Origin of the sequence: Pseudomonas sp. FP2300, from assembly GCF_030687595.1 — a bacterium.
Lineage (GTDB): Bacteria > Pseudomonadota > Gammaproteobacteria > Pseudomonadales > Pseudomonadaceae > Aquipseudomonas > Aquipseudomonas bijieensis.
Genome location: NZ_CP117440.1, coordinates 4,420,534 through 4,476,392, shown reverse-complemented (window position 1 = coordinate 4,476,392; position 55,859 = coordinate 4,420,534). Strand labels below are relative to the sequence as shown.

General features: G+C 61.0%; 53 protein-coding genes and 1 pseudogene (2 of these 54 only partly in view). 18 read left to right on the top strand and 36 right to left on the bottom strand.

What is annotated here, in order from left to right; genetic code table 11:
* From nuoJ to PSH86_RS19620, 9 genes are all read right to left on the bottom strand, one after another.
* Positions 1–93 carry the 5' portion of an NADH-quinone oxidoreductase subunit J gene (nuoJ, locus tag PSH86_RS19660; protein WP_003180049.1) on the bottom strand. 408 nt of this gene lie to the left of the window's left edge, so the window shows 93 of its 501 coding nt (coding positions 1–93); its start codon is at positions 91–93; its stop codon lies beyond the left edge, outside the window.
* 9 nt (positions 94–102) lie between these two features.
* On the bottom strand, positions 103–651 hold the full coding sequence (nuoI, locus tag PSH86_RS19655) for an NADH-quinone oxidoreductase subunit NuoI (RefSeq protein ID WP_003180051.1): 549 nt from the start codon (positions 649–651) through the stop codon (positions 103–105).
* Between the two features lie 11 nt (positions 652–662).
* Positions 663–1,670 carry an NADH-quinone oxidoreductase subunit NuoH gene (gene nuoH / locus PSH86_RS19650; RefSeq protein WP_025212983.1) on the bottom strand — a complete coding sequence of 336 codons (1,008 nt, stop codon included), beginning with the start codon at positions 1,668–1,670 and terminating at the stop codon, positions 663–665.
* Complete coding sequence (gene nuoG, locus PSH86_RS19645) at positions 1,667–4,381, bottom strand: NADH-quinone oxidoreductase subunit NuoG (protein WP_176689465.1); 2,715 nt, start codon at positions 4,379–4,381, stop codon at positions 1,667–1,669. Before nuoG ends, nuoH begins: the two co-directional genes overlap by 4 nt.
* Before the next feature lie 141 nt (positions 4,382–4,522).
* A complete protein-coding gene (gene nuoF, locus PSH86_RS19640) occupies positions 4,523–5,881 on the bottom strand; it encodes an NADH-quinone oxidoreductase subunit NuoF (protein ID WP_109755559.1) in 1,359 nt (452 codons plus the stop codon).
* A complete protein-coding gene (gene nuoE / locus PSH86_RS19635; protein WP_109755558.1) occupies positions 5,878–6,375 on the bottom strand; it encodes an NADH-quinone oxidoreductase subunit NuoE in 498 nt (165 codons plus the stop codon). Before nuoE ends, nuoF begins: the two co-directional genes overlap by 4 nt.
* 2 nt (positions 6,376–6,377) lie before the next feature.
* Positions 6,378–8,162: an NADH-quinone oxidoreductase subunit C/D gene (nuoC, locus tag PSH86_RS19630; protein WP_305484427.1), complete on the bottom strand. Its 1,785-nt coding sequence runs from the start codon at positions 8,160–8,162 to the stop codon at positions 6,378–6,380.
* A gap of 72 nt (positions 8,163–8,234) precedes the next feature.
* Positions 8,235–8,909, bottom strand: coding sequence for an NADH-quinone oxidoreductase subunit B family protein (locus tag PSH86_RS19625; protein WP_003180065.1), 675 nt, complete (start codon positions 8,907–8,909; stop codon positions 8,235–8,237).
* Positions 8,910–8,919: 10 nt separating this feature from the next.
* Positions 8,920–9,333: an NADH-quinone oxidoreductase subunit A gene (locus PSH86_RS19620; RefSeq protein ID WP_003203367.1), complete on the bottom strand. Its 414-nt coding sequence runs from the start codon at positions 9,331–9,333 to the stop codon at positions 8,920–8,922.
* Positions 9,334–10,196: 863 nt separating this feature from the next.
* On the opposite strand from PSH86_RS19620, the pseudogene PSH86_RS30675 reads away from it, so the two are divergent.
* Both PSH86_RS30675 and PSH86_RS30670 read left to right on the top strand, forming a co-directional pair.
* Positions 10,197–11,213, top strand: a pseudogene (locus PSH86_RS30675) (methyl-accepting chemotaxis protein); the annotation flags it as partial.
* On the top strand, positions 11,199–12,116 hold the full coding sequence (locus PSH86_RS30670) for a methyl-accepting chemotaxis protein (RefSeq protein WP_370873823.1): 918 nt from the start codon (positions 11,199–11,201) through the stop codon (positions 12,114–12,116). The pseudogene PSH86_RS30675 and the gene PSH86_RS30670, both read left to right, overlap by 15 nt.
* 130 nt (positions 12,117–12,246) lie before the next feature.
* On the opposite strand, the gene aceA is transcribed toward PSH86_RS30670, so the two are convergent.
* From aceA to PSH86_RS19565, 10 genes are all read right to left on the bottom strand, one after another.
* Positions 12,247–13,572 carry an isocitrate lyase gene (gene aceA, locus PSH86_RS19610; protein WP_109755556.1) on the bottom strand — a complete coding sequence of 442 codons (1,326 nt, stop codon included), beginning with the start codon at positions 13,570–13,572 and terminating at the stop codon, positions 12,247–12,249.
* A 456-nt stretch (positions 13,573–14,028) separates the two neighbouring features.
* Positions 14,029–14,790, bottom strand: a complete 762-nt coding sequence (locus PSH86_RS19605; protein WP_116832849.1) for a secretin N-terminal domain-containing protein — start codon at positions 14,788–14,790, stop codon at positions 14,029–14,031.
* A gap of 284 nt (positions 14,791–15,074) precedes the next feature.
* Complete coding sequence (locus PSH86_RS19600; protein ID WP_116832848.1) at positions 15,075–15,500, bottom strand: GNAT family N-acetyltransferase; 426 nt, start codon at positions 15,498–15,500, stop codon at positions 15,075–15,077.
* The gene (locus tag PSH86_RS19595; protein WP_116832847.1) at positions 15,493–16,659 is read right to left on the bottom strand and encodes a cupin domain-containing protein; all 1,167 of its coding nucleotides are present in this window, start codon (positions 16,657–16,659) and stop codon (positions 15,493–15,495) included. The genes PSH86_RS19600 and PSH86_RS19595 overlap by 8 nt, the downstream gene beginning before the upstream one ends.
* Positions 16,660–16,743: 84 nt before the next feature.
* Positions 16,744–18,114 carry an adenylosuccinate lyase gene (gene purB / locus PSH86_RS19590; RefSeq protein WP_212801148.1) on the bottom strand — a complete coding sequence of 457 codons (1,371 nt, stop codon included), beginning with the start codon at positions 18,112–18,114 and terminating at the stop codon, positions 16,744–16,746.
* Between the two features lie 124 nt (positions 18,115–18,238).
* Complete coding sequence (gene hflD / locus PSH86_RS19585; RefSeq protein ID WP_003203353.1) at positions 18,239–18,862, bottom strand: high frequency lysogenization protein HflD; 624 nt, start codon at positions 18,860–18,862, stop codon at positions 18,239–18,241.
* Entirely contained in the window at positions 18,859–19,983 is a 1,125-nt protein-coding gene (gene mnmA, locus PSH86_RS19580; protein ID WP_109755552.1) for a tRNA 2-thiouridine(34) synthase MnmA, read from the bottom strand. Before mnmA ends, hflD begins: the two co-directional genes overlap by 4 nt.
* 60 nt (positions 19,984–20,043) lie before the next feature.
* Entirely contained in the window at positions 20,044–20,490 is a 447-nt protein-coding gene (locus PSH86_RS19575; RefSeq protein WP_109755551.1) for an NUDIX hydrolase, read from the bottom strand.
* Between the two features lie 211 nt (positions 20,491–20,701).
* On the bottom strand, positions 20,702–21,574 hold the full coding sequence (locus tag PSH86_RS19570) for a hypothetical protein (RefSeq protein WP_163857940.1): 873 nt from the start codon (positions 21,572–21,574) through the stop codon (positions 20,702–20,704).
* Between the two features lie 606 nt (positions 21,575–22,180).
* On the bottom strand, positions 22,181–24,406 hold the full coding sequence (locus PSH86_RS19565; RefSeq protein ID WP_109755550.1) for an NADP-dependent isocitrate dehydrogenase: 2,226 nt from the start codon (positions 24,404–24,406) through the stop codon (positions 22,181–22,183).
* 482 nt (positions 24,407–24,888) lie between these two features.
* Between PSH86_RS19565 and icd the strand changes: the two genes are divergently transcribed.
* Positions 24,889–26,145, top strand: a complete 1,257-nt coding sequence (gene icd / locus PSH86_RS19560; protein WP_024779303.1) for an NADP-dependent isocitrate dehydrogenase — start codon at positions 24,889–24,891, stop codon at positions 26,143–26,145.
* An 80-nt stretch (positions 26,146–26,225) separates the two neighbouring features.
* Here the strand turns inward: icd and PSH86_RS19555 are convergent, their stop codons facing one another.
* Complete coding sequence (locus tag PSH86_RS19555; RefSeq protein ID WP_109755549.1) at positions 26,226–26,495, bottom strand: cold shock domain-containing protein; 270 nt, start codon at positions 26,493–26,495, stop codon at positions 26,226–26,228.
* Positions 26,496–26,721: 226 nt separating this feature from the next.
* Between PSH86_RS19555 and clpS the strand changes: the two genes are divergently transcribed.
* The gene (clpS, locus tag PSH86_RS19550; RefSeq protein ID WP_109755548.1) at positions 26,722–27,084 is read left to right on the top strand and encodes an ATP-dependent Clp protease adapter ClpS; all 363 of its coding nucleotides are present in this window, start codon (positions 26,722–26,724) and stop codon (positions 27,082–27,084) included.
* A 29-nt stretch (positions 27,085–27,113) separates the two neighbouring features.
* Complete coding sequence (gene clpA / locus PSH86_RS19545) at positions 27,114–29,384, top strand: ATP-dependent Clp protease ATP-binding subunit ClpA (RefSeq protein ID WP_003203340.1); 2,271 nt, start codon at positions 27,114–27,116, stop codon at positions 29,382–29,384.
* Between the two features lie 277 nt (positions 29,385–29,661).
* On the opposite strand, the gene infA is transcribed toward clpA, so the two are convergent.
* From infA to trxB, 4 genes are all read right to left on the bottom strand, one after another.
* Positions 29,662–29,880, bottom strand: coding sequence for a translation initiation factor IF-1 (gene infA / locus PSH86_RS19540; RefSeq protein WP_002553999.1), 219 nt, complete (start codon positions 29,878–29,880; stop codon positions 29,662–29,664).
* Between the two features lie 122 nt (positions 29,881–30,002).
* On the bottom strand, positions 30,003–30,710 hold the full coding sequence (locus PSH86_RS19535) for an arginyltransferase (RefSeq protein ID WP_109755547.1): 708 nt from the start codon (positions 30,708–30,710) through the stop codon (positions 30,003–30,005).
* A gap of 57 nt (positions 30,711–30,767) precedes the next feature.
* On the bottom strand, positions 30,768–31,448 hold the full coding sequence (gene aat / locus PSH86_RS19530) for a leucyl/phenylalanyl-tRNA--protein transferase (protein ID WP_109755546.1): 681 nt from the start codon (positions 31,446–31,448) through the stop codon (positions 30,768–30,770).
* Positions 31,449–31,530: 82 nt separating this feature from the next.
* Positions 31,531–32,490: a thioredoxin-disulfide reductase gene (trxB, locus tag PSH86_RS19525; protein WP_232199732.1), complete on the bottom strand. Its 960-nt coding sequence runs from the start codon at positions 32,488–32,490 to the stop codon at positions 31,531–31,533.
* Between the two features lie 308 nt (positions 32,491–32,798).
* Between trxB and PSH86_RS19520 the strand changes: the two genes are divergently transcribed.
* The 6 genes from PSH86_RS19520 (at position 32,799) to cysG (ending at position 40,487) form a co-directional block, all read left to right on the top strand.
* A complete protein-coding gene (locus tag PSH86_RS19520; RefSeq protein ID WP_109755544.1) occupies positions 32,799–35,204 on the top strand; it encodes a DNA translocase FtsK in 2,406 nt (801 codons plus the stop codon).
* Between the two features lie 57 nt (positions 35,205–35,261).
* The gene (gene lolA, locus PSH86_RS19515; RefSeq protein ID WP_134924967.1) at positions 35,262–35,885 is read left to right on the top strand and encodes an outer membrane lipoprotein chaperone LolA; all 624 of its coding nucleotides are present in this window, start codon (positions 35,262–35,264) and stop codon (positions 35,883–35,885) included.
* A 214-nt stretch (positions 35,886–36,099) separates the two neighbouring features.
* Entirely contained in the window at positions 36,100–37,425 is a 1,326-nt protein-coding gene (locus PSH86_RS19510) for a replication-associated recombination protein A (protein ID WP_003203328.1), read from the top strand.
* Complete coding sequence (crcB, locus tag PSH86_RS19505) at positions 37,422–37,796, top strand: fluoride efflux transporter CrcB (RefSeq protein ID WP_013693703.1); 375 nt, start codon at positions 37,422–37,424, stop codon at positions 37,794–37,796. Before PSH86_RS19510 ends, crcB begins: the two co-directional genes overlap by 4 nt.
* 15 nt (positions 37,797–37,811) lie before the next feature.
* Complete coding sequence (gene serS, locus PSH86_RS19500; RefSeq protein ID WP_163857948.1) at positions 37,812–39,092, top strand: serine--tRNA ligase; 1,281 nt, start codon at positions 37,812–37,814, stop codon at positions 39,090–39,092.
* Positions 39,093–40,487: a siroheme synthase CysG gene (gene cysG / locus PSH86_RS19495; protein WP_305484410.1), complete on the top strand. Its 1,395-nt coding sequence runs from the start codon at positions 39,093–39,095 to the stop codon at positions 40,485–40,487.
* A 141-nt stretch (positions 40,488–40,628) separates the two neighbouring features.
* Here cysG and PSH86_RS19490 read toward each other — a convergent pair whose 3' ends face one another.
* From PSH86_RS19490 to PSH86_RS19455, 8 genes are all read right to left on the bottom strand, one after another.
* Positions 40,629–41,633: a glutathione S-transferase family protein gene (locus PSH86_RS19490; RefSeq protein ID WP_305484408.1), complete on the bottom strand. Its 1,005-nt coding sequence runs from the start codon at positions 41,631–41,633 to the stop codon at positions 40,629–40,631.
* Positions 41,634–41,721: 88 nt separating this feature from the next.
* A complete protein-coding gene (locus PSH86_RS19485; protein WP_116832842.1) occupies positions 41,722–42,723 on the bottom strand; it encodes a glycosyl transferase family protein in 1,002 nt (333 codons plus the stop codon).
* On the bottom strand, positions 42,720–43,055 hold the full coding sequence (locus PSH86_RS19480; protein WP_116832841.1) for a TusE/DsrC/DsvC family sulfur relay protein: 336 nt from the start codon (positions 43,053–43,055) through the stop codon (positions 42,720–42,722). The genes PSH86_RS19485 and PSH86_RS19480 overlap by 4 nt, the downstream gene beginning before the upstream one ends.
* Entirely contained in the window at positions 43,052–43,345 is a 294-nt protein-coding gene (gene tusB / locus PSH86_RS19475) for a sulfurtransferase complex subunit TusB (protein WP_109755536.1), read from the bottom strand. The genes PSH86_RS19480 and tusB overlap by 4 nt, the downstream gene beginning before the upstream one ends.
* Positions 43,345–43,707, bottom strand: coding sequence for a sulfurtransferase complex subunit TusC (gene tusC, locus PSH86_RS19470; protein WP_109755535.1), 363 nt, complete (start codon positions 43,705–43,707; stop codon positions 43,345–43,347). Before tusC ends, tusB begins: the two co-directional genes overlap by 1 nt.
* Positions 43,708–44,100 carry a sulfurtransferase complex subunit TusD gene (gene tusD / locus PSH86_RS19465; protein ID WP_116834246.1) on the bottom strand — a complete coding sequence of 131 codons (393 nt, stop codon included), beginning with the start codon at positions 44,098–44,100 and terminating at the stop codon, positions 43,708–43,710.
* A gap of 233 nt (positions 44,101–44,333) precedes the next feature.
* Positions 44,334–44,669 (bottom strand): DUF6388 family protein, encoded by a 336-nt coding sequence (locus tag PSH86_RS19460; protein WP_305484400.1) that lies wholly within the window; start codon positions 44,667–44,669, stop codon positions 44,334–44,336.
* A 2-nt stretch (positions 44,670–44,671) separates the two neighbouring features.
* Positions 44,672–44,932: a hypothetical protein gene (locus tag PSH86_RS19455; protein WP_109755533.1), complete on the bottom strand. Its 261-nt coding sequence runs from the start codon at positions 44,930–44,932 to the stop codon at positions 44,672–44,674.
* A gap of 142 nt (positions 44,933–45,074) precedes the next feature.
* Here PSH86_RS19455 and PSH86_RS19450 point away from each other — a divergent pair, with 142 nt between their 5' ends.
* Positions 45,075–45,425 (top strand): hypothetical protein, encoded by a 351-nt coding sequence (locus PSH86_RS19450; RefSeq protein ID WP_163857952.1) that lies wholly within the window; start codon positions 45,075–45,077, stop codon positions 45,423–45,425.
* 57 nt (positions 45,426–45,482) lie between these two features.
* Here the strand turns inward: PSH86_RS19450 and PSH86_RS19445 are convergent, their stop codons facing one another.
* A complete protein-coding gene (locus PSH86_RS19445; protein WP_176689476.1) occupies positions 45,483–45,914 on the bottom strand; it encodes a GNAT family N-acetyltransferase in 432 nt (143 codons plus the stop codon).
* A 162-nt stretch (positions 45,915–46,076) separates the two neighbouring features.
* On the opposite strand from PSH86_RS19445, the gene ggt reads away from it, so the two are divergent.
* Both ggt and PSH86_RS19435 read left to right on the top strand, forming a co-directional pair.
* On the top strand, positions 46,077–47,804 hold the full coding sequence (gene ggt / locus PSH86_RS19440; protein WP_116832839.1) for a gamma-glutamyltransferase: 1,728 nt from the start codon (positions 46,077–46,079) through the stop codon (positions 47,802–47,804).
* Positions 47,805–47,843: 39 nt separating this feature from the next.
* Positions 47,844–48,377, top strand: coding sequence for a cysteine hydrolase family protein (locus tag PSH86_RS19435; RefSeq protein WP_305484396.1), 534 nt, complete (start codon positions 47,844–47,846; stop codon positions 48,375–48,377).
* A gap of 198 nt (positions 48,378–48,575) precedes the next feature.
* Here the strand turns inward: PSH86_RS19435 and PSH86_RS19430 are convergent, their stop codons facing one another.
* On the bottom strand, positions 48,576–49,436 hold the full coding sequence (locus tag PSH86_RS19430; protein ID WP_305484394.1) for a CAP domain-containing protein: 861 nt from the start codon (positions 49,434–49,436) through the stop codon (positions 48,576–48,578).
* A 214-nt stretch (positions 49,437–49,650) separates the two neighbouring features.
* Positions 49,651–50,616, bottom strand: coding sequence for a DMT family transporter (locus tag PSH86_RS19425; RefSeq protein WP_370873681.1), 966 nt, complete (start codon positions 50,614–50,616; stop codon positions 49,651–49,653).
* Between the two features lie 244 nt (positions 50,617–50,860).
* On the opposite strand from PSH86_RS19425, the gene PSH86_RS19420 reads away from it, so the two are divergent.
* Positions 50,861–51,991: a sensor histidine kinase gene (locus PSH86_RS19420; RefSeq protein WP_109755526.1), complete on the top strand. Its 1,131-nt coding sequence runs from the start codon at positions 50,861–50,863 to the stop codon at positions 51,989–51,991.
* A gap of 96 nt (positions 51,992–52,087) precedes the next feature.
* The gene (locus PSH86_RS19415; RefSeq protein WP_109755525.1) at positions 52,088–53,179 is read left to right on the top strand and encodes an SMP-30/gluconolactonase/LRE family protein; all 1,092 of its coding nucleotides are present in this window, start codon (positions 52,088–52,090) and stop codon (positions 53,177–53,179) included.
* Between the two features lie 173 nt (positions 53,180–53,352).
* Here PSH86_RS19415 and PSH86_RS19410 read toward each other — a convergent pair whose 3' ends face one another.
* The gene (locus PSH86_RS19410) at positions 53,353–54,351 is read right to left on the bottom strand and encodes a LacI family DNA-binding transcriptional regulator (protein ID WP_163857958.1); all 999 of its coding nucleotides are present in this window, start codon (positions 54,349–54,351) and stop codon (positions 53,353–53,355) included.
* 167 nt (positions 54,352–54,518) lie between these two features.
* Between PSH86_RS19410 and PSH86_RS19405 the strand changes: the two genes are divergently transcribed.
* Together PSH86_RS19405 and PSH86_RS19400 are read left to right on the top strand one after the other, a co-directional pair.
* A complete protein-coding gene (locus PSH86_RS19405) occupies positions 54,519–55,694 on the top strand; it encodes a Gfo/Idh/MocA family protein (RefSeq protein ID WP_109755523.1) in 1,176 nt (391 codons plus the stop codon).
* On the top strand, positions 55,691–55,859 hold the start of the coding sequence (locus PSH86_RS19400) for a sugar phosphate isomerase/epimerase (protein ID WP_116832834.1). It continues 911 nt past the right edge of the window; 169 of the gene's 1,080 nt are visible here — the first part of the coding sequence; it begins with the start codon at positions 55,691–55,693; its stop codon lies beyond the right edge, outside the window. Before PSH86_RS19405 ends, PSH86_RS19400 begins: the two co-directional genes overlap by 4 nt.

Sequence of the window (55,859 nt, the reverse complement as noted above, 5' to 3'; positions counted from 1 at the left end):
GTAGAGCAGGGCGTGCACGGGGTTGGTGTTGGTGACCACGCGAAGCGTGGACACCACTGCAATACCCGATGCGAAATAGAAAGCGAATTCCATCTTTCTTCCTTAAGGCAGCAAGCTCTTCACGTTGATCGGTTCGGCTTCGTTCTGCGCGGCGCCTTTTGGCTTACCGGCAATGGCCATACCTGCAACACGATAGAAGTTGTAATCAGGGTTTTTACCGGGACCGGAAATCAGCAGATCTTCTTTCTCGTACACCAGGTCCTGACGTTTGAACTCGGCCATTTCGAAATCCGGCGTGAGCTGGATCGCGGTGGTCGGGCAGGCTTCCTCGCAGAGGCCGCAGAAAATGCAGCGCGAGAAGTTGATGCGGAAGAAGTCCGGGTACCAGCGACCGTCTTCGGTTTCAGCTTTCTGCAGCGAGATGCAACCCACCGGGCATGCCACGGCGCACAGGTTGCAGGCTACGCAGCGTTCTTCGCCGTCGGGGTCGCGGGTCAGGACGATACGGCCACGGTAACGCGGCGCCAGGTAGACCGGCTCCTCCGGGTATTGCAGGGTGTCGCGCTTGCGAAAGCCATGGCCGAAGATCATGACCAGGCTTCGCAGTTGGGTACCGGTACCCTTAACGATGTCGCCAATATATTTGAACATGGGTCAAATCCTCACTGAACCGCGGCCGCAGGCGCGTTCATCAAAACGATCGCAGCGGTCACCAGCATGTTGATCAGGGTCAGCGGCAGGCAGAATTTCCAGCTGAAGTCCATCACCTGGTCGTAGCGTGGGCGCGGGATCGAGGCGCGCAGCAGGACGAACAGCATGATGAAGAACGCGGTCTTCAGGGCGAACCAGACGAAGGACAGTTGCGGCAGGATGCCGAACGGGCCGTGCCAGCCACCGAAGAACAAAGTCACCAGCAATGCCGAGATCAGGATGATGCCGATGTACTCACCGACGAAGAACATGCCCCATTTCATGCCGGCATATTCAATGTGGTAACCGTCGGCCAGTTCCTGTTCCGCTTCCGGCTGGTCGAAGGGGTGACGGTGAGTCACGGCCACGCCAGCGATGAAGAAGGTACAGAAACCGAAGAACTGCGGAATGATGAACCACAGGTTCTGGGCCTGGTACTCGACGATGTCGCGCATGTTGAACGAACCGGCCTGGATCACGATGCCCATGAGCGCCAGGCCCATGAACACTTCGTAGGACACGGTCTGGGCCGAGGCCCGCAGGCTGCCCAGCAGGGCGAACTTGTTGTTGCTCGACCAGCCGGCGAACAGCACCGCATACACCGACAGGCCGGCCATGGCGAAGAAGAACAGCAGGCCGATGTTCAGGTCCGCCACGCCCCAGGTCGGGGTGATCGGGATGATCGCGAAGGCGATCAGCAAGGCGCTCATGGCCACGACCGGTGCCAGGGTGAAGATCACCTTGTCGGCAAACGGCGGCGTCCAGTCTTCCTTGAAGAACATCTTGATCATGTCGGCGGCGATCTGGAACATGCCGAACGGGCCGACGCGGTTCGGACCGTAGCGGTCCTGCCACCAGCCCAGCAGGCGACGTTCGACGAAGCTCAGCAACGCGCCGCAGACCACCACGGCCAGCAGGATCACGATGGCCTTGAGGACCGTCAGGATCACAGCGATCACTTCAGGGGTGAACCAGCTCATTGCGCTGCCTCCTGCAGACCGTCGACGGTTTTGCCGAATATCGCCGGTGGGATACCCGCCAGGCCAGCTGGCAGGGCCACCAGGCCGGCGCCCAGTTCTTCATTGATGCGCAGCGGCAGGCGCAGGGTCTGGCCGGCCACGTTCAGGCTCAGCAGGGCGCCATCGTTGACACCCAGGCGGTCGGCTTCGGACTTGGCCAGCGATACGTAGGCGGCTGGGATGCGTTCCTGCACCGGCGCGGCCTTGGAAGAGTTCTCTTCGCTGCCGAACAGGTGATGGAACGGCACGACCTGCCAGGTACCCGGTGCCGGGTTGAAGGCGCGCGGCACGCTGGCGAACCAGCTCAGGCCATCGCCCTGGCTTTCGATCAGGCGTGTGCCCGGGTCGCCGGCACGCAGGTGACCGCCGACTTCGTCCTGGAACTTGTTCCAGGCTTGCGGCGAGTTCCAGCCCGGCGACCAGGCGAATGGCACCTGGGAGCGCGGCTCGGTCGAACCCGAGTAGCCTTCCATGGAGAACGAGAACGCAGTGTCCTTGTCCTGGGAGGTACGCGGCTCATGCACGCTGATGTTCGCGCGCATGGCGGTGCGACCGCTGTAGCGCAGCGGTTCGCGCGCCAGCTTCAGGCCTTTGATGCGGAACGAGGCCGACGGTGCGGCATCGACGATCCGGGCCAGTTGCGGGTTGCTTTCGGCGCAGGCGGCGGTGGCATGGTCCAGTTGCGTCCAGTCCACCGGCTGGTTCAGCAGGGTCGAGCGCAGGGCATGCAGCCAGCGCCAGCCTTCGTGAACCAGGATGCTGGCGTCCAGGTAAGTCGGGTCGAATACCTGGAAGAAGCGCTGGGCGCGGCCTTCCTGGCTGACCAGCGTACCGTCGCCTTCGGCGAAGCTCGCCGCCGGCAGCACCAGGTGGGCGCGGTCGGTGGTGGCGGTTTTCTGATGGTCGGCGACGATCAGCACTTTCGCGGCGTTCAGGGCGGCGTCCACCCGGGCTTTGTCGGTGCGGGTGTACAGGTCGTTTTCCAGTACCACGATGGCGTCGGCGCTGCCGTCGATCACCGCTTGCAGCGCTGCGTCCACCGATTCGCCACCGAGCATGGCCAGGCCGAGGCTGTTGGCTTCCGGCACGATCAGGCTGATGGAACCGTTCTTCTCCCGCAGCTTCAAGGCCTTGGCGATGTTGGCGGCGGCTTCGATCAAGGCCTTGGAACCCAGGGAGGTGCCGGCGATGATCAGTGGGCGCTTGGCTGCCAAAAGGGCATCGGCGATGCGCTGGGCCAGGGCGGCGGCTTCGCTGTCCAGGCCGTCGACTGCCGGGGCGCTGGCGTCCAGGGCGTGGGCCACGGCGAAACCGATGCGCGCCAGGTCGTCAGGGGCGGCGTGGACGCATTCTTCGGCGACGTCGTCGAGCTTGGTTTCGGCGAGGCTGGCGATGAACAGCGGGTTCAATGCGTGCTGGCCGATGTTCTTCACGGCGGCGTCGAGCCATGGCTGTACGCGCATAGCGTCGGCCATGTCTTCAGCCTTGCCCTTGACCGACTGGCGCAGGGCCAGGGCCATGCGCGCGGCGGTCTGGGTCAGGTCTTCGCCAAGGACGAACACTGCGTCGTGGTCTTCGATGTCGCGCATCGTCGGCACGGGCAGCGGGCTGTCCTTGAGCACTTGCAGGACCAGGCGGATGCGTTCCAGCTCGCCGGCCTCGATGCCACTGTAGAAGTGCTCGGCGCCGACCAGTTCACGCAGGGCGTAGTTGCTTTCCAGGCTGGCCCGTGGCGAGCCGATGCCGACGATGTTGCGTCCGCGCAGCAGTTCGGCGGCCTTGTCCAGCGCTTCGTCCAGGCTCAGTTTGGCGCCGCCCGCCAGCAGTGGCTGGCGCGGACGATCCTTGCGGTTGACGTAGCCATAGCCGAAACGGCCACGGTCGCACAGGAAGTACTGGTTCACCGAACCGTTGAAGCGGTTCTCGATGCGACGCAGTTCACCGTAGCGCTCGCCCGGAGAAATGTTGCAACCGCTGGAGCAGCCATGGCAGATGCTCGGCGAGAATTGCATGTCCCACTTGCGGTTGTAGCGCTCGGAGTGGGTCTTGTCGGTGAACACACCGGTCGGGCAGACCTCGGTGAGGTTGCCGGAGAATTCGCTTTCCAGGGTGCCGTCTTCGACGCGACCGAAGTACACGTTGTCGTGGGCACCGAACACGCCCAGGTCGGTGCCGCCGGCGTAGTCCTTGTAGAAACGCACGCAGCGATAGCAGGCGATGCAGCGGTTCATCTCGTGGGAGATGAACGGGCCGAGGTCCTGGTTCTGGTGGGTGCGCTTGGTGAAGCGATAACGGCGCTCGTTGTGGCCGGTCATCACCGTCATGTCTTGCAGGTGGCAGTGACCGCCTTCTTCACAGACCGGGCAGTCGTGAGGGTGGTTGGTCATCAGCCATTCGACGACGCTGGCGCGAAACACTTTCGCTTCTTCGTCGTCGATGGAGATCCAGCTGCCGTCGGTGGCGGGGGTCATGCAGGACATGACGATCCGACCACGCTTGTCGTTTTCGTCGGTGTACTGCTTGACCGCGCATTGGCGACAGGCGCCTACGCTGCCAAGGGCGGGGTGCCAGCAGAAATAAGGGATGTCGAGGCCCAGGGACAGACATGCCTGTAACAGGTTGTCTGCGCCATCGACTTCGAGCTCTTTGCCGTCTACGTGGATAGTGGCCATGGTTCAAAGTTCTTCGTTGGCCCGGTGTCAGCGGGCGTGGCTAATGGAATCTTGTTATTCGTCCGAATCCAAACAGCCTGGGTAAAAGGCGTCATCGGACGAAAGGCGAAGGGCACGGACCCTTCGCCTTTTAAAGCGTCGTTACGCGCCGACCATGGTCGGCGTGACCACCTGGTTGAGATCGCCCGCGCGGGTTGGCGCGATGCCGGCCTCGAATTCAGGGCGGAAGTATTTGATCGCGCTGCCCAACGGCTCCACGGCACCCGGTGCGTGAGCACAGAAGGTCTTGCCTGGGCCGAGGAAGCCCACCAGACCCAGCAGGGTCTCGATGTCGCCGGCCTGGCCTTCGCCGTTTTCAATGGCGCGCAGCAGCTTGACGCTCCACGGCAGGCCATCGCGGCAAGGGGTGCAGAAACCGCACGACTCACGGGAGAAGAACTCTTCCATGTTGCGCAGCAGCGAGACCATGTTGACGCTGTCGTCCACCGCCATGGCCAGGCCGGTACCCATCCGGGTGCCCACCTTGGCGATGCCGCCGGCATACATTTGTGCGTCCAGGTGTTCCGGCAACAGGAAACCGGTACCGGCGCCGCCAGGCTGCCAGCACTTGAGCTTGTAGCCGTCGCGCATGCCGCCGGCGTAGTCCTCGAACAGCTCGCGACCGGTAACGCCGAATGGCAGTTCCCACAAGCCAGGGTTCTTGACCTTGCCGGAGAAGCCCATGAGCTTGGTGCCCATGTCTTCGCTGCCGTCGCGGGCCAGGGATTTGTACCAGTCCACGCCGTCGGCGATGATCGCCGGGACGTTGCACAGGGTCTCGACGTTGTTCACGCAGGTCGGCTTGCCCCACACGCCGACGGCAGCAGGGAAGGGCGGCTTGGAGCGCGGGTTGGCGCGACGGCCTTCGAGGGAGTTGATCAGCGCGGTTTCTTCACCGCAGATGTAACGCCCGGCGCCGGTGTGGACGAACAGCTCGAAATCAAAACCCGAGCCCAGGATGTTCTTGCCCAGCAGGCCGGCAGCCTTGGCTTCTTCCACGGCACGGTTCAGGTGCTTGGCGGCGGTGGTGTATTCGCCGCGCAGGAAGATATAGCCACGGTAGGTCTTCAGCGCGCGGGCGCTGATCAGCATGCCTTCGATCAGCAGATGGGGCAGTTGCTCCATCAGCATGCGGTCTTTCCAGGTGTTGGGCTCCATTTCATCCGCATTGCACAGCAGGTAGCGGATGGTGATGGATTCGTCCTTGGGCATCAGGCCCCACTTCACGCCAGTGGGGAAGCCCGCGCCGCCACGGCCCTTGAGGCCGGAGTCTTTCACGGTCTGGACGATGTCGTCCGCAGCCATGTCGGCAAACGCCTTGCGCGCCGCGGCGTAGCCGTTCTTGGCCTGGTATTCGTCCAGCCACACCGCTTCGCCGTCGTCACGCAGACGCCAGGTCAGGGGATGGGTTTCGGCCGAACGCTGGATGCGGTTGGCGGGCCCGAAGGAAGTCAGGGTCATACGTAGCCCTCCAGCAGTTTGGCGACGCCGTCAGGCTGGACGTCACCGAAGGTGTCGTCGTCGATCATCAGCGCCGGCGCCTTGTCGCAGTTGCCCAGGCAGCACACCGGCAGCAGGGTGAAGCGGCCGTCGGCGGTGGTCTGGCCCAGGCCGATGCCCAGCTTGCTCTGGATTTCGCTGACCACGGACTCGTGGCCGCCGATGTAGCAGACCATGCTGTCGCAGACGCGAATGATGTGGCGGCCCACTGGCTGGCGGAAGATCTGGCTATAGAAGGTGGCGACGCCTTCGACGTCGCTGGCCGGAATGCCAAGGATCTCGCCGATGGCGTAGAGCGCGCCATCGGGCACCCAGCCACGTTCCTTCTGGACGATCTTCAGGGCTTCGATCGACGCCGCGCGCGGGTCTTCGTAGTGATGCAGCTCGTGCTCGATGGCCGAGCGCTCGGTTTCGCTCAAGGCGAAACGGTCTGTCTGGATAAGCGTGCTGTTCATGCTTAGCGGTCCACGTCGGCCATAACGAAATCGATACTACCCAGGTACGCGATCAAGTCCGCGACCATGCTGCCTTTGATCACTGAAGGGATCTGCTGCAGGTGCGGGTAGCTTGGGGTGCGAATCCGGGTGCGGTAGCTCATGGTGCCGCCGTCGCTCGTCAGGTAATAACTGTTGATGCCCTTGGTCGCTTCGATCATCTGGAAGGATTCGTTGGCCGGCATGACCGGGCCCCACGAAACCTGCAGGAAGTGCGTGATCAGGGTCTCGATGTGTTGCAGCGTGCGCTCTTTGGGCGGCGGCGTGGTCAGCGGGTGGTCCGCCTTGTACGGGCCTTCCGGCATGTTGCGCAGGCACTGGTCGATGATCTTGATGCTCTGGCGCATTTCCTCGACGCGAACCATGCAGCGGTCGTAGGCATCGCCATTGGCCGCCAGCGGTACTTCGAATTCGAAGTTTTCATAGCCGGAGTAAGGACGCGCCTTGCGCAGGTCGAAGTCGCAACCGGTGGACCGCAGGCCGGCACCGGTGACGCCCCATTCCAGGGCTTCCTTGGTGTTGTAGGCAGCGACGCCGATGGTACGACCCTTGAGAATGCTGTTCTGCAGGGCGGCCTTGGTGTATTCGTCCAGGCGCTTGGGCATCCACTCGACGAAGTCCTTGACCAGTTTCTCCCAGCCCCGCGGCAGGTCGTGGGCAACGCCACCGATGCGGTACCAGGCCGGGTGCAGGCGGAAACCGGTGATGGCTTCGATCACCGTGTAGGCTTTCTGGCGGTCGGTGAAGGTGAAGAACACCGGGGTCATGGCGCCGACGTCCTGGATATAGGTACCCAGGAACAGCAGGTGACTGGTGATGCGGAAGAACTCGGCCATCATGATGCGGATGACGTCGACCTTCTCCGGGACCTTGATCCCGGCCAGTTTTTCCACCGACAGCACGTACGGCAGGTTGTTCATCACGCCGCCGAGGTAGTCGATACGGTCGGTGTACGGGATGAAGCTGTGCCAGGACTGGCGCTCGGCCATTTTTTCGGCACCACGGTGGTGGTAGCCGATGTCAGGCACGCAGTCGACGATCTCTTCGCCGTCCAGTTGCAGGATGATACGGAACGCACCGTGGGCCGAAGGGTGGTTCGGGCCGAGGTTGAGGAACATGTAGTCCTCGTTGGCACCCGAACGCTTCATGCCCCAGTCTTCAGGCTTGAAGCGCGCGGCTTCTTCCTCGAGCTGTTGCTTGGCCAGGGACAGGCTGAACGGGTCGAACTCGGTGGCGCGGGCCGGGAAGTCCTTGCGCAGCGGGTGACCTTCCCAGGTCGGCGGCATCATGATGCGCGACAGATGCGGGTGACCGGAGAAGTCGATCCCGAACATGTCCCACACTTCACGCTCGTACCAGTTGGCGTTCGGCCAGATGCCGGTCACGGTCGGCACGCTGAGGTCGCTCTCGGACAAGGCGACCTTGATCATTACGTCACTATTACGTTCGATCGACAGCAGGTGATAGAACACGGTGAAATCGACGCCGTCGGGCAGCCCTTGACGCTTGGTGCGCAGGCGCTCGTCCACGCCGTGCAGGTCATAGAGCATGACGTACGGCTTGGGCAGGTTGCGCAGGAAGGTCAGGACTTCGACGAGCTTGGCGCGGGCAACCCAAAGCACCGGCATGCCGGTACGGGTCGGCTGGGCTGTGAACGCCTCGGGGCCAAAACGGTTGTTCAGTTCGACGACCACATCCTGGTCGTCTGCCTTGTAAGGCGGGATGTACAGAGCACTGCCTGTAGTCATGGTTATTTATCGCTTTCGGTCAACGTAAAGAATGAAGCCAGGTTCTCGTTTCTTATGCAGAGCAGAGCTGGATCAGACTTCGTCGGGGCTGCGCAGGTTGGTGACTGCGATACGCTGTTCGCGGCGCTGTTCCTTTTGCGATGGCATCTCGGCGCGATAGACGCCTTGATCGCCAACGACCCAGGACAGCGGGCGACGCTCCTGGCCAATCGACTCCTGCAACAGCATCAAGCCTTGCAGGAACGCTTCAGGGCGAGGGGGGCAGCCAGGCACGTAGACGTCCACGGGCAGGAACTTGTCCACCCCTTGAACGACGGAGTAGATGTCGTACATGCCACCGGAGTTGGCGCACGAACCCATGGAGATGACCCACTTGGGTTCGAGCATTTGCTCGTAGAGGCGCTGGATGATCGGCGCCATCTTGATGAAGCAGGTACCGGCGATAACCATGAAATCCGCCTGGCGTGGCGATGCCCGGATAACCTCGGCGCCAAAGCGCGCGATGTCGTGGGGCGCCGTGAAGGCGGTGGTCATTTCCACGTAGCAGCACGAAAGGCCGAAGTTGTACGGCCACAGGGAGTTCTTGCGACCCCAGTTGACCGTGCTGTTCAGCACGTCTTCGAGCTTGCCCATGAAGATGTTTTTGTGGACTTGATCTTCTAACGGATCAGCGACGGTTTCCCGCTCGCCAATCGGATACTGCTCGTTAGGAGCATCGGGGTCGATCCTGGTGAGATTGTATTGCATTGCCAAAGCCTCATTGTTTCAGCTTCGCTTGCCGCTTGCGCCGAGCTTCCGGAGCCCAATCAAGTGCCCCCACCCGGTAAAGGTAGACAAGACCTGCCAACAGAATTGCTATGAAAACGAGAGCTTCGACGAATCCGGTCCAGCCGCTTTCGCGGACGGACACAGACCATGCAAAGAGAAAGAGGGCTTCGATATCGAAGATCACGAACAGCATCGCGACCAGATAGAATTTGGCTGAGAGCCGCAAGCGGGCGCCACCGGTAGGTAGCATGCCGGACTCGAACGGTTCATTTTTGCTGCGGCCCCAGGCTTTTGACCCAAGCAGGCTCGACACGCCGAGCATGAAAGCACACAGGCCAACGACGCCCAGAAGGAAAATGGCAAAGCCCCAGTTGTGGGCCATGAGTCCTGTCGCTTCGGACATGCTGGAAATCCTTAACAGAGAGCAAAGGTCTCTGAGCTTGAATGAAATAACGCAGTGACGATATGTCGCAGCAATCAATCGCGGTGATTTTATGGCTAAACACCGGGCAAGTAAAATTCCTATAGCGAAATTATTTATTGGAATAAGGACATAGCGCGCCCCCAAGACCCTGCAGCCCAGGCCCCATGGGCATTGGCCGACTATCCATTAATAATATTTCGTGCGGAATGCAACAATGATAATGACTTCCAAATGATAATTGTTATTGTTTGTGGCGGCCTTTCTACGCTGCACTTAGTGCCGTGCCTGAGGGGCTGTCTTACATCGCCGCTACTGCAGTTGTCAGCGTCGGACGTTTTACTCCTTTTCGGACTGCCCAATACTGCGTTCGATCAATTTTTCTATCCGTGCGCCGAAGTTTTGTCGGGGAGGGCCCATGCAGGTCGGATCTGCATGGGGACTGCTCCTGTGGGAGTCAAGCTTGCCCGCGATCCCGGCAACGCGGTCCCGAGGCAGACTGCATTCGCTCTTCGCGGACAAGCCTGACTCCCACAGTTGCAGGCTTGCTCTTACAGCGTAGGTCGCTTCAAAAAAAACGGGTGAAAAAACCGGGTGCTCAGATCAATGTTGCTCAGGCGGCCCGCGCACAGCCTGTGGCCAGGGGATTTGCGCATTAAGCGACACCGTTTTTGCGAGCGAAAATTGGCACGAGATTGGCCTAAGGTCTTGAACGAGTGATATCAAATGGCTATCTTTGTGGTTCATTCATCTAATCATCTATATCAATATTGGTTAGATTTCCGCTCCCTTCTTATATAGCCGCGTCAATTTTCATCGTTCGCGGCTGATACCAAAGGAATGTCATGAACTCTCGGATCGCGAATATGAGCGTTATGCTCAAGCTGGCTTTGGGCTTTGCTGTTGTGCTGCTTTTGACCGCTATTGTCGCCGCGACCGGCTGGTTCAGCCTGGGGAAAATGATCGAGCGCACTGATCGAATGACCAGCATCACCGAGCTCGGCAACCGTCTAGATCACCTGCGCAGGGCGCGCTTGCAGTACCAGTTGGACAGGGGTGATGAACAAAAGGGTGCATTGATCCAGGCTTCGCTGGAGCAGTTCGTCACCCAGCAGAAAATCCTGGCAAAAGAGCTGAAGAAACCTGAAAACCTGAACAAACTTGCGCTGATCGAGCAGGCCAGCACGCAGTATCAAGTGGCACTGAATACGATGCGCGAGGCTTATCGCAATGACGCAGCCATGCGCAAGGAGATGGGCGTCAATGCGGTCAAGGGCGCCGCGCTGATTGCCCAGGTCATCACTGACGTAGAAGCGATGCCTGCCTCGGATGAGCGCTTTGACCTTTATAAGCTCATCCTCAAGGCCAAGGAGGACGTGGCGCTGGTGCGTTATGAAGTGCGTGGCTATACCGGCAACCCCAACAGCGCCACCGAACAAGCCGCCACCCGCCAGCTCGAAAATGCGTTCAAGAGCATCGAAACACTCAAGAGCGCTTTTGGTCCCACCTATACCGACACCATCAAGCAACTGGAAACCGCGTTGATTGCTTACCGCCGTTCGGTGCAGGACTTCACTGCCAGTAATCAGGCCATTGGCAGGGCCGTGCAGGACACCATCGATTTGGGCGAAACCATCACCCGCCTGACCGATGAAATGTATGCCAGCCAACTGGTCTCCCGTGACGAAGACAGCGCCCAGGCCCGCGTCCTGCAACTGAGCTGCACCGCCTTGGCGATGTTGCTGGGGATTTTTGCCGCCCTGATCATCACGCGCCAGATTACGCGGCCGTTGCAGGACACATTGGCTGTGGTCGATCGCATTGCCGCAGGGGACCTCACGCAACACATGATCGTGACTCGTCGTGATGAGCTGGGTGTCTTGCAGCAAGGTATCGAGCGCATGGGCACCACCTTGCGTGACCTGATCGGTGGCATCCGCGATGGCGTCACCCAAATCGCCAGTGCCGCCGAAGAGCTATCGGCTGTCACCGAGCAGACCAGTGCCGGGGTCAATAGCCAGAAAATCGAGACCGATCAGGTGGCGACCGCCATGCACGAAATGTCGGTCACCGTGCATGAAGTCGCGCGTAATGCCGAACAAGCTTGCGCAGCTGCATCAGAGGCCGATGCACAAGCCCGTATTGGCGACCAAGTGGTTGCGCAGGCCATCGTTCAGATCGAGCGCTTGGCCAGTGAGGTCGGGCGCTCGGTCGAAGCCATGAACGAGCTGGAGCAAGAAAGTGGGCGCATCGGCAAGATCATGGACGTGATCAGGGCGGTGGCTGAGCAGACCAACTTGCTGGCCCTTAACGCCGCCATTGAGGCTGCTCGCGCAGGTGACGCGGGGCGCGGTTTTGCCGTGGTCGCCGACGAAGTACGTGGGCTGGCCCAGCGTACCCAGCATTCCACCGAAGAGATTGAAAGCCTGGTGGCGGGTTTGCAGAACGGCACGCGCCAGGTATCGAGTATCATGCAAAACAGCCGTGAACTGACCGACAGCAGCGTGGAGTTGGCCTCCAAGGCCGGCACCTCCCTGGGCAATATCACCCAGGCGGTTTCTGGCATTCAGTCCATGAACCAGCAGATTGCCGCCGCCGCGGTGCAACAAAGCTCGGTGGCCGAGGAAATCAGCCGGAGTGTCCTGAACGTGCGCGATGTATCCGAACAGACCGCCTCGGCCAGCGAAGAAACCGCAGCCTCCAGCATCGAACTGGCGCGCCTGGGTAACCAGTTGCAGCAGTTGGTCAGTCACTTCAAAGTGTGAAAGCCGGGCTTGACGATCCACGTTGTCGGGGAACAGCAGGCGAAAAAAAGCCCCGAACCAGTCGGGGCGTCAGATCGTCGGCTTTGCGGTTAGCTTTTATTCGGTCCGCAAGGGCCGTTTACCGCGTGGATCAGTGGAACTGTTCTTCTTCGGTGGAACCGGTCAGTGCGGTCACCGACGAAGCGCCGCCCTGGATCACGGTGGTCATGTCGTCGAAGTAGCCGGTGCCCACTTCCTGCTGGTGCGCCACGAAGGTGTAGCCCTTGGCGGCGTCAGCGAACTCCTGCTCTTGCAGTTTCACGTAGGCGGTCATGTCGTTGCGGGCGTAGTCGTGCGCCAGGTTAAACATGCTGTGCCACATGTTGTGGATGCCGGCCAGGGTGATGAACTGGTGCTTGTAGCCCATGGCGGACAGCTCGCGCTGGAACTTGGCGATGGTCGCGTCGTCCAGGTTTTTCTTCCAGTTGAAGGAAGGCGAGCAGTTGTACGACAGGATCTGGTCCGGGTATTCCTTCTTGATCGCTTCGGCAAAGCGACGGGCTTCGTCCAGGTCTGGCTTGGCGGTTTCGCACCAGATCAGGTCAGCGTATGGCGCGTAGGCCAGGCCGCGGGCGATAGCCTGGTCGAGGCCGGCGCGCACCTTGTAGAAACCTTCCGGGGTACGGGTGCCGGTCACGAACGGTTGGTCGTACGGGTCGCAGTCGGAGGTCAGCAGGTCAGCGGCGTTGGCGTCGGTACGGGCCAGGATGATGGTCGGCACGCCAGCGACGTCGGCAGCCAGGCGAGCAGCGGTCAGCTTCTGCACGGCTTCCTGGGTAGGAACCAGTACCTTGCCGCCCATGTGGCCGCATTTCTTCACCGAAGCCAGTTGGTCTTCGAAGTGAACGCCAGCGGCGCCTGCTTCGATCATGCTCTTCATCAGCTCGTAGGCGTTCAGGACGCCGCCGAAACCGGCTTCGGCGTCAGCCACGATCGGCGCGAAGTAGTCGATGTAGCCTTCGTCGCCCGGGTTCTTGCCGGCTTTCCACTGGATCTGGTCGGCACGACGGAACGAGTTGTTGATGCGCTTGACCACGGTTGGAACCGAATCCACCGGGTACAGCGACTGGTCGGGGTACATGGACTCGGCGGAGTTGTTGTCCGCGGCCACTTGCCAGCCCGACAGGTAGATCGCCTGGATGCCGGCCTTGACTTGCTGCACGGCTTGGCCGCCGGTCAGGGCGCCCATGCAGTTGACGAAATCTTTCTCGGGACGGAAGGCTGGCTTGGCGCCCTGGGTGACCAGGTTCCAGAGCTTCTCGGCGCCCATTTTCGCAAAGGTGTGCTCAGGTTGAACCGAGCCACGCAGACGGACGACGTCAGCAGCGGAATAATTGCGCTTCACGCCTTTCCAGCGCGGGTTTTCAGCCCAGTCTTTTTCAAGGGCTGCAATTTGCTGTTCGCGTGTCAGTGCCATGGAGATAAACCTCGTCGCATAGGTCTTGGTGGAAAATTCCTGCTCCTGCCGACCAGGGGTTGGCGTACAAGTCGGTTCAGGCGGGGAGGCGACGGGATGAACGATGGGCTCGAGGGGAAAGTGAGCAGGTAGGGGCGGACTGCGGGCGCATTCGGGCGTCGTGGGCCTTTAATACGAACTCAGAGTGATGCCGGGTTACCTAGTTACGCTTCCGTCCCTCGGGACAACTTCGTTCCAGTCGCAACCTCGTCAAACACACCTTGTGGGCGGTACAGACACGAATCGGCTCGCAGGGTAGTTGCAAGCGTCGACCCGAAGGCCCTTGCCAGGGCCCCTGATTAGCGGGAGCGAGGCCATCATGCCTTCGGTTTTTTGGCTCGTCAAACGTTTTGTAGTGCTTTTTTTGTAGCACTACATCTTTGGTCTAATACGACTCATCAGTCAGTTTTTGGTGCTTCAGTTCAGGGTATCGACCTTGACCCGCAAAATCATGTCATCGCGGCCCTGGGTCGAGTAGCTGCGGGTCAGACCCTGTTTGTCGGCCTGATTCTGGCGATTGACCCCGGCCAGGGTGATCCATTCGCCCAGGCGACCGCTGACGGTTGTGTCGGTACTTTGAACGTTCACTACATCGGGACGTTCCTGGCTCATGCGGTCACGGTTGGTACTGATGCTCAGATGAACGGTCTCACCGGTGACGCTGGCGGTGACATAAAAACCCTGGGTGACGTTGCGGTATTCGGTCTGGCTTTGCATGCGCCCATAGGTGTCGGTCTGGGTGCTGGTGAACGGCACGCTCTGGCCCACCTGGATCAACGCCGGTTGGCCTTCGCTGGCTTGTACCTGCTGCACGCCGCCTTCACGGCTGGCGGTGCTGCGATTGATGATGCGGGTCTGGCTGGGGGCGGCACCGTTGATCGAATAGCCCTGGTCGCCCTGCAGGTTGTTTTCGTTGGTGTCGACGGTGATCAGCAGGCGCTTGGGAGCGGTATCCAATTGGGCGAGGAATTGCCGGAGTTCTTCGATTTTGCCGGGCTCGGCATTGACGATCAGTTGGTTGCCGTAGGCGCTGACCTGGCCGTCCTTGCCGATGAAATTCTGCGCCACCGGCAGCAGGTCGGCGCTGGTGCGGTAGTTCAGCGGCACGACTTGCGTGTCGGCCATGACCGACAGGCTGCAACCGAGCAGCAGAGTGGTAAGCAGGGTGCGTAAGGACATGTCCATTTCTCCGCGAGACAAAGGCTTGATATTGCCAGTTTGTCGGCCCGGGATGGGGCAAGTTGAATGGTAGACGGCAAAACGCCCCGGCATCGGAGGATGGCGGGGCGTTTTATGGTGCTGATGATGCTTTTGTGGCGAGGGGATTTATCCCCGTTGGGCTGCGAAGCAGCCCCAACAAGCTAATTGCGTCAACCTGGCACACCACAGTGACTGACTTGAGGGCTGCTGCGCAGCCCAGCGGGGCGGTGCGACGTTTCGCTAAATCCCCTCGCCACAGGGTTTCAGGTGGAATGGCGAACCATGTCCACATGGGGAATTCCGGCTTCCAGGAACTCCTCACTGACCACGGCAAAACCCAGGCGCTCATAGAACGGTGTGGCATGCACCTGGGCGCTGAGCATCTGTTGCTTGAGCCCGCGTTTCTCGGCTTCGGCGATCACGGCGTGCATCAGCGCGTCACCCACCTTCAGGCCGCGCCAGTCCTTGAGGACCGAGACGCGACCGATATGGCCGTCAGTCAACAGGCGAGCGGTGCCAATGGGGAAGTCGCCTTCAAACGCCAGAAAATGCACCGCGCCCTGATCATCGGCATCCCATTCCAGCTCAGGCGGAACGGACTGCTCGGCAATGAACACGGTTTCACGAATGCGCCGGATCTCGGCGTTATCCTTTTGCCAGTCTGCGACACGAACGTGAATTTTATTCATCAGCGAACCCCAGGCTGCCTTGCTTGACCAGCTCGCAGACCAGGCCGCGACCGTCTTCATCGGCCAACCACGGGCCAAGGTTCTCGATGTGCAGGGCGTCGGCGGCGCAGATCATTTTCAGCAGTTCGCGCAGCTTGCCCGGCAGGTAACGGCTCTGGCCGCTGGCGAACAGCAGCAGGTCATCATCGACTTCCGACCAGGCCAGGCGCGCACTCGGATTGCGAATGATCACTGCACCTTGTTCCAGGCTGGCCAGCAGGTCGTCTTCTTCCAGCTCCGGGCCCACCACCAGTTCCGGGTAGCGCGGCTCGGTCATGAACTGGCCGAACCAGGTCAGCAGCAGGCGTTCGTCGCTCATGTGTTCGGCCAGCAGGCCCTTGAGGCGGTCGAGAGCGTCCTGCTGGATCTGGTGCGGGTCGGCTACAGGGCGTGCGTCGGCGTCGGTGTAGCGTTCTTCGTCCGGCAGGAACTGGCTGAGGAAGTCGGTGAAATGGGTCAGTACTTCGGCGGCGCTAGGCGCACGGAAACCCACCGAGTAGGTCATGCAGTCGTCCACGGCCACGCCACAGTGAGCCAGGCGCGGCGGCAGGTAGAGCATGTCGCCCGGTTCCAGGATCCATTCGTCGGTGGCTTCGAATTCGGCGAGAATGCGCAGGTCGGCGTGTTGCAGCAGCGGGCTCTCGGAGTCGCACATCTGGCCGATTTTCCAGTTGCGCTGGCCATGGCCTTGCAGCAGGAACACGTCATAGTTATCGAAGTGCGGGCCCACGCTGCCACCCGGGGCGGCGAAGCTGATCATCACATCGTCGATGCGCCAGCTCGGCAGGAAGCGGAAGTTCTCAAGCAGCTCGCTGACTTCCGGTACGAACTGATCGACAGCCTGTACCAGCAGGGTCCACTCGCGCTCTGGCAACTTGCTGAATTCGTCTTCGGCGAACGGGCCGCGCCGCAGTTCCCAAGGGCGCTCGCCGTGCTCGATCACCAGGCGCGATTCGACTTCTTCTTCCAGGGCCAGGCCGGCCAGTTCGTCGGCGTCGATGGGGCTTTGGAAGTCAGGAATCGCCTGACGGATCAGCAGCGGTTTTTTCTGCCAGTAGTCGCGCAGGAACTCCCGTGCCGTAATGCCGCCCAGGAGTTGCAGAGGAATATCAGGATTCATGTGTAACCTATTGAAAAAATATACTTTTCAGCCGCGAATAAAAACGCCCGGCGCGGCCGGGCGTCTCAAAGGTAAAGCCGTGGATCAGATGCGCTTGGCTTGTGCCGCTGCGTTGCCGATGTAGCTGGCCGGCGTCAGCTTTTTCAGCTCGGCGCGAGCGTCGGCAGGCATGTCCAGGCCATCGATGAAAGTCTGCAACGCTTCAGGGCTGATGCCCTTGCCACGGGTCAGTTCTTTCAGCTTTTCATACGGGTTTTCGATGTTGTAGCGACGCATCACGGTCTGGATCGGCTCGGCCAGGACTTCCCAGCATGCGTCCAGGTCGGCGGCGATCTTCTGCTCGTTCAGTTCCAGCTTGCTGATGCCCTTGAGGCTGGCTTCGTAGGCAATGACGCTGTGGGCAAAGCCCACGCCCAGGTTGCGCAGTACGGTGGAATCGGTCAGGTCGCGCTGCCAGCGGGAGATCGGCAGTTTGCTCGCCAGGTGCTGGAACAGCGCGTTGGCGATGCCCAGGTTGCCTTCGGAGTTTTCGAAGTCGATCGGGTTGACCTTGTGCGGCATGGTCGAGGAACCGATTTCGCCGGCGATGGTGCGCTGCTTGAAGTAACCCAGGGAGATGTAGCCCCAGATGTCACGGTCGAAGTCGATCAGGATGGTGTTGAAACGGGCGATCGCGTCGAACAGCTCGGCGATGTAGTCGTGCGGTTCGATCTGGGTGGTGTACGGGTTGAAGCTCAGGCCCAGCTCGTCTTCGATGAAGGCGCGGGCGTTGGCTTCCCAGTCGATGTCCGGGTAGGCCGACAAGTGGGCGTTGTAGTTGCCCACGGCACCGTTGATCTTGCCCAGCAGCGGCACGGCGGCAACCTGGGCGATCTGGCGCTCCAGGCGGTACACCACGTTCGCCAGTTCCTTGCCCAGGGTGGTCGGCGAAGCCGGTTGACCGTGGGTGCGCGACAGCATCGGCACGTCGGCGAAGCGGATCGCCAGCTCGCGGATGGCCTGGGCGGTCTGGCGCATCAGCGGCAGCATCACCTCATCACGGCCTTCGCGCAGCATCAGGGCGTGGGACAGGTTGTTGATGTCCTCGCTGGTGCAGGCGAAGTGGATGAACTCGCTGACGTTGGCCAGTTCTGGCAGTTTGGCCGCCTGCTCCTTGAGCAGGTATTCGATGGCCTTGACGTCGTGGTTGGTGGTGCGCTCGATCTCTTTGACGCGCTCGGCGTGCTCCAGCACAAAGTTTTCTGCCAGGGCGTTCAGCACCGCGTTGGCTTCGGCGGAAAACGCCGGCACTTCGCTGATGGCAGGATGGGCGGCCAGGCGCTGGAGCCAGCGTACTTCAACCAGGACGCGGGCACGGATCAAGCCGTACTCGCTGAAAATCGGGCGCAGGGCCTGGGTTTTGCCGGCGTAGCGGCCGTCAACAGGGGAAACCGCAGTGAGCGAAGAGAGCTGCATGGGGTGTTCTCGGACAGTCGGGCAACGAAATGGGGCGCGTATCATACATGAAAACAATCGCCGGTTCGTCGCCAACTGACCGGCGTATTACGCGTAACGAACTACAAAAACGGGTTGAGGCGACTTATTCGTTGCGCATCAACGGGTAAAGCTCTTTAAGCAATTTGCGCCGGCTGATCACCAGTTGCCAGCGATGGCCGCCCAACTGCCGCCACAGCCGTGCCGAACGAATCCCGGCCAGCAACAGGGCGCGGATCTTCGAGGCATTGCTCGGTTGCTGCAGGTTGCGCATGTCGCCGTGCACCTGGATGCGCTGGCGCAAGGTGCTCAGGGTGTCCTGGTACAGCGCGCCGCAGGCCGCGACGACGTTTTCGTGGGACGGGCCGAAGTGCTCGACCTGGGACTGGATCTGCGGCAAGCGTTTGCCGATGGTCTCCAGCAGGTCGTCGCGCTTGGCCAGCTGGCGCTCAAGCCCCAGCATCGACAAGGCGTAGCGCAGCGGTTCGCGTTGCAGGGCGCTGGGATCGCGTTCCAGGGCGCCGATCAGGGCGCGATAGCCTTCACGCAGGTTCAAATCGTCGCCGCCGTAGACCTCCAGGGTGTCCTTGGGGTCGCGAACCAGCAGGCTGCCGAGCATGCAGGCCACGCCCGCCTCGGTGGCCTGGCCGGTCTTGGCAATCCTGTCCACCAGCACGGCGGCGAGAAACACCCCACCCAATGCTGTCAGTTGTTCCTGGATGGGGGTCATGCCTTGCTGCTCCAGGGTTCCGCGACTTCGATCACGCCGCCGCCCAGGCAGACTTCGCCGTCATAGAACACCACGGACTGGCCGGGCGTGACCGCCCGCTGCGGGTCATCGAAGGTGGCACGGTAGCCCGTGGCGGTTTTTTCCAGGGTGCAGGGCTGGTCGCTTTGGCGGTAGCGAACCTTGGCCGTCAGGCGACGTGGTTCGCTGAGGTCGATCGGGTTGACCCAATAGATGTCGGAAGCGAGCAGGGCGCGGGAAAACAACCAGGGATGGTCGTTGCCCTGGCCGACGATCAGCTCGTTGTGCTCCAGGTCCTTGACCAGCACGTACCACGGCTCTTCGCCAGCGTCTTTCAAGCCGCCGATGCCCAGGCCCTGGCGCTGGCCGATGGTGTGGTACATCAGGCCATGGTGGCGGCCGATGACTTCGCCTTCGGTGGTCTTGATCTCGCCTGGCTGGGCCGGCAGGTATTGCTTGAGGAAGTCGCTGAAGCGGCGCTCACCGATAAAGCAGATCCCGGTGGAATCCTTCTTCTTGGCGGTGGCGAGCTGGTGTTTTTCGGCGATTGCGCGCACTTCGGGCTTTTCCAGTTCGCCAACCGGGAACAGGGTCTTGGCGATCTGTTCGCCGCCGACGGCATGCAGGAAGTAGCTCTGGTCCTTGTTCGGGTCCAGGCCCTTGAGCAATTCAGTACGGCCGTCGATGTCGCGGCGACGCACGTAGTGGCCGGTGGCGATCAGGTCTGCGCCGAGCATCATGGCGTAGTCGAGGAACGCCTTGAACTTGATTTCGCGGTTGCACAGGATGTCCGGGTTCGGCGTGCGGCCGGCCTTGTATTCGGCCAGGAAGTGCTCGAACACGTTGTCCCAGTACTCGGCGGCGAAGTTGGCGGTGTGCAGCTTGATGCCGATCTTGTCGCACACCGCCTGGGCATCCGCGAGGTCGTCCATGGCGGTGCAGTATTCGGTTCCGTCGTCTTCTTCCCAGTTCTTCATGAACAGGCCTTCCACCTCATAACCCTGCTCGATCAGCAGAAGGGCGGAAACGGAAGAGTCCACGCCGCCGGACATGCCGACAATGACGCGCTGCTTGGATGTGTCAGAAGGAGCTGGATCACGCATAGGAGTTTCAATGAGTGTCTTGAAAAAGGACGCGATTCTATCAGGCCCGGGCGCGCAAGGCTAAAGAGAAGGACGGATCAGCGTCAGACTGTGGCGATGGCCGGCCAGATAATCGTCGATGCAGCGGATGATCAGCTCGCTGCGCCAGTGCCCGCGCTGTTCGAGCAGCTCGTCGCGAGTCAGCCATTTGGCGCCCAGGATGCCGTCGTCCAGTTGATAGCCGGGGCGATGGTTCAAGGCCTTGGCGGCGAAACAGACCCGCTGGTAGGTCACGCCGTTGCTGGGGGCGGTGTACAGGTAGATGCCCACCACGCTGGTGGGTTCGACGTCCCAGCCGGTTTCTTCCAGGGTTTCGCGCACCGCGGCTTCGATCAGCGTTTCGTCCGGGTCCAGATGACCGGCGGGCTGGTTGAGTACCGCTCGTCCGCCCTTGGATTCTTCCACCATCAGGAAGCGGCCGTGGTCTTCGACGATGGTGGCGACGGTGATGTGGGGTTTCCAGTCCATGGGGGTTCCTCTGGTTCTCAGATTGGAATGCGGGCCATTGTGGGAGCGAGCTTGCTCGCGATAGCGGTGGGTCAGTCGATCTTAAATGAATGACGAATCGCCGTCCCGAGCAAACGCCCACACAGAGTCGTTACGGTCTCCTTGTCAGCGATGTTGTCTTGAATGTAAATGGCCGTAGCCCTTCACTGGTCTGCTCAGGCGTTGGTCATCCTTAAAGAGCAATGCATATCGCGTTCGGAAAGTGTTGGGTGCTGAGTGAGAAGTCTCGGATGTCGCACAGTTTGCTTGTAAATGATTCGATTGTCATGGTGACCTGCTTTTTTGATGTGTCGTGGTCAAACTTGACGATGGCGGTTGCCTCCGAGAACCCATCTTTTATAGTCAGAGTTGTTACTCCGGGTGGATAACCCTTGTCCGGTGTGAGGTAGCAGTCGGTCGACGCCCCAAGTCGTTTGTTAACTTTGTTCATTTGTCCTGGAGGGAACTCTTGGTATACATCGCAGCCTGAAAAGTAGAGGTTGACATTGAATAACAGCGAAAATTTATCTGTGGTTTTGATAACGACTTGTGAGGCCTTTTTTTGGGGGGCAGGTTGCACGGGGTCGTTTGAAGAAGGTTGAATCACCTGGCCGTCAGTCTGGATCTCGAGCTGCCTGTTGGTCTCGTCTACCTTTCGGTCGACCTTTGCACCCGGTTCGCGCATTTCAAGCTGAACTTTCATGGAGAAGTCATCGAAAATCCAAGGATTGGCCGTGACGCTAGCGCCTGGAGAGCTGGTTGAATAGGTGATCTGGTTTCCGAATTTGTGCAAATTGAATCTGTACTCGACGCGTGGGTTTTTAAATAGTAGTTCTTGGGAGGCGGTGTTGTAGTTATATTCCTGTCCGTGATCGTTTTGGCGAAGGTCGGTAGAGCACCATAGGGTATACGTAGCGATGTATTCATCTGTTTTCGGGTATTCAAAAGGTTCATCAAGCCCTTCTTTTCTATATAGAGCGGGAGATCCTAGCAGATGTTGGTTGCTAATATTTGCAACGGTAAAGGGCATTTGGGCAGGCATGGTAATTTGCGTATTCTTTTTCACGGTGTGTTTCCTCAGTGTATGAGCCAAGTGAGAGTTTTAAGTGCGTAATGCTCGCTGAAAAACTCAAACTTTGTACAAGGACTGTTATCGCTACGTAGGCGATTTCAGCAACCCGGTTTCGCTCCACTTGAGGTCATACAACTGTAGGCAATTCCTGCTTCAGAAAAATGCCCTGACTCTCTCTCGTTCTCTTGCCGAGACATCCCGCATCCCAAAAGGCTGAAAGGGGCGTGTCTGGATCACGCCGGGGCTTTCAACCTTCATGGTCTATTTCATGCGCCTTCAGTGAAGAGGGCGTACTTAGAACGATGTTATTGAGCCTAGGTGTCTCGTGACACTGTCAAGCAACCTCTCTAGCGCCCGGGCCGTTTTGGCTCGGGTGACATGAAGCGTCCTCGATTCAATAGTCAGGCACGGTCAAAAAATGTGGGAGCGAGCCTGCTCGCGATAGCGGTGTGCCAGTCAGCATCAGGGTTGAATGTTATACCGCTATCGCGAGCAGGCTCGCTCCCACAGGGGGGATATGTTGTCAGGAGGGAAAGTATGGTGTGTCCGGAAACACAAACCCCGGCACCAGGCCGGGGTTCGTGATGTTCCCTTACAACCTTACACCAGCGCAGCAATTGCCGCGTTGAAGGTGGCGCTCGGGCGCATGGCCTTGCTGGTCAGCTCAGGGTTGGCGAAGTAGTAACCGCCGATATCCACTGGCTTGCCTTGAACGGCATTGAGCTCGGCAACGATTTTTTCTTCGTTGTCGGTCAACGTCTTGGCCAGGGCAGTGAACTGAGCCTTGAGGGCTGCGTCGTCGTCCTGGGCGGCCAGTGCCTGGGCCCAGAACAGGGTCAGGTAGAAGTGGCTGCCACGGTTGTCGATGCCGCCGACCTTGCGCGAAGGCGACTTGTTGCGGTCCAGGAACTCACCGGTAGCCTGGTCGAGGGTCTTGGCCAGCACCAGCGCTTTCGGGTTGTCGTAGGTCACGCCCAGGTGTTCGAGGGAGGCGGCCAGGGCCAGGAACTCGCCCAGGGAATCCCAGCGCAGGAAGTTTTCTTCCAGCAGTTGCTGAACGTGCTTGGGTGCCGAGCCGCCGGCGCCGGTTTCGAACAGACCACCGCCGTTCATCAGCGGCACGATGGAGAGCATCTTGGCGCTGGTGCCCAGTTCCATGATCGGGAACAGGTCAGTCAGGTAATCGCGCAGTACGTTGCCGGTCACCGAAATGGTGTCCTTGCCTTCGCGGGTGCGTGCCAGGGTGAACTTCATCGCGTCGACCGGCGACATGATGCGGATGTCCAGGCCGGCGGTGTCGTGGTTCTTCAGGTAGGCCTGGACTTTCTCGATCACCACGCCGTCATGGGCGCGCATCGGGTCCAGCCAGAAGATCGCCGGGGTGCTGCTGGCGCGAGCGCGGTTGACGGCCAGCTTGACCCAATCCTGGATCGGCGCGTCCTTGGTCTGGCACATGCGGAAGATGTCGCCAGCCTCGACGTTCTGCTCCAGCAGGGTGCGACCGGTGCTGTCGGAAACGCGTACCACGCCGTTGGCCTTGATCTGGAAGGTCTTGTCGTGGGAGCCGTACTCTTCGGCTTTCTTGGCCATCAGGCCGACGTTCGGCACGCTGCCCATGGTGGTTGGGTCGAAGGCGCCGTGTTGCTTGCAGTCTTCGATCACCGCCTGGTAGATGGTGGCGTAGCAGCGATCCGGGATCACGGCCTTGGTGTCGTGCAGCTGGCCGTCGGTGCCCCACATCTTGCCGGAGTCACGGATCATGGCCGGCATCGAGGCGTCGACGATGACGTCGCTCGGCACGTGCAGGTTGGTGATGCCTTTGTCGGAGTTGACCATCGCCAGGGATGGACGCGCTGCGTAGACCGCCTGGATGTCGGCTTCGATCTGCGCCTGCTGCTCGGCCGGCAGGGCCTTGATGCGGGCGTACAGGTCGCCGATGCCGTTGTTCAGGTTGAAGCCGATCTGCTCCAGCACTTGGGCGTGCTTGGCCAGGGCGTCTTTATAGAACTCGGCAACGATCTGGCCGAACATGATCGGGTCGGAGACCTTCATCATGGTGGCCTTGAGGTGAACCGACAGCAGGACGCCTTTTTGCTTGGCGTCTTCGATTTCAGCGGCGATGAAGTCGCGCAGGGCGTTCTTGCTCATCACGGCGCAGTCGAGGATCTCACCGGCTTGTACGGTGGTTTTTTCCTTCAGGACAGTGGCAGTGCCGTCCTGGGCGATCAGCTCGATTTTCACGCTGCCGGCGGCGTCGATCAGGGCGGCTTTTTCGCTGCCGTAGAAATCGCCGGTGCTCATGTGGGCCACGTGGGACTTGGAGTCGGCTGCCCAGGCGCCCATCTTGTGCGGGTGCTTGCGTGCGTAGTTCTTGACCGACAACGGGGCGCGGCGGTCGGAGTTGCCTTCGCGCAGGACCGGGTTCACGGCACTGCCCTTGACCTTGTCGTAGCGGGCGCGCGCGTCTTTCTCGGCGTCGCTGGACACGGTTTCCGGGTAGTCCGGCAGCGCGTAGCCCTGGGCCTGCAATTCCTTGATCGCGGCCTGCAGTTGCGGCACCGAGGCGCTGATGTTCGGCAGCTTGATGATGTTGGCTTCAGGCGTAACGGCCAGGTCGCCCAGTTCGGCGAGGTGGTCGGCTACGGCTTTGTCGCCCAGTTGCTCGGGGAAGCTGGCCAGGATGCGCCCTGCGAGGGAGATATCGCGGGTTTCCACGGCGATATCGGCCGAAGCGGTAAAGGCTTCGACGATCGGCAGCAGCGAATAGGTGGCGAGGGCGGGAGCTTCGTCGGTGAAGGTATAGATGATCTTCGAGCGGGTGGGCATATTCGGATTAACTCTCTTCTTTGCTAAAGCATGCGCAGAAACTCGAGGGGCGCCGGGTAAGCGCGTTCGTTCAAAGTCATCCGTGAGCCGAATGTCGAGGTTTCTTCGCGGTGATGTTGGGTGCATCAGTCGAGCGTCAAGCGGTTGGGCCGCGGTAACGGTCCGGCTTTTAAATTGGCGGAAAGTCCTGTGATAGAGCCGTCAGCCGTCGTGACCCTGTGGTCAGCGGCGGCATTATACATAGGTAGCTGGCGATCTGCCGATGGTTCATAGACTTCCGTACACGTCCATTGGTCTAAACGTCGCACTACCCATGGAGCGGACTATGCTCATGTTTGGCGCTTTTCCCTTGGTTTTCAGGGTTGTACATGGCGAACTGCAACGCTTTGCCCCTGATGAGCCTAACGTAGGGTTTGCGCGCCGATTCAAGTGGGGTACGCTCGAACGCAGCCAGATGTTCAATCCAAGCAATGGAGTTCAGCATGGGGTATCAAAAGATTCAGGTTCCAGCCGTCGGTGACAAAATCACCGTCAATGCAGACCATTCTCTTAATGTTCCGGACAACCCGATCATCCCTTTCATCGAAGGCGACGGTATTGGCGTCGACATCAGTCCGGTCATGATCAAGGTGGTGGACGCAGCGGTTCAGAAGGCCTATGGCGGCAAGCGCAAGATTTCCTGGATGGAAGTCTATGCCGGCGAGAAAGCGACCCAGGTCTACGACCAGGACACCTGGTTGCCCCAGGAAACCCTGGATGCGGTCAAGGATTACGTGGTTTCCATCAAGGGCCCGCTGACCACGCCGGTGGGCGGTGGTATCCGTTCGCTGAACGTCGCCCTGCGCCAGCAGCTCGACCTGTATGTGTGCCTGCGCCCGGTGCGCTGGTTCGAAGGCGTGCCCAGCCCGGTCAAGAAACCTGGCGACGTGGACATGACGATCTTCCGTGAGAACTCCGAGGACATCTACGCTGGCATCGAGTGGAAGGCAGGTTCGGCCGAAGCCACCAAGGTCATCAAGTTCCTGAAAGAAGAAATGGGCGTGACCAAGATCCGTTTCGACGAGGACTGCGGCATCGGCGTCAAGCCGGTTTCCAAGCAGGGCACCAAGCGCCTGGCGCGCAAGGCCTTGCAATATGTTGTCGACAATGACCGCGATTCGCTGACCATCGTGCATAAAGGCAACATCATGAAGTTCACCGAAGGTGCCTTCAAGGAATGGGCCTACGAAGTGGCGGCCGAGGAGTTCGGCGCGACCCTGCTCGACGGCGGGCCCTGGATGCAGTTCAAGAACCCCAAGACTGGCAAGAACGTGGTCGTCAAGGACGCCATCGCCGACGCGATGCTCCAGCAGATCCTCCTGCGTCCGGCCGAATATGACGTGATCGCCACCCTGAACCTCAACGGTGACTACCTGTCCGACGCCCTGGCGGCGGAAGTGGGCGGTATCGGTATTGCGCCGGGCGCCAACCTGTCCGACACCGTGGCGATGTTCGAAGCCACCCACGGTACCGCGCCCAAGTATGCCGGCAAGGACCAGGTCAACCCGGGATCGCTGATCCTGTCGGCGGAAATGATGCTGCGCCACATGGGTTGGACCGAAGCGGCCGACCTGATCATCAAGGGCACCAACGGCGCGATTTCGGCCAAGACCGTGACCTATGACTTCGAACGTCTGATGGAGGGTGCCAAGCTGGTGTCGTCCTCGGGCTTCGGTGATGCCCTGATTTCGCACATGTAAGCGAGTCGGCGCTCAGCGCAAATGCCCGGCTCGGGTGATCGAGCCGGGCATTTTCATTTGTCCGGGGTGGCGACTGCCGGTCAATGGGCCTCGGTGATCCTGGCATTGACAGGGGCGGGTGTCTCTTCGGCGGTGACAATCCTGATGTTGACCGCGTGCAAGCCCTTGGGTCCCTGGATGACGTCGAACGTCACAGGCTGTCCGGCCTTCAAGGTCTTATAGCCTTCCATGTTGATAGCCGAGTAATGGGCGAAAAGGTCTTCATTGTCCCTGCCGGCCGCGATAATGAAGCCGTAGCCCTTTGCATTGTTGAACCATTTCACCTTGCCATTCATCTTGACGACCGACATAACCCATTTCCCTCTGCAACGCACTCCATCACTGGAGTATCATCCAGTCCATCCGCAGGCTAATCTTGAAAACAGGATAGATTCCACGGACCTTTTTAACCCACGATGGGCTCTATTGGTTGTAACACCGTTTTGCCGATAGTCAAGGTGGCCGGGTGGTCGTGGTTGAAATCGCCCACAAGCGCCCCCATCACTGTATTCGCCAACTAAACGAACCTTTCTTTCCATGCATGCAGTCAGCCAGATTCGACTAACATTCAATCAGGATCGCCCGGATCTACACGACGACGATTCCGCAGGCATTGCTGTTCAGGAGGCAAAGCCTGCATTACAGGCTCCACCGATGTACAAGGTGGTTTTGTTCAATGATGACTACACACCGATGGATTTCGTCGTCGAAGTGCTCGAGTTGTTTTTTAATCTGAACCGCGAGCTGGCGACCAAGGTCATGCTGGCCGTCCATACAGAGGGACGGGCAGTATGTGGAGTGTTTACCCGCGACATCGCCGAGACGAAGGCCATGCAGGTCAATCAGTACGCCCGGGAAAGCCAGCATCCGCTACTCTGTGAAATCGAGAAGGACGGTTAACGCCGACCACTTGGGTATGAGGTGAAGCTATGTTAAACCGCGAGCTCGAAGTCACCCTCAATCTTGCCTTCAAGGAGGCTCGTTCGAAGCGTCATGAATTCATGACCGTCGAACACCTGCTGCTGGCCCTATTGGATAACGAGGCTGCCGCCACCGTTTTGCGTGCCTGCGGCGCGAACCTCGATAAACTCAAGCATGATCTGCAGGAGTTCATCGACTCCACCACGCCACTGATCCCCGTGCATGACGAGGATCGCGAAACCCAGCCAACCCTGGGCTTCCAACGTGTCCTGCAGCGTGCTGTCTTCCATGTACAGAGCTCGGGCAAGCGTGAAGTCACCGGTGCCAACGTGTTGGTTGCCATCTTCAGCGAGCAGGAAAGCCAGGCAGTGTTCCTGCTCAAGCAGCAGAGCGTTGCGCGTATCGATGTCGTCAACTACATCGCCCATGGCATCTCCAAGGTGCCGGGGCATGGCGATCACTCCGAGGGTGAGCAGGATATGCAGGACGACGAGGGCGGTGAGTCTTCTTCTTCAGGCAACCCATTGGATGCCTATGCCAGCAACCTGAACGAACTGGCACGCCAGGGGCGCATCGATCCACTGGTCGGACGCGAGGCCGAGGTCGAGCGCGTTGCGCAGATCCTGGCCCGGCGCCGCAAGAACAACCCGCTGTTAGTGGGCGAGGCAGGCGTGGGCAAGACCGCGATTGCCGAAGGCCTGGCCAAGCGCATCGTCGACAACCAGGTGCCGGACCTGCTGGCCAACAGCGTCGTGTATTCCCTCGACCTGGGGGCCTTGCTGGCCGGTACCAAGTACCGCGGCGATTTCGAGAAGCGCTTCAAGGCGTTGCTCGGCGAGCTGAAAAAACGTCCGCAAGCGATCCTGTTCATCGATGAAATCCACACCATCATCGGTGCCGGGGCTGCTTCCGGTGGTGTCATGGATGCCTCCAACCTGCTCAAGCCGTTGCTGTCTTCGGGTGATATCCGTTGCATCGGCTCGACCACGTTCCAGGAATTCCGCGGGATCTTCGAGAAGGACCGTGCCTTGGCCCGGCGCTTCCAGAAGGTCGATGTGTCGGAGCCTTCGGTGGAGGACACCATCGGTATCCTGCGCGGCCTGAAAGGGCGCTTCGAGCTGCACCACAACATCGAGTACAGCGATGAAGCCCTGCGCGCCGCGGCGGAACTGGCCTCGCGCTACATCAATGACCGGCACATGCCGGACAAGGCCATCGACGTCATCGACGAGGCGGGTGCCTACCAGCGCCTGCAACCCGTGGAGAAACGTGTCAAGCGCATCGAAGTGCCTCAGGTCGAGGATATCGTGGCGAAAATCGCGCGTATTCCGCCCAAGCATGTCACCAGTTCCGACAAGGAGCTGCTGCGTAACCTGGAGCGTGACCTGAAGCTGACGGTGTTCGGCCAGGATGCGGCCATCGACTCGCTGTCGACCGCTATCAAGCTGTCTCGCGCCGGCCTCAAGTCGCCGGACAAGCCAGTGGGCTCGTTCCTGTTCGCAGGTCCCACCGGTGTCGGCAAGACCGAGGCGGCACGGCAATTGGCCAAGGCGATGGGTATCGAGCTGGTTCGTTTCGACATGTCCGAGTACATGGAGCGCCACACCGTGTCGCGTCTGATTGGTGCGCCTCCAGGTTATGTCGGTTTCGACCAGGGCGGCCTGCTGACCGAAGCGATTACCAAGCAGCCACACTGCGTGCTGTTGCTCGATGAAATCGAGAAGGCGCATCCGGAAGTCTTCAACCTGCTGCTGCAGGTCATGGACCACGGTACGTTGACCGATAACAACGGGCGCAAGGCGGACTTCCGCAACGTGATCATCATCATGACCACGAACGCCGGTGCCGAAACCGCAGCTCGCGCTTCGATCGGTTTCACCCATCAGGACCACTCGTCCGATGCGATGGAAGTGATCAAGAAGAGCTTCACGCCTGAGTTCCGCAACCGCCTGGACACCATTATCCAGTTTGGTCGCCTCAGTCATGAAGTCATCAAGAGCGTGGTGGACAAGTTCCTTACCGAACTTCAGGCGCAGCTCGAAGACAAGCGTGTGTTGCTGGAAGTCACCGATGCGGCTCGCAGTTGGCTGGCCGAAGGTGGTTACGATGTGACGATGGGGGCACGACCAATGGCTCGCCTGATCCAGGACAAGATCAAGCGTCCGCTGGCGGAGGAAATCCTCTTTGGCGAACTGGCCGAACATGGCGGTGTGGTTCACATCGACATCAAGGACGGCGAACTGACCTTCGACTTCGAAACCACGGCCGAAATGGCCTGACCGTTAGTTGCAACAAAGCAGAAGGCGCCGAAAGGCGCCTTTTTGCTATTTCAGCAATACCCCGTCCCTGTGGGAGGCTGGATAACTGCAGGAATTGCATCCGCCACAAATCTCCTGTGGGAGCGAGCCTGCTCGCGAAAGCGGTGGGTCAGTTGGCAGTAATGCCGAATGTGCCGGCCTCATCGCGAGCAGGCTCGCTCCCACAGGGGTGTGAGGTGATCGTGGGGGCGGACAAACAAAAACGCCCGGCATCAGCCGGGCGTTTTGTATTGACTTGTTAGCGAGCGCGGTAAGTGATGCGCCCTTTGCTCAAGTCATAGGGCGTCAGCTCGACGCGCACTTTGTCACCGGTAAGAATACGAATGTAGTTCTTGCGCATCTTGCCGGAGATATGCGCGGTTACGACGTGCCCATTTTCCAACTCCACACGAAACATGGTGTTGGGCAGGGTGTCGACGACAGTGCCTTCCATTTCGAAGCTGTCTTCTTTCGACATGCAGTAAAGCCCTCGGTATCCAGTGAATGGCCCGGTGCAACTGCGCCAGGCAAAAGCGGCGTGCATTGTGCCCGAAAAAGGGGGTTCAAGCCAAGGGGTTCTAGCTTTTAAGCCGAAGGGTTCTAACTCAGGACAACCCAGCGTTGGTTTATCAGCAGTTCAATGGGGCGATATTGGGTCTTGTAGTTCATTTTCTTGCAGTTCTTGATCCAGTAGCCCAGGTATACCGCTTCCAGTCCCAGGCGCCGGGCTTCGTTGATTTGCCAGAGGATGGCAAACCGGCCCAGGCTGCGCCGTTCTTCGTCTGGCTCATAGAAGGTGTATACCGCCGAAAGGCCGTTGGGCAGCAGGTCCGTGACGGCGATGGCTACCAGCCGTCCGTCCAGGCGGAACTCATAGAAACGCGAAAACGGCAGGTCACGCACCAGGAAGGTCGAGAACTGATCGCGACTGGGTGGGTACATGTCGCCATCGGCATGGCGTTGTTCGATGTAGCGCTGGTACAGGTCGAAATATTCCTCGGTGAACTGCGGCTTGACCGGGCGGACCTGAAGGTCGGCGTTGCGCTTGAAAATGCGTTTCTGTTGGCGGTTGGGCAGAAATTGCGCGACAGGGATGCGCGCCGGGACACAGGCGTTGCAGTGTTGGCAATGAGGCCGGTAGAGGTGGTCGCCGCTACGGCGAAAGCCCATTTCCGACAGGTCTGCGTAGACATGCACATCCATGGGCTGGCTAGGGTCGAGGAACAGCGTCGTGGCCTGCTCCTCCGGCAGATAACTGCAAGAGTGGGGCTGAGTGGCATAGAACTTCAAACGCGCCAACTCGGTCATGATCGACCCTCGGGATAAGCTTTGAATTTAATTGTAAGCCAGGAGCGCGAATGTCGCTCAGCAAACCCATGTCGCATGGTTGGGTTGGTCCAGATGCGCCTTTAGATAATCGGCAAATTCATTGCGTGGGATCGACCGTGCGCCGAGGCTGTGCAGGTGCTCGGTGGGCATCTGGCAGTCGATCAGTACGAAACCGGCGGCCTTGAGGTGCTGGACCAGGGTGGCGAAGCCGAATTTCGAGGCATTGTCGGCCCGGCTGAACATGGACTCGCCAAAGAACAGCTGCCCCATGGCCAGGCCATACAGGCCACCCACCAACATCCCCTGGTCCCACACTTCCACCGAATGGGCAAAACCGCGTCGGTGCAGTTCCCGATAAGCGGTTTGCATGGCGTCGGTGATCCAGGTGCCCTCGGCATAGTCCCGAGGCGCGGCGCACGCCTGGATGACCGCCGCGAAATCTCGGTCAAACGTCACTTGATAGCGCTGCTTGCGCAGCAGTTTGTCCAGGCTGCGGGATATGTGCAGTTCGTCGGGAAACAATACCGTACGTGGGTCCGGCGACCACCACAGGATCGGTTGCCCCTCGGAAAACCATGGGAAGCAGCCGTGGCGATAAGCCTGGATCAGCCGGTCGGCGGAGAGATCGCCGCCGGCGGCCAATAACCCGTTGGGGTCGCGCATGGCTTTTGCCAGTGGCGGGAATTCGAAGCTGTTGCGTTGTAACCAGGTCAGCATTGGTATCCGGCTTAAGTAGAAGGGGAGGGCGGCAGGCGGCGGGCCTCGCGCATCAGCGAGGACTCGCCTGGAAGGTTAACCGTCAAACGGCAGGGATGTCATCGAGATACTTCTCGGCATCGAGTGCGGCCATGCAGCCGGCGCCGGCGGAGGTGATTGCCTGGCGATAGACGTGGTCGGCCACATCGCCGGCGGCGAACACGCCTTCGATATCGGTCGCGGTGGCGTTGCCCTCGCTGCCGCCGCGCACGATCAGGTAACCGTCACGCATCGTCAGCTGGCCCTGGAACAGTTCGGTATTGGGTTTGTGGCCGATGGCTATGAACACGCCAGCCAGGGACAGCGTGCTGGTTTCGCCGGTCTCGCTGTGCCGCAAACGCGCGCCAGTCACGCCGCTGGCGTCGCCCAGGACTTCGTCCAGGTTCTGGTTCCAGTGCAGCTTGATATTGCCGTTGGCGGCTTTTTCGAAGAGTTTGTCCTGCAGGATTTTCTCTGAGCGCAGCTTGTCGCGGCGGTGGATCAGGTGCACTTCCCTGGCGATGTTCGACAGGTACAGGGCCTCCTCGACTGCGGTATTGCCGCCGCCGACCACGGCCACCACCTGGTTGCGGTAGAAAAAGCCATCGCAGGTCGCACACGCGGAAACCCCTTTGCCAGCGAAGGTTTCCTCCGAGGGCAGACCCAGGTACTGGGCCGAGGCACCGGTGGCAATGATCAGCGCATCACAGGTGTAGGTGCCGCTGTCGCCGATCAATTCGAACGGGCGCTGTTGCAACTTGGCGGTGTGGACATGGTCGTAGACGATCTGCGTGTCGAAGCGCTCGGCGTGCCGTTGCATGCGCTCCATCAGTACCGGGCCCGTCAGGCCTTCGACATCGCCGGGCCAGTTATCGACTTCCACGGTGGTGGTGAGCTGGCCGCCGGCCTGCAGGCCGGTAATGACAACAGGTTTGAGGTTGGCGCGGGCGGCATAGACAGCAGCGCTGTACCCCGCAGGGCCGGACCCGAGAATGATCAGGCGTGAATGCTTCACTTCGCTCATAAAAAACACCTCATAAGCCTTTGTCACAAAAGAGAATGCATGGTCCAATTAGCGCGTGTGCAGCCTGAATCCGGCTATGCTGTCAGGCAATGCCTTGGCGTCGACAAACCCGTACAATGCTTGAGTTTTGAGCGCTGGATGGGCTAAAGATCAAAATCTTCGGCAACACCTGTGGTTTTCTGGATGCACCTCACAGTGGTAAAAGTAGTACCGGTTGTGCACATTCACTTTTTTACCTGCTCGTCATGGGCAGTTTTTTATAGTCATTCAACAGATGGACGCGCCGTAGGCGCAGGAAAAGAAGCGTTTTGAAGAAATCCACCGCAGCACCCAAACCAGTCGTTCCGCTCTGGCGCCAGCAATTGCACTACCGGCTCAAGGAAGGTGCGTTGATCGCCATCGGTGCCCTGTGCCTGTTCCTGATGATGGCCCTGCTGACCTACGGCAAGGACGATCCGGGCTGGAGCCATAACAGCAAGATCGACGACGTGCAGAATTTCGGCGGCCCGGCCGGTTCCTACAGCGCCGACATCCTGTTCATGGTGTTGGGCTATTTCGCCTACATCTTCCCGTTGCTGCTGGCGATCAAGGCCTACCAGATCTTCCGCCAGCGCCACGAACCGTGGCAGTGGAGCGGCTGGCTGTTCTCCTGGCGCCTGATCGGCCTGGTGTTCCTGGTGTTGTCGGGGGCCGCGCTGGCCCATATCCATTTCCATGCGCCCACCGGCTTGCCGGCCGGGGCGGGCGGTGCGCTGGGGGAAAGCCTCGGCGACCTGGCCAGGAACGCCCTGAATATCCAGGGCAGCACGCTGCTGTTCATCGCCCTGTTCCTGTTCGGCCTGACGGTGTTCACCGACTTGTCCTGGTTCAAGGTCATGGACGTCACCGGCAAGATCACCCTCGACCTGATCGAACTGATCCAGGGTGTCGTGAACCGCTGGTGGGCGGCGCGCACCGAGCGCAAGCAACTGGTGGCGCAACTGCGTGAAGTCGACGACCGGGTCCACGATGTGGTGGCTCCGACGACGCCGGACAAGCGCGAGCAGGCCAAGGTCAAGGAGCGCCTGATAGAGCGTGAGCAGGCCTTGAGCAAGCACATGTCCGAGCGCGAGAAACAGGTGCCACCGGTCATTACCATGGCCCCGGCCAAGCCGCCGGAGCAGAGCAAGCGCGTGCAGAAAGAGAAACAGGCGCCGCTGTTCGTCGACAGCGCGGTGGAAGGCACCTTGCCGCCGATCTCGATCCTGGACCCGGCCGAAAAGAAACAGCTCAACTATTCCCCCGAATCCCTGGCGGCTGTCGGCCACTTGCTGGAGATCAAGCTCAAGGAGTTCGGCGTCGAGGTCTCGGTGGATTCGATTCACCCGGGCCCGGTCATCACCCGCTACGAAATCCAGCCGGCCGCCGGCGTGAAGGTCAGCCGCATCGCCAACCTCGCCAAGGACCTGGCGCGTTCCCTGGCCGTGACCAGCGTGCGGGTGGTGGAGGTGATTCCCGGCAAGACCACCGTGGGGATCGAGATCCCCAACGAAGACCGGCAGATCGTGCGCTTCTCCGAGGTATTGTCCACGCCGGAGTACGACAACCACAAGTCGCCGGTCACCCTGGCCCTGGGCCACGACATCGGTGGCAAGCCAGTCATCACTGACCTGGCGAAAATGCCCCACTTGCTGGTGGCCGGTACCACCGGTTCCGGTAAATCGGTGGGTGTGAACGCGATGATCCTGTCGATCCTGTTCAAGTCCGGCCCGGAAGACGCCAAGCTGATCATGATCGACCCGAAAATGCTCGAGCTGTCGATCTACGAGGGCATCCCGCACCTGCTGTGCCCGGTGGTCACCGACATGAAGGACGCCGCCAATGCCTTGCGCTGGAGCGTTGCCGAGATGGAACGCCGCTACAAGCTGATGGCGAAGATGGGCGTGCGCAACCTGTCGGGCTTCAATGCCAAGGTCAAGGAAGCCGAGGAAGCCGGTACGCCGTTGAGCGACCCGCTGTATCACCGCGAGAATATCCACGACGAAGCGCCGCTGCTGCACAAGCTGCCGACCATCGTGGTGGTGGTGGACGAATTCGCCGACATGATGATGATCGTCGGCAAGAAGGTCGAAGAGCTGATCGCCCGTATCGCCCAGAAGGCCCGTGCGGCCGGTATCCACCTGATCCTCGCCACACAGCGACCGTCGGTGGACGTGATCACCGGCCTGATCAAGGCCAACATCCCGACCCGCATGGCATTCCAGGTGTCGAGCAAGATCGACTCGCGGACCATCATCGACCAGGGCGGTGCCGAGCAGTTGCTCGGCCACGGTGACATGCTCTACATGCCGCCGGGCACCAGCCTGCCGATCCGTGTACACGGCGCGTTCGTTTCCGACGACGAAGTGCACCGCGTGGTGGAGGCCTGGAAGCTGCGCGGCGCACCTGAATACAACGACGACATCCTCAACGGTGTCGAAGAAGCCGGCAGCGGTTTCGAAGGCAGTAGTGGCGGCGGTGACGACGATGCTGAAACCGATGCGCTCTACGACGAAGCGGTGCAGTTCGTCCTGGAGAGCCGTCGGGCCTCGATTTCTGCTGTTCAGCGCAAGCTGAAGATTGGCTACAACCGCGCCGCTCGCATGATCGAAGCCATGGAAATGGCCGGGGTGGTGACGGCCATGAACACCAACGGTTCGCGCGAAGTACTGGCGCCGGGCCCGATGCGCGACTAACGACCCGGGCGGCTTGCTGACACGCCGCCCGACCCCCACGACTTCATGAGGACTCCCATGCGCCTGATTCGCATGTTGCTGTTGCCCGTATTGGCCCTGACCACCTTGTCGGCCCACGCCGATGAAAAGGACGTGGCCCGCTTGACCCAGTTACTGGAGCGCTCCCAGACCCTGACCGCGCGTTTCTCCCAACTGACCCTTGACGGCAGCGGCACCCAGTTGCAGGAAACCGCTGGCGAAATGGCGTTGCAGCGCCCGGGCCTGTTCTACTGGCACACCGACGCGCCGGCCGAGCAATTGATGGTCTCCGACGGCAAGAAAGTCTCCCTGTGGGACCCGGACCTGGAGCAGGTCACCATCAAGACCCTCGACCAGCGCCTGACCCAGACCCCGGCATTGCTGCTCTCCGGCGACATCTCCAAGATCAGCCAGAGCTTCGACATCAGTGCCAAGGAGGCCGGCGGCGTGATTGACTTCACCCTCAAGCCCAAGACCAAGGACAGCCTGTTCGACAACCTGCGCCTGTCGTTCCGCAACGGCCTGGTCAACGACATGCAACTGATCGACAGTGTCGGCCAGCGCACCAATATCCTGTTCACCGGGGTCAAGGCCAACGAGCCGATCGCGGCATCCAAGTTCAAGTTCGACATCCCCAAGGGTGCGGACGTGATCCAGGAGTAAACACAAAGCCCCTGTGGGAAATGGCCTGTAGGAATGGTCTGTGGAAATTGGTCTGTGGGAGCAAGGCTTGCCCGCGATACAGACACCTCGGTGTATCTGGTAGACCGAGGCGATGCAATCGCGGACAAGCCTTGCTCCCACAGGTCTGCTCCCACAGATCTGCTTCTGCAGAGAGAATCGGTATCAGGACCCAGTGGAGGTTGTATAAGTAGTGATGGACCTGTTTCGAAGCGCCCCGATTGCCCAGCCATTGGCCGCCCGCCTGCGCGCGACCAACCTGGATGAGTACGTCGGCCAGGAGCATGTGCTCGCTCGCGGCAAGCCGCTGCGCGAAGCGCTGGAGCAGGGCGCGCTGCACTCGATGATCTTCTGGGGCCCGCCGGGCGTGGGCAAGACCACCCTGGCGCGGCTGCTGGCGGAAGTCTCGGACGCCCATTTCGAAACGGTTTCGGCGGTGCTGGCCGGGGTCAAGGAAATCCGCCAGGCGGTGGAAGTGGCCAAGCAGCAGGCCGGCCAGTACGGCAAGCGCACCATCCTGTTCGTCGACGAAGTGCACCGCTTCAACAAATCCCAACAGGACGCGTTCCTGCCCTACGTGGAAGACGGCACGCTGATCTTCATTGGTGCGACCACCGAAAACCCTTCGTTCGAACTCAATAACGCGTTGCTGTCCCGGGCGCGGGTCTATGTGCTCAAGAGCCTCGACGAAGCGGCGATGCGCAAGCTGGTGCATCGGGCATTGACCGAGGAGCGCGGCCTGGGCAAGCGGCATTTGAGCCTCAGCGACGAAGGGTTCCAGATCCTGTTTTCGGCCGCTGACGGTGATGGCCGGCGCTTGCTCAACCTGCTGGAAAACGCCTCGGACCTGGCTGAGGACGATAGCGAGATTGGCGTCGAGCTGTTGCAAAGCTTGCTGGGCGATACCCGGCGGCGCTTCGACAAGGGCGGCGAAGCGTTCTATGACCAGATCTCGGCGCTGCACAAATCCATCCGCGGCTCCAACCCCGATGCCGCCTTGTACTGGTTTGCGCGAATGATCGACGGCGGCTGCGATCCGCTGTACCTGGCGCGGCGCGTGGTGCGCATGGCCAGCGAAGACATCGGCAACGCCGACCCTCGCGCCCTGAGCCTGTGCCTGGCAGCCTGGGATGTGCAGGAGCGCCTGGGCAGCCCGGAAGGCGAGCTTGCCGTGGCCCAGGCGATCACCTACCTGGCCTGTGCGCCGAAAAGCAACGCCGTGTACATGGGCTTCAAGGCGGCGATGCGCAGCGCTACCGAGCATGGCTCCCTTGAAGTGCCGCTGCACCTGCGCAATGCGCCGACCAAGCTCATGAAGCAGTTGGGCTATGGCGAGGAATACCGTTACGCCCACGATGAGCCGGACGCTTATGCCGCCGGCGAAGACTATTTCCCCGATGAACTCGAACCCCAGCGCTTCTATCAGCCGGTGCCCCGTGGCCTGGAACTGAAGATCGGCGAGAAGCTCAACCACTTGGCGCAATTGGACCGCTTGAGTCCACGGCAGCGGAGAAAACCTTGATCCCCCTGATTCTTGCAGTTTCCGCAGGTGGCGTTGCCGGTACGTTGGTGCGCTTCGCGACCGGCAACTGGATCAATGCAAATTGGCCGCGGCACTTCTATACCGCGACGCTGGCCGTTAATATCGTGGGCTGTCTGCTGATCGGTGTTCTATACGGTCTGTTTTTGATGCGCCCGGAAGTGCCCATCGAGGTACGTGCGGGCCTGATCGTCGGCTTTCTTGGCGGCCTGACGACTTTTTCATCCTTTTCACTGGATACGGTGCGCTTGCTGGAAAGCGGGCAGGTGCCGCTGGCCCTGGGCTATGCGGCCATCAGCGTATTCGGCGGGCTGCTCGCCACATGGGCCGGCCTGTCCCTGACCAAACTTTGATAACGAGAGACCGACATGCTCGATTCCAAACTGTTACGTAGCAACCTTCAGGACGTAGCGGATCGCCTGGCTTCCCGTGGCTATGCCCTGGACGTCGCGCGCATCGAAGCGCTGGAAGAACAGCGCAAGACCGTCCAGACCCGCACCGAAGCCCTGCAGGCTGAACGTAACGCGCGCTCCAAGTCCATCGGCCAGGCCAAGCAGCGTGGTGAAGACATCGCGCCGCTGATGGCCGATGTCGAGCGCATGGCGGGCGAATTGAGCGCTGGCAAGGTCGAGCTGGACGCGATCCAGACCGAGTTGGATTCGATCCTGCTGGGCATCCCGAACCTGCCGCACGAATCGGTACCGGTCGGTGAAGACGAAGAGGGCAACGTCGAAGTACGTCGCTGGGGCACGCCAAAGGTCTTCGATTTCCCGGTGCAGGACCATGTGGCTCTGGGCGAGAAGTTCGGCTGGCTCGATTTCGAAACCGCCGCCAAGCTTTCCGGCGCGCGTTTTGCCCTGTTGCGCGGGCCGATTGCCCGTCTGCATCGGGCCCTGGCGCAGTTCATGATCAACCTGCACGTCACCGAACACGGTTACGAAGAAGCCTACACGCCGTACCTGGTCCAGGCCCCGGCCTTGCAGGGCACCGGCCAGTTGCCGAAGTTCGAGGAAGACCTGTTCAAGATCAGCCGCGACGGCGAGGCCGACCTGTACCTGATCCCGACCGCCGAAGTGTCGCTGACCAACATCGTCGCTGGCGAGATCGTCGACGCCAAGCAACTGCCGATCAAGTTCGTCGCCCACACGCCGTGCTTCCGCAGTGAAGCCGGGGCGTCGGGTCGCGACACCCGGGGCATGATCCGCCAGCACCAGTTCGACAAAGTCGAGATGGTCCAGATCGTCGAGCCTTCGAAGTCCATGGAGGCGCTGGAAAGCCTGACCGCCAATGCCGAGAAGGTCCTGCAACTGCTGGAACTGCCGTATCGCACCCTGGCGCTGTGTACCGGCGACATGGGCTTCAGCGCGGTCAAGACTTTCGATCTGGAAGTCTGGATCCCGAGCCAGGACAAGTACCGCGAGATTTCCTCGTGCTCCAACTGTGGCGACTTCCAGGCCCGCCGTATGCAGGCGCGTTTCCGCAACCCGGAAACCGGCAAGCCGGAACTGGTCCACACCCTCAATGGCTCCGGCCTGGCGGTGGGCCGGACCCTGGTGGCGGTGCTGGAAAACTACCAGCAGGCCGACGGTTCGATCCGTGTGCCCGAGGTGTTGAAACCGTACATGGGCGGCATCGAGGTCATCGGTTAAATGGACTATTTGCCACTGTTCCACAACCTGCGCGGCAGCCGCGTGCTGGTGGTTGGCGGCGGCGAGATTGCCTTGCGCAAGTCTCGCCTGCTGGCCGATGCCGGCGCGTTGTTGCGGGTGGTCGCACCCGATATCGAACCGCAGTTGCGGGAACTGGTCGGTGGCAGCGGCGGTGAATGCATCCTGCGTGGCTACGTGGAAGTGGACCTGGACGGCTGCGGTCTGATCATCGCTGCCACCGACGACGAATCGCTCAACGCCCAGGTGTCGGCTGATGCCCACAAGCGTTGCGTGCCGGTCAACGTGGTGGACGCGCCAGCCTTGTGCAGTGTGATTTTTCCGGCCATCGTCGACCGTTCGCCCCTGGTGATCGCGGTGTCCAGCGGCGGCGACGCGCCAGTGCTGGCGCGGTTGATCCGGGCCAAGCTGGAAACCTGGATTCCATCGACCTACGGGCAACTGGCCGGGCTGGCGGCGCGTTTTCGCAGCCAGGTCAAAGGCTTGTTTCCCGATGTGCAGCAACGTCGGGCGTTCTGGGAAGAAGTGTTCCAAGGCCCTATCGCCGACCGTCAACTGGCCGGGCAGGGTGCCGAAGCCGAGCGCCTGCTGCAGGAAAAGATCGACGGCCAAGCGCCGAACGCGCCGGGCGAAGTCTATCTGGTGGGGGCTGGGCCGGGTGATCCTGACCTGCTGACCTTCCGTGCCTTGCGGTTGATGCAGCAGGCCGACGTGGTGCTGTATGACCGCTTGGTGGCGCCGGCAATCCTGGAACTGTGCCGGCGCGACGCCGAGCGCATCTACGTTGGCAAGCGCCGCTCCGAACACGCCGTGCCCCAGGACCAGATCAACCAGCAATTGGTGGACTTGGCCCGACAAGGTAAGCGAGTGGTACGGTTGAAGGGCGGTGATCCGTTCATCTTCGGCCGTGGCGGCGAGGAGATCGAAGAGCTGGCGGCCCACGGCATCCCGTTCCAGGTTGTCCCGGGCATCACCGCCGCCAGTGGTTGTGCGGCCTACGCCGGGATCCCCCTGACCCATCGTGACTACGCCCAGTCGGTGCGGTTCATCACCGGCCATCTCAAGGACGGTACCAGCGACTTGCCATGGGCCGACCTGGTGTCCCCGGCCCAGACGCTGGTGTTCTACATGGGGTTGGTGGGATTGCCGGTGATCTGCAACGAGCTGATCAAGCGTGGTCGCGCGGCGGACACACCGGCGGCGTTGATCCAGCAAGGCACGACATCCAATCAGCGAGTCTTCACCGGCACCCTGGCGGATTTGCCACGGCTGGTGGCCGAGCATGAAGTGCATGCGCCGACGCTGGTGATCGTTGGGGAAGTGGTACAACTGCGCGAGAAACTGGCTTGGTTTGAAGGGGCTCAGGGGCAGGTTTAGGAAGACCGCGTCGTCCCCAATCGCGAGCAGGCTCGCTCCCACAGTGGACCGTGTACAACCGCAGATTCATGGTTGAACGACGATCCAGTGTGGGAGCGAGCCTGCTCGCGATGGGCCTTCAGAGGCAATCAAGACCCCAGATCACTTCCCAGAACCAAGCCAAATCCCTTCCCCACTCAACCTTTCCCGATCATGGCCAACCCTGAAGTCCTGCTTCGGCCCCTTGGGCACGATCCCATTGGGATTGATGGTCTTGTGGCTGCCATAGTAATGGCCCTGGATATGGGTGAAATCCACGGTCTCGGCAATGCCCGGCCACTGATACAGCTCCCGCAGCCAGTTCGACAGGTTCGGATAATCGGCGATGCGCCACAGGTTGCACTTGAAGTGGCCGAAATACACCGCGTCGAAACGGATTATCGTGGTGAACAGTCGGATATCAGCCTCCGTCAGATATTCACCGGCCAGGTAGCGTTGGGTCGCCAGCAAGGCTTCCAACCGGTCCAGTTCGGCGAATAAACCGTCGAATGCCTCTTCGTAGGCCGCTTGGGTGGTGGCGAACCCGGCGCGATACACGCCGTTGTTCACCGCCGGGTAGATGCGCTCGTTCAGCGCATCGATGTCACTGCGTAGCGGTTCGGGGTAAAGATCCAGGTTGTTGCCGGTCAGCCCATCAAAGGCGCTGTTGAACATGCGGATGATTTCCGCCGACTCATTGTTGACGATGCGCTGTTGGCGTTTGTCCCACAGCACCGGCACGGTGACGCGACCGGTGTAGTCCTCGGTATCGGCGGTGTAGCGCTGGTGCAGGAAGCTCAGGTTATCGAGTTTGTCGCCCGTGGAGCCGTGGGCCTTGTCGAAGGTCCAGCCGTTTTCCAGCATCAGGTAACTAACCACCGAGACGTCGATCAGGTCTTCCAGGCCCTTGAGCTTGCGAAAGATCAGCGTGCGATGGGCCCAGGGGCAGGCCAGGGACACGAACAAATGGTAGCGCCCGGCCTCGGCGGCAAACCCGGCTTCGCCGCTGGGGCCGGCGCTGCCGTCGGTGGTCACCCAGTGACGGCGTTGCGCCTGTTCGCGCTGGAACGTGCCGTCCTTGCTTTCATACCACTGATCCTGCCAGCGGCCCTCGACTAACAAACCCATCTCGATCTCCTCGGCCAATAAACATTGGAGGGCAGTCTATGCCGATGGGTTCGAACTAAAAGCGCAAAGGTTGGGCGTTGATGATCGACTAAATCGATCGATCCCGGGCATCCCAATATTGCCGGGCCCGTTCGAAAGCCTCTTCGCGCGCCAGGCCCAGGCCGCGCAAGGCCAGGGCCATGGTGGCGATCAAGGCGAGTTGCGGGTAGCTGTCTTCAACGTCGCCGCGCCAGACGGCCTTCAGGTGCTCGGGGTCGAGGCTTTCCGGCTTGACGTGGCGTTGTTCGGACAGTCGCGGCCATTCTTCATCCCAACTGGTGCCACCGGTGGTGCCGTACAAGTGACTGTCAGCGTCCGGGTTGATCTCGATCTCGCCGCCGTCGCCCTTGATCACGATGGCGGTATCACCCAGCAAACCGCTGGCATCGCGATGCACCGCCTGATAGCCCGGATGGAAGATGCTTTGCAGCCCGCAACGGGCGCCCAACGGGTTGAGAATCCGTGCCAGGGAGTGGATCGGCGAGCGCAAGCCCAAGGTGTTGCGCAGGTCGATCATCCGCTGCATTTGCGGCGCCCAGTCCACCAGTGGCATGAAGGCCAGGCCGCCGTTGTCCAGCGCGCTACCGACCTGCTGCCAATCCCGGCACAGCGGGATCTGCAGCAAGCCGAGCAATTGTTCGGTGTAGAGCCGACCTGCGGTGTGAGCACCGCCGCCGTGCATGAAAATCCGCACGCCGTTCTGCCCAAGGCACTTGGCCGCCAGCAGGTACCACGGCAAATGGCGCTTCTTGCCGGCATAGGTCGGCCAGTCGAGGTCCACCGTCAACGCCGGGACCACCAGGCGTTCGCGCAGGGCTTCGGTGAAGCCGGCCATTTCCTCGGCGCTTTCTTCCTTGTGCCGCAACAGCATCAGGAAGGCGCCAAGCTGGGTGTCCTCGACCTTTTCGTCGAGCACCATGCCCATGGCCTCGCGGGCTTCTTCGCGGGTCAGGTTGCGGGCACCGCGCTTGCCTTTGCCAAGGATGCGTACGAACTGGGCGAACGGGTGTTCGGCCGGGGTCTCAAGGGACAGCGATGGAAAGTCGGTCATAAGCAATTCGTCGGTTTGGGCAGGCCCGCCAGCTTGGCGGCGAGTTTGGCGGGAGTGCCTTTGAACAATCGGTTCAGGTGCAGGCTGTTGCCTTTGTTCGCGCCCAGTTTCAGTGCCGTGTACTTGATCAGCGGCCGGGTCGCGGGGGAAAGCTGGAATTCGTCGTAGAAACCGCGCAGCAGTTCGAGGATCTCCCAGTGTTCGGGGCCGAGCTCAATGTCTTCGGCGGTTGCCAGAGCCGTGGCCACCTCGGCCGACCAGTCATCAAGGTCGGCCAGGTAGCCGTCCTTGTCCAGCGCGATGGTGCGCTCGCCCACCTTCAGCGTCTTCATAGCCAGGTGTTGACCTTGTCGTGCTCGATCGATAGCTCGACGAAACCTGAATAGTTGATGGCTTCGGCCCAGTCTGGTGTGTCCAGGGCACGGGCCTGGAGGTCTTCGGCGAGCACGAACAGGTTCACGCCAGCGGCTTGCAGCACTTCAAACGGTGGGCTGCCCGGTTGCAACGCATACGTCGCGTCGCCACACAGCAACAGCGCATCCTGATTGCCCAGTAGCCGCAGGCAACTGGCAAGGCGGTTATCGCCGAAGGGCGAATGAGACAACACATGCAAAGTCGACATCAGAGGGTGATCACCTGGTCGTAGCGGTCGATGAGCGCGGCGATGTCCGGCGCAGTCAGTACTTTTACCTCGCCCAGTGCCAGGGCATCGGTGGCGATGCCGCGTTCGGCGGCGCTGGCGGCGCAGAGGAACAGGTCTTCGACGCCGAACATCGGCAATGCCTGCAAGTTGGCGCTCAGATCCTTTTGCTGGACCGCCTTGGCGTTTTGGCCTGACGTGAGCTGGAACACGCCGTCATCGAGAAACAGCAGGCCGATGGGCAGGTCGAACGCACCGCCGGCCAGGACGATGTCCAGCGCTTCACGGGCGCCGGGGCCGGACCATGGGGCCTGGCGGCTGATGAGCAATAACGACTTGGCCATTCACGCGCCTCCAAAGCAGATCAGACGGTCGGCGTCCTGGATCGCATCGTGCAACTGACCCAGCCCGGACAAGGCCCAGGGTGCTTCGACGCTGACCGCAGAACGCTGGTAGCGCTGGGCTTCCTCGTCGTTCAACACACCACGGCGCAACGCCGCCGCGATGCAGACCACGCCATCGAGCCGATTGTCGCTGACGAACGCGCGCCACTGCTGGGGCAGGTCCTGTTCGTCCTGGGGGGGGACGACGCTGCTGGCGGCGTTATAAACGCCGTCCTGATAGAAAAACAACCGCACGATTTCATGCCCACTTGCCAGCGCAGCCTGGGCAAACAACAGGGCTCGGCGCGAGGAGGGCGCATGGGCGGCGGAAAACAGCGCAATGGCGAACTTCATGACAGACCCGATCAGCAAAACTGCGGCCATGATAAAGCTTTATGGGCGCAGGGGCGATTGCCAAGACGGGCGAGCGCTTTGGAGGCAAACCCTGTGGCGAGGGAGCTTGCTCCCGCTGGGCTGCGCAGCAGACCCTGGATCTGGCAACTCGGTATGTCAGGTTGATTGAGTCGCTTTTTTTGGGCCTGCTGTGCAGGCCAGCGGGAGCAAGCTCCCTCGCCACAGGGATGTGTTCAGCCTTGGGTTTTGAGGCCATGCAGTTCGCAATACTCGGCCCACTCCATCCCCGCCATTTCCGCCACTTCCTTATGTACCTCCAGGCGCTGGGCCTGGTAGTCCTCGGGCGAGGCGGCGGTCAGTTGCAGGGTCAGTTCCCAGGCGAACAGGCCCTGGCGTTCGGCCTCGGCTTCGAAGGCTTCATGCAGCCGCTCAGCGCGGTACTGCGCAGCGGTCTCGCCCTTGGCCTGGGCCAGCAGCGGGTTGAGGTGGTCCAACTCGATGCGCAGTTCGGGACGCTCGTCGAGAAACTTTTCCAAGGCCTGTTCGTGTTGCTGTTCGGTTGCCGCCATGATCACTCCTTAGGGGATGAAGACTGCTTTTTGCTGGCCTTGGCCGCAGCCGCGAGACATTCGAGGGCGAACTGTTCGGTGTAGGTCATCTGGATCGGCGTGGTTTCGCCCTTGACGGTGCGTTCGCCGTCGAGAATGTAGCGAATCCGCTTGTCGGTGACGCCGATTCGCTTGGCGATCCAGGAAGGAGTCTGGCCGATCTGGCTGATGAGTTTGTCGGCGTATTCGGCGGTGGGTTTGTAGAACTCGGCGTTGGGGGTCATGGAGTGTTCCGCGATGGCTGGTGGCAATGGCGCGACAGGTTGCGCGAATCGCAGGCCGATGTCCCGTGTAAATTTCAGTAAAGCAGCACGAAGGCGGGGGCCGCAGTGCTACAGTCCGTTTTTTTCTTGATGAGTGAACGCAATGCGAATGTTGACGGTGGCCCTGGCCGCAACCTTGCTGGCCGGCTGCGCGGGGTCGGCGATGAACGAGGCCCGGACCCAGGCCCCATACAAGATCATGACCTCGGACAAACCCGAACAGGTCGTGGCCCAGTGCGTGCAGTTCTCCTGGCAGGACGAAGCGGTGTTCGGTGTCGATGCTGGTGCCTACCTGCAACCGGGCAAGCAGGGGGGCTCGACGGTCTACACCCGCTCCGCCGAAGCGTTTGTCGATTTGCAAACCGGTGCTGACGGTACGACGTTGAACTATTACGCCAAGCATGACGACTTCGTGGCCAAGCGCCGGTTGGCGGCGTTGGCGACTTGTCTTTAAGCAGGCAGATCGAGGTGCCTGCCATCGCGAGCAGGCTCGCCTCCACAAGGTCGGGTTTCAGTCGGCAGGAGCGAGGCGCTTCTGGAGGAAGAAGTGCTGGTGGCCCGGCGGGTAGTCGTCGATCTGGCCGACTGTCGTAAAGCCGTGCCTGCGGTAGAACTCCGGCGCCTGGAAGTCGAAGGTCTCCAGCCAGATGCCCACGCAGTTTTTCTCCCGGGCCAACTCTTCGGCCATTTGCATCAGGGTCGAGCCCGTGCCCTGGCCCCGGGCCTGTTCCGGCACCACCAGCAACTCGATATACAGCCAGCGGAAAAACACTCGGCCGTAGAGCCCCCCGACAATTTCGTCGTGTTCGTCCCGCACCAGCCAAGCGACCAGCTCAGGCACCGTCCCGCCAGTCTTGGCCGTGTTATAGGCCCGTAGCGGAGCGAGAATGGCCTGACGTTCTTCGTCGGTGGGCGTGTCCGTGCGTTCGATTCGCAGCGTCATCGGTGATGTCCCTATTCAGTAAAAAATCAACGCACGAGCCTATCTCAAAGGGGATGTCGCCGTAACCCAGCCGACGGCTGACAAGCGCATTCCACAAACCGGGCCATACTGCCTAATGCTTTTGAAGCGATCCCTATCCTTAAAACAAGAAGAGACCGACTCATGAAGTTCGAATCCTTAGCCCGGACCCTCATCGCTACGTCATTGACCCTCGGTTGTTTATCGACGTTTGCTGCCTCCCAGGCGCCGGTGGCCGCCGAGAACGGCATGGTGGTCACCGCTCAGCACCTGGCGACCCATGTGGGTGTCGACGTGCTCAAGAATGGCGGCAATGCCGTGGATGCGGCGGTGGCGGTGGGATACGCCCTGGCGGTGGTGTATCCGGCAGCGGGTAACCTCGGCGGCGGTGGGTTCATGACGCTCCAATTGGCCGACGGCCGCAAGACCTTCCTGGATTTCCGCGAAAAAGCCCCCCTGGCCGCCACCGCCAACATGTACCTGGACAAGGACGGCAACGTCGTTCCTGACCTCAGCACCCGTGGGCACCTGGCCGTGGGCGTGCCCGGCACTGTCTCCGGCATGGAACTGGCGTTGAAAAAGTATGGCAGCAAGCCTCGGGCGGAACTGATCGCCCCGGCCATCAAGTTCGCCGAGGAAGGCTTCACCCTGGAGCAGGGCGATGTCGATCTGCTGGAAACCGCCACCGATGTGTTCAAGAAGGACATGCGCGACTCCGGTGCGATTTTCCTGCATAACGGCGAACCGATGCAGGTCGGCCAGAAGCTGGTGCAGAAAGACCTCGCCAAGACCCTGCGGGAAATCTCCGCCAAGGGCGCCGATGGTTTCTATAAAGGTTGGGTGGCCGATGCCCTGGTCACGTCCAGCCAAGCCAACAAAGGCATCATCACCCAGGCCGACCTGGACAAGTACAAGACCCGCGAGCTGGCCCCGGTGGAATGCGACTATCGCGGCTACCACATCATCTCGGCGCCGCCGCCCAGTTCCGGCGGGGTGGTGCTGTGCCAGATCATGAACATCCTCGATGGTTATCCGATGAAGGACCTGGGCTTCCATTCGGCCCAGGGCATGCACTATCAGATCGAAGCCATGCGTCACGCCTACGTGGACCGCAACAGCTACCTGGGTGACCCGGACTTCGTGAAGAACCCCATCGATCATCTACTGGATAAAAACTACGCCGCCAAGCTGCGGGCGGCGATCGAGCCACAAAAGGCCGGCGACTCCCAGAAGATCAAGCCCGGCGTGGCGCCCCATGAGGGCAGCAACACCACCCATTACTCCATCGTCGACAAGTGGGGCAACGCCGTTTCGGTCACCTACACCCTTAACGATTGGTTCGGTGCCGGCGTCATGGCGAGCAAGACCGGGGTGATTCTCAATGATGAGATGGACGACTTCACCGCCAAGGTCGGCGTGCCCAACATGTATGGCCTGGTGCAGGGCGAGGCCAACGCCATCGCGCCGGGCAAGGCGCCGCTGTCATCCATGAGCCCGACCATTGTCACCAAGGACGGCAAGACGGTCATGGTGGTGGGCACCCCAGGCGGCAGCCGGATCATTACCGCGACGTTGCTGACCATCCTCAACGTGATCGACTACGGCATGAACCTCCAGGAGGCTGTCGATGCGCCGCGTTTTCACCAGCAATGGATGCCGGAGCAAACCAACCTCGAAACCTTCGCCGCCAGCCCCGATACCCAGAAACTGCTGGAAAGCTGGGGGCACAAGTTTGCCGGCCCGCAGGACCCCAACCACATTGCCGCGATTCTGGTCGGCGCGCCGTCATTGGGTGGTAAGCCAGTCGGCAAGAACCGTTTCTATGGCGCCAACGACCCCCGTCGCAACACCGGCTTATCGCTGGGCTATTGATAGCGGTTGGGATCGAGCAGCGTTTTCAAGAGGAAAGCCATGAACACCGCATTGCTGATCATCGACGTCCAGAACGCACTGTGCCGCGGCGAAGAGGAATGCTTCGACATCCAGCGCGTCATCCGGACCATCAACGACCTCGCCGCCAAGACCAGGGCCCTCGGCTTGACGGTGATCCTGGTCCAGCACGAAGAGTTGGAAGGCTCGTTGACATATGGCTCTGCCGCCTGGCAACTGGCCGACGACCTGTTGACCGCGGCCGATGACCTGCGGGTGCGCAAGACCACGCCGGACGCCTTCTACCAGACCGATCTACTGTCGCTGCTGCAAGCCCGCAGCATTGATCGCCTGGTGATCTGCGGGCTGCAAACCGACTATTGCATCAACGCCACCGTGCGCCAGGCCCATGCCTTGGGGTTCGACGTGGTCCTGGCCGCCGACGCCCACTCCACGGTGGCCAACGGCAGCATGTCCGCCGAGCAGATAATCGCCAACCACAACAACCGGCTGGGGCGGCTGAGCAGTGCGGTGTCGCGGATCGACGTGGTGCCGGCTGCTGACATCCGCCTCTGATCCGAAAGACAAGGTTGTCTGACCCCTGTGGCGAGGGGATTTATCCCCGTTGTGTGGGAGCAAAGCTTGCTCGCGATGCATGCGCTTCGGTTCCCAGGGAGACCGCGTTATCTTCATCGCGAGCAAGCTTTGCTCCCACAGGTGGGGATCCCCTTCGCCACAGATTCGCTGTTTGCAAGTTTGGGCGATTCTGGCTCCTCAAGGAGCGCCTAACACCATCGTCCAGTACACCCCCGCATCGCTGCGCGAGTCGCTGGCGGAAGCTGCGCCCATCTGGGTGAACATCGGGTTCATCAGGTTGGCGCAGTGCCCCGGGCTGGCGAGCCAGTCGTGCAGTGCCTGGCTCGGTGAGCGTTGGCCGGCGGCGATGTTCTCGCCCAATTTACGTCCGCGAAAGCCGGCGCTCTTGGCCCGATCGGAGGTGGAGCGACCGTCCGGGTCGCGGTGGGCAAAATAATTCTCGCGGGCCATCGACCGGCTGTGGCCTTGGGCGGCTGCTCCCAGCGCGGCGTTCCAGCTCAGCGGCCGAGCCGCCGCGAAGCGCTGGCTCCCGCACATCCGCGGCCTGGCCCTGGCGGCGTTGACTTGAGCCAGCAGTGTCTTGTCCGCCGAACCTGCATCGTCCATCCGCGTACCGCCCATGGGCTGCGCCAGCACCACGCGCCATTCATCACCGACCCGATTGACGCCGATGTCAGCGTACTGGTTGTCCAGCAGCGCTGCGCAATGTTCGTCTGCCAGCATGCCAAAGGCTTCTTCGGCGTCCCGTGCATCGGTCAGGCGGATGCTACGCACGGCCCGGGCTTGATAGCCGGCGTCTTTCAAGGTTTCCCGCAGGCCTCCACGAAAACCGATCGGCAAGCCCAGGCTCGATCGCAGCACCAGCGGCTGGGTGGCACGTACCGTGCGCCATTCACAACGGCGCGACTGGCCACGGAAGTCGTTGATGGCGTCCACCAGTTGTCTTTCGCCGCGAGCATGGGCGGGACTGGTGAGTAAAGGAAACAGGGTCAACAAGCACAGCGAAACGAAACGGCAAGAGCGAACAGGATGGCGCATGGGACGAACGGCTCGAGAGGGGGAGTTGCCATAGCGCCAGGCTTGGCGCCGATCAGCTGGAAAACGCGTCGCAGCAGGTTGGCGAGGTTTTCACGGCTGGGGTAGGACTGTGGGTTTGGGAACAAGTTTCAGGAGGCCGTAGACTCTCTGCGAGGTGGCACAACACCCTTGCGGCGAGGGGATAAATCCCTTGCCACAAAGGCATTCGGTCAGTTCAATTCGTCGCTTCAGCCACAGGCACCTTGTCCCGCTCAACCTTGCGATAGGTCAGCAACACGATGCCGGTCACCACAATCGCGCCACCCATCACCTGGCCCGGATTGAGCATCTGGTCCAGCACCAGCCAGCCGATCAGCAACGTTGCCAGCGGTTCGATGTTCATCACCGGGGCGTTGCGCGGCATGTCCAGGCGCGGCACGGATATGAACAGCACAATGAATCCGGTGCCGTAGAGCACCACCAGGGTCGCCAGGGCGAACCAGCCGGTACTGCTGGCCGGCAGGTCGAAACCGCCGGGGAGGGCGCCGGTCAGGCCGGCGAGGTTGACGCTGCTGAAGACGATGAAAATCGTCAGCAGGCTGCGTACCGAGCCACGCACCTGGGATAGCTTGTGATCGGTGATCCATAGCGCGCAGGCAAACACGCAGGCGGCGCAGAAGGCCAGGCCCACCCCAAGTAGCCATTGCGGGCCGACGTCCTGCCCGGACGATAACCGTGCCGGCACTTCCAGCACGAACACCAGGCCCACCAGGATCATGCCCATCAACGCGGCGGTGCGCGCCGTCGGGCGGGGCCCTCCCAGCGCCCAGGTCAGCAGGGCCAGCAGGATCGGAAACACGTTGCCGACCAACAATGCCAACGCCACGGGCACCCGTGCCACGGCGGAGTACAGGCACAGGCTCTGGGCGCCGATCAACAGCCCCAGGGTCAATTGCCAGCGCCACGCACCGGACGGCAGGCGCAGGCTCTGTCGCTGCCAGAGCACCAGCGCCGCCAACACCAGCAGTGTTCCGCCCGAGCGCAACAGGATTGCCAGCAGCACGCCGGCCCCGTCATCAAACGCGGCCCGCGCGGCGACATGGTTGCCGGCGAAGGCACAGCCCATGCACAGCAGGACAAGTACCGAGAGGTGGCGGGGTAATGGCGTGGGGAGGTCAGGTGCGGCGATGGGGCGATTCATGGCAGGTGTCTCGAAGGCGGCCGCCAGGGCAACAGGCCCCGGATCAGCTATTTTTAGTTATAGGTTGTCGTACAACATCAGGGTTTTTACCTCATAGGGTGGCAAGAGACAAGGTTCGTAGCCTGTTCAACGGCTACAACGGCGTGGCGACCTTGCAAGACCGCGCACATTGTCTGGCGCTTTGCTGTACAACGAACCTGGCCGCTGTGTGGTTTACAGCATTACCCTTCTTGCGGAACCACTCATGCGCCTGGCTGATTTCATTCTCGACAATATCGAGCCGATTCTTCAGGCGTGGGAAGACTTCGCCAAAACCATCACTCCCGCGTCCATTGGCATGGATTCCGTGGCCCTGCGCGACCATGCCGAGCAGATGTTGCGTACCATCGCCGCCGACTTGCGCACCTCGCAAACGCGCAAGGAACAGATTGCCAAGTCCCACGGGGAGGCGCCGGTGGCTGATGCCGAAACCGCCGCCGAAACCCATGCGGTTATCCGCCAGTCCTCGGGTTTCACCGTGGAGCAAATGGTTTCCGAATACCGGGCCCTGCGCACCAGCGTGCTCATGCTCTGGATGCCGCACACCCAGCTGGATCACAAACAGGTCATGGATGATCTGATTCGCTTCAACGAGGCCGTGGATCAGGCCTTGGCCGAGTCCGTCGTCAGTTACTCGGGGGCGGTGGATGCGTCGCGCAATATCTTTCTCGGCATTCTCGGGCATGACTTGCGCAGCCCCTTGGGCGCGATCCTGCTGAGCTCCGAAGTGCTACTGCGGGCCGGGGACCTGCCCGCCAAAGCTACCAAGATCACGTCGCGCATCTACACCAGCGTCAAGCGAGCCAACAAAATCGTCGGTGATCTGCTGGATTTCACCCGTACGCAACTGGGCTCGGGCATTCCGGTGCAACGCTTCAACGGCGATCTGGTGGCGGCCTGCGAAGGCATGGTGGAGGAGGCGCGGGCCTATCACCCGGAAAACAGAATCCTTTTTGAAACCAGCGGTCCCCTGGAAGGGCTGTTTGACCAGGCACGCATGGAACAGGTGTTCTCCAACCTGATCGGCAATGCCGTCCAGCATGGCGCCGAGGGCACGCCGATTACCGTTTCGTTGAGCGCTGAAGAGGATATGGCAGTGATTGCGATCAACAACCAGGGCAAGCCTATCGAGAAAGGTGCCATTGCGAGTATTTTCAACCCGATGATCCGGCATCTGCGCAGCGGTGAGATGCAGTACGGTTCCACGGCCGGGCTCGGACTGGGCCTGCACATCGCCTCGGCGATCGTATCGGCCCATAAGGGCACCATTGAGGTCCATTCGAAGGCGCGAGTCGGCACGACCTTTACCGTTCGCATACCGCTGCATCCGGACTGACAGATTGTTCGGACGAACGGGTGCGTATACTTGTACGATGTCTTATCACGTAGTAAAACTGTCGTCCCGTCCAATAATAATTAACGGAGACGCACGATGGATGCTTCGCAATCTGCAATTGCAACCGATCAGGGACGCCGGGTATTCCTGAAAAGATCCCTGGTGGTCTCGGCGGCCGCCGCGACCCTCGGTAACTTGCCGGGGCTGGCTCAGGCCGAGCCTCTGAGCCAGCGTTACCCGGACCCGCTGATCAATATCCTTGACCCCAGCTTCATGGACTTGCGCATTTTCAACGCCAGTGTGGAAAAACTCGCCACCGGCCTGCGTTGGGCGGAAGGGCCGGTGTGGGTGGGCGATGGTCGTTACCTGCTGGTCAGCGACATTCCCAACAACCGCATCGTGCGCTGGGATGAAGTCACCGGTGGCCTGTCGGTGTACCGCGAGAACTCCAATTTCTCCAACGGCATGTGCCGCGATCGCCAGGGACGTTTGTTGGTGTGCGAAGGCTCCACCACCTCTAGCGAAGGTCGGCGCATCACCCGTACCGAGCACAACGGCACCATTACCGTGTTGGCAGACAGTTTCGAGGGCAAGCCGCTCAATTCGCCCAATGACATCGTGTGCAAGCGCGATGGCTCGGTCTGGTTCACCGACCCACCGTTCCAGACCGGCAACAATTACGAAGGACACAAAGTCACGCCTGCCCAGCCCCACGCGGTGTACCGCATCGACGGTGAAACCGGCAAGGTCAGCCGGGTGATCGACGACTTGGCGGGGCCGAACGGATTGTGTTTCTCCCCGGACGAGAAAATCCTCTATGTGGTCGAAGGCCGGGCCAAACCCAATCGCTTGATCTGGGCGATCACCGTCAAGGACGACGGCACGCTGGGGGAGCGGCGCAAGCACATCGAAGGCCTGGATTACGCGGCTATCGATGGCATCAAATGCGATGAGAGCGGCAATCTCTGGTGTGGCTGGGGTGGCAACGGAGATCCCAAGGCCGACCTGGAAAAACTCGATGGCGTGCGGGTATTCAACCCCGAGGGCAAGGCCATCGGGCACATTTCCCTGCCGGAGCGCTGCCCCAATGTCTGCTTTGGCGGGCGGGAAGGCAATCGGCTGTTCATGGCCGGCAGCCACTCGCTGTATTCGCTGTTCGTGAATACCCGGGGGGCGACGTTTGCCTGATGTAGCAACGGATCTTCAGGTTGTCGACCATTGTGGCGAGGGGATTTATCCCCGTTGGGCTGCGAAGCAGCCCTAAGCTCAGTCAACCTTATGAGCCTGACACACCAAGATGTCAGGTTTTAGGGCCGCTTCGCGGCCCAACGGGGATAAATCCCCTCGCCACAGGTTCCTTGTTAGGCCAGGGATGCCGTACTGCCACGCACCGTCAACTCAAACGGCAACACCACATGCCGTTCGGCAAGCGGCTTCTTCTCGATCAGCGCGATCAGCATCTCTACCGCTTTTTGGCCAAAGATTTCGGCAGGTTGCGAAATGGTGGTCAGTGGCGGGTCGCAATAGGCGGCGAACGGGATGTCGTCAAAACCCACCAGTGAAATATCTTCGGGCACCCGCAGGCCCATTTGCTTGATGCGCCTGAGCGCGCCGATGGCCATCTCGTCGTTCTCACAAAACAGCGCACTGGGGCGGTCGGCCAGTTCCAGCATCGCGCCGGCGCCATCGTCACCGGCCTTCAAGGTGAAGTCGCCATGGCAGATCAGGTTGGGGTCGATGGCAATACCGGCCTGGCGCAGGGCGTCCTGATAGCCGGATACGCGGTCCAGGGTCAGGGGACTGCTGCGTGGCCCCTTGATGATGCCGATGCGCCGATGGCCGAGGCCGATCAGATGCTCGGTCATGGCCTGGGCGGCGGCCCGGTTGTCGAGGCTGATGGTGGGGTAGGGGGCGCCTTTGACTACTTCGCAGGCGTTGACCAGCGGCAGGGATTCAGCGCCAGGGGGCAGCGATTCAAAAGGGTTGCTGGCGCGCAACTGAATCACTCCGTCGGCCTGGTGGGCGTAGACCAGCGCAGCGAACTCCCGTTCGATGGCTTCCCGGCCCTGGGTGTCGCACAGCAGCAACCGATAGCCCGCCGCCTGCGCGGCCTGCTGTGCGCCGCTGATGACCCGGGCGAAAAACGTGTTGGCGATGGTCGGCACCAGGATCACCAGGTTGCCGGTGCGGCGGGAACGGAACTGCACCGCCATCAGGTTCGGCCGATAGCCGGCCTGTTCCACCGCGGCGTTGACCTTGTCCCGCGTTTCGGGGAGCACCCGCTCGGGTGATTTCAGCGTTCTGGACACAGTGGCCACCGACACACCGGCCAGCCGGGCCACTTCACGAATGTTGGACAAAATCACCTCAAGGGGCAGGGGCTACGGTTGGGGAGCTTACCGCAGGTTGAGCGCCTCACAAATGTTCAGGTGCGGACAGATCGGGTTTGACACACCAGGAAACTGAGCCTAGATTTTCGCCATGATGTAACCGGTTACATCATCATGCTGACAAGAAGAGAATCGCGATGAATCCTGCAGTACGAAAAATAAGAATGGGCTTCGTCGGCGGTGGCGAGGGCGCTTTCATCGGTCAGGCCCATCGTCAGGCGGCGGGGCTGGACGGCGGTTTTGAACTGGTGTGCGGCGCGTTCAGCCGCGACCCTCACAACACTCGGCAGACCGGCGCGGCCCTGGGCCTGGCCGCGTCCCGTTGTTATCACGATTGGCAGCATATGCTCGACACCGAAGCGCTCCTGCCGCTGGATCAGCGCATGGAACTGCTGGTGATCGTCACACCCAATCATCTCCATGCACCCATTGCCAGCCAGGCATTGGAAGCGGGTTTCCATGTGTTCAGCGAGAAACCCGCCGCCCTGGACCTCAAAGAGTTGCTGGCCCTCAGGGAGGTGCTGCAAGGCAGCCGTTGCCTCTACGGCCTGGCCCACACCTACCTGGGCTATCCCATGGTTTGGCAGGCGCGGGAGATGGTGCGTTCGGGCGTGATCGGCCAGGTGCGCAAGGTGCTGGTCGAGTATCCCCAAGGCTGGCTCAGCCAGGATGTCGCCGCCCAGGGCAACAAACAGGCCGAGTGGCGCGACGACCCCTTGCAGTCCGGTTTGGGCGGTTGCATCGGTGACATTGGTACCCATGCGTTTTCCCTGGCCGAGTTCGTCGCGGACCAGCCTATCCAACAGCTATGCGCCGCGTTAGGCACGCATATACCGGGCCGGCAGTTGGATGACGACGTGGCGATGCTGTTCAAGATGGCGGACGGCGCCAGCGGCGTATTGCTCGCAAGCCAGGTCTGCACCGGTGAAGAGAACCCGCTGAAAATTCGTATCTACGGTGACAAGGGTGCCTTGGAATGGCGCCAGGAAGAACCGGCGAGCCTGATCCATCGCGCCTTTGACCAACCCCTGCGCATCCTGCGTAGCGGTGTCGGCCAGCCGTGGCTGTGCGAGGCGGCCCAGCGTCGCATGCGCCTGCCGGCCGGACATCCCGAGGGCTATCTGGAGGCCATGGCCAACCTCTACGGCGATTTCGCCCAAGCCATTCGCAACCATGTCGAAGGCCCCGACATCCCCGGCGTGCCCGGCATCGAGACCGGCCTGCGTGGCATGGCGTTCATCGAGGCCGCCATCCTCAACCACCGTGGCGACGCCAAGTGGACCACCGTACAAACCGGAGCTTCCCTGTTGTGAAAACCCTCGACAAGACCCCGAGTGGCCTGCGCGGCCCAGGTATTTTCCTGGCGCAATTCATGGCCGCCGAAGCCCCGTTCGACACCCTGGCCAACATCGCCCAATGGGCGGCGTCGCAAGGCTACAAGGCCATTCAACTGCCGACGTCGGGCACGCAATACATCG

What these genes read in the sequence shown, in the direction of transcription:
- PSH86_RS19480 (WP_116832841.1), bottom strand. Translation starts at nt 43,055, where the DNA reads ATGAAGACGCTGAAGGTGGGCGAGCGCACCATCGCGCTGGACAAGGAC.
- clpS (WP_109755548.1), top strand. Translation starts at nt 26,722, where the DNA reads ATGCATGCAGTCAGCCAGATTCGACTAACATTCAATCAGGATCGCCCG.
- PSH86_RS19430 (WP_305484394.1), bottom strand. Translation starts at nt 49,436, where the DNA reads ATGCGCCATCCTGTTCGCTCTTGCCGTTTCGTTTCGCTGTGCTTGTTG.
- PSH86_RS19490 (WP_305484408.1), bottom strand. Translation starts at nt 41,633, where the DNA reads ATGGGTTTGTTAGTCGAGGGCCGCTGGCAGGATCAGTGGTATGAAAGC.
- PSH86_RS19425 (WP_370873681.1), bottom strand. Translation starts at nt 50,616, where the DNA reads ATGAATCGCCCCATCGCCGCACCTGACCTCCCCACGCCATTACCCCGC.
- PSH86_RS19575 (WP_109755551.1), bottom strand. Translation starts at nt 20,490, where the DNA reads ATGGACTGGAAACCCCACATCACCGTCGCCACCATCGTCGAAGACCAC.
- nuoC (WP_305484427.1), bottom strand. Translation starts at nt 8,162, where the DNA reads ATGACTACAGGCAGTGCTCTGTACATCCCGCCTTACAAGGCAGACGAC.
- purB (WP_212801148.1), bottom strand. Translation starts at nt 18,114, where the DNA reads ATGCAGCTCTCTTCGCTCACTGCGGTTTCCCCTGTTGACGGCCGCTAC.
- PSH86_RS19625 (WP_003180065.1), bottom strand. Translation starts at nt 8,909, where the DNA reads ATGCAATACAATCTCACCAGGATCGACCCCGATGCTCCTAACGAGCAG.
- tusD (WP_116834246.1), bottom strand. Translation starts at nt 44,100, where the DNA reads ATGAAGTTCGCCATTGCGCTGTTTTCCGCCGCCCATGCGCCCTCCTCG.
- icd (WP_024779303.1), top strand. Translation starts at nt 24,889, where the DNA reads ATGGGGTATCAAAAGATTCAGGTTCCAGCCGTCGGTGACAAAATCACC.
- nuoF (WP_109755559.1), bottom strand. Translation starts at nt 5,881, where the DNA reads ATGACCCTGACTTCCTTCGGGCCCGCCAACCGCATCCAGCGTTCGGCC.
- ggt (WP_116832839.1), top strand. Translation starts at nt 46,077, where the DNA reads ATGAAGTTCGAATCCTTAGCCCGGACCCTCATCGCTACGTCATTGACC.
- PSH86_RS19445 (WP_176689476.1), bottom strand. Translation starts at nt 45,914, where the DNA reads ATGACGCTGCGAATCGAACGCACGGACACGCCCACCGACGAAGAACGT.
- serS (WP_163857948.1), top strand. Translation starts at nt 37,812, where the DNA reads ATGCTCGATTCCAAACTGTTACGTAGCAACCTTCAGGACGTAGCGGAT.
- trxB (WP_232199732.1), bottom strand. Translation starts at nt 32,490, where the DNA reads ATGAGCGAAGTGAAGCATTCACGCCTGATCATTCTCGGGTCCGGCCCT.
- PSH86_RS19510 (WP_003203328.1), top strand. Translation starts at nt 36,100, where the DNA reads ATGGACCTGTTTCGAAGCGCCCCGATTGCCCAGCCATTGGCCGCCCGC.
- PSH86_RS19595 (WP_116832847.1), bottom strand. Translation starts at nt 16,659, where the DNA reads ATGAATCCTGATATTCCTCTGCAACTCCTGGGCGGCATTACGGCACGG.
- nuoH (WP_025212983.1), bottom strand. Translation starts at nt 1,670, where the DNA reads ATGAGCTGGTTCACCCCTGAAGTGATCGCTGTGATCCTGACGGTCCTC.
- PSH86_RS19600 (WP_116832848.1), bottom strand. Translation starts at nt 15,500, where the DNA reads ATGAATAAAATTCACGTTCGTGTCGCAGACTGGCAAAAGGATAACGCC.
- PSH86_RS19450 (WP_163857952.1), top strand. Translation starts at nt 45,075, where the DNA reads ATGCGAATGTTGACGGTGGCCCTGGCCGCAACCTTGCTGGCCGGCTGC.
- PSH86_RS19555 (WP_109755549.1), bottom strand. Translation starts at nt 26,495, where the DNA reads ATGTCGGTCGTCAAGATGAATGGCAAGGTGAAATGGTTCAACAATGCA.
- tusB (WP_109755536.1), bottom strand. Translation starts at nt 43,345, where the DNA reads ATGTCGACTTTGCATGTGTTGTCTCATTCGCCCTTCGGCGATAACCGC.
- PSH86_RS19460 (WP_305484400.1), bottom strand. Translation starts at nt 44,669, where the DNA reads ATGGCGGCAACCGAACAGCAACACGAACAGGCCTTGGAAAAGTTTCTC.
- PSH86_RS19535 (WP_109755547.1), bottom strand. Translation starts at nt 30,710, where the DNA reads ATGACCGAGTTGGCGCGTTTGAAGTTCTATGCCACTCAGCCCCACTCT.
- PSH86_RS19415 (WP_109755525.1), top strand. Translation starts at nt 52,088, where the DNA reads ATGGATGCTTCGCAATCTGCAATTGCAACCGATCAGGGACGCCGGGTA.
- PSH86_RS19605 (WP_116832849.1), bottom strand. Translation starts at nt 14,790, where the DNA reads ATGTCCTTACGCACCCTGCTTACCACTCTGCTGCTCGGTTGCAGCCTG.
- hflD (WP_003203353.1), bottom strand. Translation starts at nt 18,862, where the DNA reads ATGACCCCCATCCAGGAACAACTGACAGCATTGGGTGGGGTGTTTCTC.
- nuoG (WP_176689465.1), bottom strand. Translation starts at nt 4,381, where the DNA reads ATGGCCACTATCCACGTAGACGGCAAAGAGCTCGAAGTCGATGGCGCA.
- cysG (WP_305484410.1), top strand. Translation starts at nt 39,093, where the DNA reads ATGGACTATTTGCCACTGTTCCACAACCTGCGCGGCAGCCGCGTGCTG.
- clpA (WP_003203340.1), top strand. Translation starts at nt 27,114, where the DNA reads ATGTTAAACCGCGAGCTCGAAGTCACCCTCAATCTTGCCTTCAAGGAG.
- PSH86_RS19420 (WP_109755526.1), top strand. Translation starts at nt 50,861, where the DNA reads ATGCGCCTGGCTGATTTCATTCTCGACAATATCGAGCCGATTCTTCAG.
- PSH86_RS19435 (WP_305484396.1), top strand. Translation starts at nt 47,844, where the DNA reads ATGAACACCGCATTGCTGATCATCGACGTCCAGAACGCACTGTGCCGC.
- mnmA (WP_109755552.1), bottom strand. Translation starts at nt 19,983, where the DNA reads ATGCGTGATCCAGCTCCTTCTGACACATCCAAGCAGCGCGTCATTGTC.
- PSH86_RS19485 (WP_116832842.1), bottom strand. Translation starts at nt 42,723, where the DNA reads ATGACCGACTTTCCATCGCTGTCCCTTGAGACCCCGGCCGAACACCCG.
- tusC (WP_109755535.1), bottom strand. Translation starts at nt 43,707, where the DNA reads ATGGCCAAGTCGTTATTGCTCATCAGCCGCCAGGCCCCATGGTCCGGC.
- aat (WP_109755546.1), bottom strand. Translation starts at nt 31,448, where the DNA reads ATGCTGACCTGGTTACAACGCAACAGCTTCGAATTCCCGCCACTGGCA.
- PSH86_RS19455 (WP_109755533.1), bottom strand. Translation starts at nt 44,932, where the DNA reads ATGACCCCCAACGCCGAGTTCTACAAACCCACCGCCGAATACGCCGAC.
- PSH86_RS30670 (WP_370873823.1), top strand. Translation starts at nt 11,199, where the DNA reads ATGATCGTGACTCGTCGTGATGAGCTGGGTGTCTTGCAGCAAGGTATC.
- PSH86_RS19565 (WP_109755550.1), bottom strand. Translation starts at nt 24,406, where the DNA reads ATGCCCACCCGCTCGAAGATCATCTATACCTTCACCGACGAAGCTCCC.
- PSH86_RS19620 (WP_003203367.1), bottom strand. Translation starts at nt 9,333, where the DNA reads ATGTCCGAAGCGACAGGACTCATGGCCCACAACTGGGGCTTTGCCATT.
- aceA (WP_109755556.1), bottom strand. Translation starts at nt 13,572, where the DNA reads ATGGCACTGACACGCGAACAGCAAATTGCAGCCCTTGAAAAAGACTGG.
- PSH86_RS19405 (WP_109755523.1), top strand. Translation starts at nt 54,519, where the DNA reads ATGAATCCTGCAGTACGAAAAATAAGAATGGGCTTCGTCGGCGGTGGC.
- nuoI (WP_003180051.1), bottom strand. Translation starts at nt 651, where the DNA reads ATGTTCAAATATATTGGCGACATCGTTAAGGGTACCGGTACCCAACTG.
- infA (WP_002553999.1), bottom strand. Translation starts at nt 29,880, where the DNA reads ATGTCGAAAGAAGACAGCTTCGAAATGGAAGGCACTGTCGTCGACACC.
- lolA (WP_134924967.1), top strand. Translation starts at nt 35,262, where the DNA reads ATGCGCCTGATTCGCATGTTGCTGTTGCCCGTATTGGCCCTGACCACC.
- nuoE (WP_109755558.1), bottom strand. Translation starts at nt 6,375, where the DNA reads ATGAACAGCACGCTTATCCAGACAGACCGTTTCGCCTTGAGCGAAACC.